This window comes from Streptomyces viridiviolaceus, assembly GCF_014650995.1.
Classification (GTDB): Bacteria; Actinomycetota; Actinomycetes; order Streptomycetales; family Streptomycetaceae; genus Streptomyces; species Streptomyces viridiviolaceus.
In genome coordinates this window covers 57672-105736 of the sequence record NZ_BMWA01000030.1, presented here as the reverse complement: position 1 = coordinate 105736, position 48065 = coordinate 57672, and the positions used below count along the sequence as shown (strand labels likewise).

Here is a 48065-nt window from a genome sequence, read left to right as displayed (position 1 = left end):
CGGGAGGGCCTGGACGACCGGTGAGAGTCCGGCGAGTAGTTCCAGGACCTGCCGGTAGGCGGCTTGCGGCAGCCGGTCCGGGCAGCGCACGTGCATCACCGTCGCCACCCCGCGGGCCGATCCGTCTGCGGTCATCACCGTCACCTCCCACCGGTACGTTATCGAACACGAAATCGAACATGCGAGAGCGCGGGCGGTGGATCATGGGTCTAGAATCAAAAATGTGTTCGATGACTTGCCGCCCGATCTGGAGCGTCTGCGCACGCTGCGGGTGTGGCATGTCATGTGGGTGCGGCGCATCGACGCCAAGATCGCCGCGATCGTCCAGCGGCAGGCGGAAGAGGAGCGCGGCCGGGACAACCGGCCGCGGCCGGCGGACTGGATCGTCGAACTCGGCATCGGCGCCCGGCGCCCGGCCCTGCAGGTCCACGCCGGCGACTGCTACATGGCGGGCCGGCGGCACCGTGCCGTCGGCCGTGATGAAGCCCGCCGGCTGCTCGCCTCGGGCCTGAAGGCCTGCGGCCACTGCCGGCCCGACGTCCGGCTGCACATCATCGACTTATCCCGCCCCGGTGCCGCGGGCTGCGTGCCGGGTCAGTTCTCCGACGGGATGCGGAAGGCGATCGCCTTCGCCAGCCGGTCCGCCTCCCTCGACATCGGTCCCTGCTCCTGCGCCACCGTCACCAGCAGCCGCAGCACGTCGTGCGCCTCCTCCAGCGTCAGCAGGGCCAGGCGCTCCGCGGTGTCCATCGGGGCGAAGTCGATCTCGTCGAGGTCGAGGCGGTCGAGGTCAATGTTGTGCTGGTCGTCGTCCATGACCGGGCAACGTACCCAGACCAAGCGCGGTAACGCGCCGCGAGACAACATCAGCTCCGCCCAGCGATGCCGGGCGGAGCCGATCCAAGTACGTGATCGTGAAGGGCGGTCGCCTACGCGGCGAGAGGCTCTGCAGGGCTTCAGCCGAACGATCGTCCCTGCAGGCTATAGGTGAGGCCCGGGGACACTGTCCCCTTCGCAATCACGCTCATCCCAACACAGCCGGCCACGGCAATGTTCCCGTCCCTACTCCTTGCCCCTGCGCTACCGGGTCGGCAGGACGGGCGCAGCACTGCTCCGGTGTCCGCGGTGCCGGCAGGACACAGGTCCCGGCTACGCCAGGTGGTCAGGCGCTGCGGCGTGGCTTGCGGGGCGTCGTCTTCTTCGCGGTGGTCTTCTTCGCCGCGGTCTTCTTGGCGGGTGCCTTCTTCGCCGTCTTCTTCGGGGCGGGCATCTCGTGGATGTCGGCCTCGGTGTCCTCGCCGCGGGCGGCCCTGGCCTTGGACACGGATTCCTGCAGGGCGGCCATCAGGTCGACGAGCTGGCCCGGCTGCTCCGCCGGCTCCGGCATCGCGGGCGGTTCGCGGTGCTCCCGCTTCGCTTCGATGATCTTTGCGATCGCCGCGGTGTAGGTGTCGCGGAACTCCTCCCCCTCCAGGTCCTCTCGGGCCATCGTCTCCATCAGGGCGAGCGCGCCGTCGATCTCCTCCTCCGAGACGTCCACCGGCGCCGGGGTGAGGGAGGAGGGGTCGCGGATCTCGTCCGGCCAGCGCATCGCGTGCAGCACGATCACGTCGTCCTTCACCCGCAGCAGGCCGAGGCGCTCCCGTCCGGACCAGGCGTACTTCGCCACGGCCACCCGCGAGGAGCGGGCCAGGGCCTGCCGCAGCAGCTTGTACGGCTTGGCCGCGACCTGCCCGTCCGGCTGCAGGTAGTAGCCCTCCCCGATCCGGATCGGATCCACCGAGTCCAGCGGCACGAACGCCTCGATCTCGATCGCTTTCGCCGTCGGCAGCGGCAGCTCCCGCAGCTCCTCGTCGGTGACCGGCACCACCAGGGTCTTGGTCAGCTCATAACCCTTGCCGATCTCCTCACCACCGACCTCACGGTCCTCCAGCTCACACACCTTCCGGGTCCGCACCCGCCCCATGTCCTGCAAGTGGTACTGGTGGAACCGAATCGAATGGTCCTCGGTCGCACTGACCACATGGATCGGCACCGTGACCAGACCGAACGAGATCGCACCGCTCCAAATGGTCCGGGGCATGGCACAGGCCCTTCTCCGCAGACAGCCCCGAGCAGCATCCAGCCTATGAGCGGCATGGCGGCTGCGCACACATGCGCCGGCGTCTGCCGCAGGCCCGGTGGCGGCCCCCTCCCAGGGTGCATAGGGGGCCCGCCCGGGCCTTGCCCGTCCTGTCGATAGTGCAAGGCACTACGACGGTAGGGCTGTCGGTCCCAGCCGTGCTCGCTCGGTGCACCGGACAGGTGAGCGAGGGCACCCGCTTAGGGCCTCCCCCCTTGAACGGGGAGCGGGAGCGGGGCGCCGCCGGATCCGGTGACGGGGCGGGCCGGTGTCTTTGGGGTGGTCGGTGGTTCAGCGTGTGGCGAGTTCTCTGGGGAGGTTGCTGGTGGTCATGAAGGCGCTCAGTTCGGATCCCCAGGGAACGGTGGCGGCGAAGCCTTCGGCGATGTGGGCGGTGGAGCGTACGGGCTGGGGCAGGTGCCGGTCACGGGTGAAGCCGAGCATGCGGGCCATGGCGCGCCAGAGGCGGGCGTCGGGGGTGATGCCGACGGCCGCGTGGTGAGCGGCGAGGAGGTGGGCGGCGAGGGGGTCGCCGGCGCCGGCGGCGAAGCGCCACCAGTACAGGGCGCTTTCGCGTCGGTCGAGGGTGTAGAGGAGGCAGGCGAAGGTGCGGGCTCCGGTCTGGTCGTAGTCGGCGGCGAAGGCGGCCAGGGAGTCGATGTCGTTGGAGCGCAGGACCATTTCGCACAGGCGGCGTACGTGGTCGACGACGGCGCTGGGGGTGGTGGTGGGGTCGGGGGTGAGGATCGGCGTGGGGCGGCGGCGCAGGCCGCGGCGGGTGCGGGGGCGTGTGGAGGCGGGCCGGAGGGGGACGGGGGCGCCGGCGGGCGGCTGAACCTGAGCGGGCGGCTGCATCTGGGCAGGGGGTGAGGCCATGTCGGTGACGCCGCGGGCGATGCGGGCCGGGCGGGCGGCGTCCTGGGCGATACGGACGGCCAGGCGGCGCAGGAAGTCGTCGGTGTCGTGGCTGTCGTACTGGTCGTGCAGCTCTTCTGCTTCGGTGCGCAGCAGATCTTCGAGCATCAGGTGTCTCCTTCCCCCGTGTCCGGGAGACCCATGAGGTCGTGGAGTTTCTTCAGTCCGAGATGGACGTTGGTGCGTGCGGCGCCGGGCGTGATGCCCAGCCGGGTGGCGATCTGGCCGAAGTCGAGTTCGGCGAGGTAGCGCAGGCGGACGCAGTTGGCCTGCAGCGGGGCGCGCTGTTCGAGGTCGGCCAGGACGCGGTCGAGGCGGTCGTGGCCGCGCAGGTGCAGCAGGTCGTCGGCGGTGGGCACGTCGGCGTACGCGAGCTGGCCGCAGGTGATTTCGCGGTCGGTGGTGCGGGCGCGGCGGCGGTAGAAGTCGATGATCGCGGCGTCGAGGATGCGGTGGGCGAGCGCGATGGGGTTGGCGTGGGCGAGGATCCGCGGCCATTTGCGGTACATGGTCATGGCGGCGTCCATGAGGGCTTCGTCGGCATCGTGCGGGTCGCGCAGCCGGGCGCCGGCGATGCGGAGGAACTCGCTCTTGTGGCGGGCGAAGAACACTTCGAAGTCGGTGGGCAGGGGTGCGGGCTCGATCAGGCCGTAGTCCTGCTCGTCGGGGTTGGTCACCGCTTCTCCAGGTGCTGAGGCGGAGCGGCGAGCCCCGGGTCGAAAGGGAGCCCCGCGGTGGAGGCAGAGGCCGGCGGGACAGGGTGTCCGGCGGCGGGTGGTGCGGATACGCGTGCGCGGGAGCGGTGCTCGTCGCGAGCCAGCGAGGCGATGCGGACGACGCGCCGGACGGCGGCGTCGAAGCCGACTGCGGTCATCCGGTAGACGCCGACCAACGCCAGCGCGTACCAGGCCCAGTGAAGCCCCACAGACCCTCCATTCTGCTCAACTCGACTCCCCTACAGCGTCGTTGCCGTGTGGGAGGAGGACCTTGGTCCTCACCTCCTTCACCGATGAGCAGACCTCCGGGAGTTAACTCTGCGACACGTGTTTTCGACGGAACGCAACCATCCGTACGTGACGCCGCGTGCGACCTGCACACACTCAGCGTGCTGTGATCGACATCACGTTTGATGATCGAACAATCGCCAGGCCCCGCCACCCCGAGCCACCCGAATCACCTCGCCTGGTCAAAGTCGGCTGCCGGTCCCTCGCCATGCCGAGCGTCCGATTGCGGCCCGGGAGGCGAGCAGGCGCAGGCCTCTACGGCAGGGTGGTGTGTGCGACTTCCGCACCGTAATGAGCGGCTGCCCGACCAGGGCGCCCGCCCATCACAACCCCCGTTCATCCGCCGAGTTCGATCTGGACAACCACCCCAACAGCTCCCACAAGACCCAGTAGGTTTGCGCAGGATGCAGGGTTGTACGAGGGAGGGGCATCGTGAGCCCGTCGGGTGTGTCGGGGAGCGGCGATGCTCCCGTGCGCAGCCATGCGGTCGTCGTGGGTGTTTCCCACTACGCCCACGCAGAGCTTCCCGATCTGCCGAGCGCGGCGCACAGCGCACGGCGACTCGCCGAGCTGCTCACCGCGATGGGGTACGAGGTACTAGTGTCCGCGGACCCGACGTCTGCCCAGTTGCGGGCTCAGCTGGGGCAGTGGAGCGAACGCGCCCAGCTCGGTCCGGACGACGTGGCCCTCGCCTACTTCGTCGGCCACGGCTTCGTAGACGACGACCAGCACTACCTTCTCTGCTCCGACAGCAGGCCCGGCTTCCTGCACACGGCCATCCCGAGCGAGGACTTCGTCACCGGGGTGACCGACAGTCTGGCCGGTCACACGCTCGTCGTCCTCGACACCTGTTGGGCAGGGATAGCCGGCCGAAACACGGCTCTCCAAGCTGCGCAGACGCGTCACGCGGTGACGCGGAGACCGGGCAGCTGGGTGCTGACCTCGGCTCAGGACGGCGCTCATGCCCGGGCCGGAGCCTTCGTGGATGTCCTGGAAGAGGTGCTGACCCACCCTGACGCCCCCGCGCACCAGCGGTACCTGGGAGTGCGGGAGGTGACCGAGCAGGTCAATGCCTCTTTCGAAATGCGCGGTTCGGGCCAGCGGGTGCGCGCCGTGGGCGTGGGACGTGAAGGTGCCGGACCGTTCTTCCCCAACCCCCTCTACACGCCCAGAGACGCGCCGACCACGCACGTGGACATCGGGAACGTCGTTCGGCTCCGCCAGGACCTGGACGACCACTTCATGCCGCGCAGCCGAGGCGTGACCCACGGCTCGGACCAGGGCGACCACTTTGTTGGCCGCACCGCGGCGTTGACCACGGTGGCCACCTGGTTGCGGGGCGAGAGCCGTGCCCCTTCCCCACTCGTCGTCACCGGCGACCCCGGTTCCGGAAAGTCCGCTCTCCTCGGCCGGGTCCTGGCACTCATGGATCCAGACAGCGCGGCCCGGTTGAACGTCCCGCCCGACGTCCTGCCGCCGACGGGCCTGGTCGGGATCCCGATGAGCTGCCGAGGGGCCACCGCCACGGATGTAGTCGCGGACCTGTCCGCGGCCCTGGGCCTGCGCGGCTCCGATCCCCAGATCCTGTTCAGCGCGCTCCGCGATCGCACCGAGCCGCTCGTGGTCGTGCTCGACGCGCTCGACGAGGCGATCGAGAGCCGCGGCATCATCACCGATGTCGTCCTCCAGCTCGGTGCCCTGCCGACGATCCGCCTCCTGGTCGGGACACGACGGGAGCTGCTCGCGGAGCTCGGAGACGACGTACAGATCATCGACCTGGACGCGGCGCCGTATCAGGACGAGAACGACCTCCAGCTCTACGTCAAGAGACTGATGGCCGACGACGAGAACACGCCGGCCGCCCTACTGGACCCCGTCCGAGCCCACCCGAACACGGCCGAGAACTTCGCGGAGGCTGTGGCGCGTCAAGCAGGGCACTCCTTTCTCGTCGCGCAGTTGGCGGTACGCGCCTTGCTCCAGGCCCCTCTCCCGCCCGGCGATCTTCAGTCGCTGCCTCGCACCCCGCACGAGCTGTTCGCCATGTACCTGGAGCGGTTCGGCCGGAACAAGGACCGAGCGCTTCGCCTTCTGCTTCCGCTCGCCTACGCGCAGGGACCCGGACTCCCACGCTGGCTGTGGGCCCCGCTCGCCGAGGCACTGGCGCAGGAGCCGTTCGGGGACGACGACGTCTGGTGGATCCTCGAACAGGGCAAAGCCCTCATCAGCCAGGCCCAGGGGCACGAGGGCACGGTGTACCGCCTCTACCACCAGAGCCTGACGGAGTACCTGCTCCACGACGACCACGACGACACCGGCAGGCACCGCGCCATGGCACGGTGCCTGGCGCAACTCGTGCCCTTCGCCGCCTCTGGTGACCGGGACTGGGCCGCGGCGGACCCCTACATCCGTGCCCACGTCGCCACCCATGCGGCGGCGGGTCACATACTCGACGAACTGCTGCGGGACGAAGGATTCCTCAGACACGCCACGCCTGGCCCCCTGCTGCGGGCTCTTGCGGAGACCGGCGCCATCGGCCCTGGGAGAGCGCCTGACACAAGGCCAGGGCCTGCCCCTGAGCAGTCCGAAGGGACACGGTCGACGGAGCAGATCGTCTCCCGTATCCTGTCTGACCGCGACACCGTTCTGGTCGTCGCGACCGAGTGGTCGTCGGCCCACGGAGGGCTGAGCACCTTCAATCGCCATCTGTGTGTGGCGCTCGCCGCCGCAGGCGCGAGAGTCTTCTGCATCGTCGTCGAGGCGGACGAATCCGAGATCGCCGACGCGGCGGCGAAGGACGTGACCCTGCTCTGTCACACGGGCGCCCCGGGAGCACCCGAGTACGGCAGGCTCACCCGCCGTCCGAGCCTGCCACCGCAAGTGGTCCCGGACCTCATCATCGGTCACGCACGCATCACCGGTCCGGCCGCGATGCACCTGCAGGAGGACTTCTTCCCGGGCGCGCGTCGGCTGCACATCGTCCACATGGCGCCGGACGAGATTGAATGGCACAAGCTCGACGACACGACCGACCATGCGGCCCGGGCGGAAGAACGTACAGAGATCGAAAGAGAGTTGGGGGCCACAGCCCACCGGCTTCTGGCGGTGGGCCCCCGCCTGTGGAACCGCTTCCTCACGGAAGTGGGCGACAGCGGCGGGCTTGAACCCTTGCAGATCGACCCCGGCTTTGACGTGCCTCACGGGGCTTCCGCGGCGCGCACGCCCCCTCGCGGCAGTCCGCTCAAGGTGCTGCTGGTCGGCCGCACGGAGGACGCCCGCCTCAAGGGAGTCGACCTGGCGGCACGCGCCTGTGGGCTGGTCCACGCCAAGGCGTCGACCGAACCGATCGAGTTGGTCGTCCGTGGGGCTCCGCCGGAGACGGCCGACAGCCAGCGCGAAGAGATCCTCAGATGGTCACAGACACCAGGTCTCGAGGTGGTCGTGCGTGCGTACGCGAAGGAGCGGCGTCTGCTGGAGGCGGACTTGACCCGGGCCAGCCTCGTCATCATGCCGTCGCGTTCGGAGGGGTTCGGGCTGACCGGGGTGGAGGCCATCATCCGGGGCGTGCCGCTCCTCGTGAGTGCGAACAGCGGACTGGCGAACCTGCTGCGCGATACATTGAAGGGCGAACTCTCCGAACTGGCCGAGGAATTGATTGTCCCGGTCACCAAACGGGACGCCGACGACGCCGCGGAGTGGGCCGCGCGAATCGAGAAGTGCCTGAACCACAGAGACTCGACCTTCGCGCGTATGGCGGCCGTCCGCAGCCACCTCGCCGCGCGCGTCACCTGGGACGCGGCGGCGAAGATCGTGCTCGGGGAAGTGCGGTGACGCCCCTCGCCGGCCGGCCCGACCCGGCGATCAGTGCGCCGCGAAAGCCTCCTCGGTCACGTCCCTCTCGAACGACGCTCGCTGAAATCCATACGTCGCAATGTCGGAAACCTTGATCACGACGCAGAAGCGATCGACCGTGCCGAGCGATGCGGCGACCTCACGATGGTTGCGTTTAAGGAAGTGGATCGCCGCCTGATTCGTCAAGGATGTGTGGCCGCATACCAGAAAGACGGGCCGCGTGGATTCCGGCGGCCTGAACTTGGCCACCACGGCGTACTCCACGTTGCCGCGGTCGAAACCGTAACGCCGCCCGCCGATGACGAATGCCACGGAATCCGGGCCCGTGCCGTACGGGAGAATGGTGACACCCGGCACGTGGGCCCTCAGATGCCCGCCGGTGCGCACATTGGCATCGCCCATGGGGCCGCCGATGCAGAACTCGGTCTTCGTTTCGTTGCTCCCGCGGAAGTCGTCACTGGACTCGGTAACGACATCGCAGCCGACATGGCTCGCCAGGGTCGCCACCTCGATCAGGGCACGGATCTCCTTGTGCGTCGCGACCCCTGGCACATGGTGCTTGTTACCGATGACGATCAGACAGCTCTCGCCCGGCACCATGCCGAAGAACCTTGCAGTGCGCCACAGTGTGCGCCTGCGCTTTCCCCGTTCCCACAGCCACACGAACGCACCGCCGATAAGGCTGGTCACCAGCCCGACGAGCACATTGACGACCAGCGCGTAGATAGCCGCCCCCTCTTGTCCTCCCCCTCCGGCGGGGGCCTGACCGACCACGCTGATCCTCCACCACGGCACGGAATCATGACAAGAAGCCCTGCGCCCGCAGTCGTGAAGCCGAAGCTGAGGAGCGAGACGGTGACCAGGGCGTTGCGGCTCGTCGCGAGGACCACCGAGCGGAAGGTGCGCCAGGTGCTGGCTCCGTCGATGCGGGTGACGGCGAGGCTGAGGACTGCTCGTTCGTGGCAGGATGTCACGCGTGCCGCGCGGTACGGGCCCAGCAGGTGCGCCACTGGGTCGCTCGGACCGCGGCGCGGGTCTCCCAAAGTCATGCCGGAGCTCGCTCTGCGCTCACGAGCTCACGTCGGGCCTCAGATCTTGCGCATTACGGCCGTGATGATGGCAAGGATGGTGGCATCGTTCCCTCGGATCGGGGCGTAGGCCGTGTTGTCGGGCATCAGCCAGGTGTCCGGGCCGTCATGCTTGAGGCGCTTCGCTGTGGCCTCGCCGTCCGGCGTGGCAGCTACCACGTCCCCCTGCTCTGCGGTCGGTTGAATACGGACGACGACCAGATCTCCATCGAGGATGTTCCCCTCCCCACAACAAGCTGACCGGCAGTCCGGAGGCAGCGCGCGATCGCTCTGCAGCGCGGTCTTGAAAGCGACCGCCCAAAGGCTTCCGAGCGCGCCCGCTCATGGACGCCTTCCAGCATTGACGTACTCCAGCTGGGCAGCCCCACCGTGTCTCGCGCACACCCATCTGGCCCTCCGGAAGGCCACCGACCGCCGACTCAGCCGTCAAAGCGCCCGCCTGCCCGTGACCGAGCGCCGTAGAACCTGCCTACACATAACTGGGACACCAGCCCACGCGCCTACAGAAAAGCGGGACTGCCTACACATCGCCGGGACAGGACAACACTCCACCGGTCGGTTGTTGTCCGCGGACAACAACGACACGCCACGCCCCGATGGTGGTCCCATCACCGACGAAGTGAGTAAGGTAGCGCTATGACTGCCCCATACGACCCGAGCAATAGGCAAAAGGTAGTAGCCAAGCTGCCTGCTGAGCTCCGGAAAGAGCTCAAGGTCCGTGCTGCCGAGCTTGATGTCGACATCCAGGACGCCGTGACCCAGGGCGTCGAAGCGTGGAGACAGACCAGGAGTCGGCCTGCCGTTGAGACATCTGGCGGCACGTCATTCGCGACCTATCTACCGACCGGGCTGTACGACGAGCTCAAGAAGGACTGCAAGTCCCGCGGGATCTCCTATAACCAGGGCCTCGCCCAGGCGATCCGACTGTGGCTCGATGAGCATCCTTCACCGCGGCCGAAGCCCCAGCGCGTTACCGGGGCACGCCGCATCATCTTCGGCAACCAGAAGGGCGGGGTTGGGAAAACCTCGGTGTCAGCCGGCGTTGCCCAGGCCCTGGCAGAGTCCGGCCACCGCACCCTCCTGATCGACTTCGACCCTCAGGGCCACCTGACCAAGCAGCTCGGTCACCCACTGATTGAAATCGACAGCCCCAGCCTCGCCAAGCACATGCTCGGTGAGGTCAAGGACGGTCAGCTCGCCGACCTGCTGGTGCCGATAAAGGGCGGCGACTTCGAGGACCACCTCTGGCTCCTGCCGGCCTGCAAGGACGCGTTCCTCCTGGACGCCAAGCTGGCCACGAGCCGCGTGGTGCGAATCAAGGAGACAGCGCTGGAGAAGGCGCTGGAGCCCCTGGAGCACGACTTCGACTTCATCGTGGTGGACTGCCCTCCGAGCCTCGGCTACAGCATGGACACAGCCATCTACTACTGCCGTACCCGGGACGGCGAAGAGTCCGACACGTCGGGCATCGTCGTCCCGGTCCTGTCGGAGGACTCGTCAGCTGACGCCTACGACATGCTCGAGGAGCAGATCCAGGACCTCGTTGAGGACATGGACATCGACATCGCCCAGCTCGGGTTCGTGGTCAACATGTACGACAGCCGCAAGGGCTACGTTGCGACGTCGTCGCTGGAGGAGTGGCAGAAGTTCGGGGAGCCTCCGGTGCTGGCCGTCGTCCCGGAACTGAAGGACCAGCGCGAGGCGGTACGGCTGAAGGCGCCGCTGCTGGCCCATGCCCCCTACTGCGAGCAGGCAGAAGCTATGCGGACCATCGCACGGAGGATCAGCGGATGAGCGTCGCCGACCGACTGGGAAAGGGCTCTTCTTTTGAGCGGCGTGGCCGCAGTGCACGCGGCCGCGCGAAGGCCGTGACCCAGGGAGATGTCCCTGTCTACGAACTGGTCCGGCTGCGACTGGACGAGGTCTCCCCCACCCCCCTCAACCCGCGCCGGAACTTCGGTACTGACGAGGAGAAGACCCGCTTCGGCGAGGAACTGCGCCAGGCACAACTGGCCGCATGTGTCGCCGTGACCCGGGCCGCCTACCTGGCACTGTGGCCGGACCACGAGGACCAGATCGGCGACGCCACTCACGTCGTGGTCAACGGTGAGCGACGCTTCCGCAGCGCCGTCCACGTCGGCCTGGAAGCCTTGGACTTCGTTGTCCGGGACGATCTGGCCTCCGATCGCGAAGCGTTCATAAACCACCTGCTCAAGGAGAACCTCGACCGGGAGGACTTCGACGTAATAGAACGTGCTCGCGGCGTGGAGCAGCTGGTCGCCGTGTGCGCGGAGACGGCGGAGCGCGGCGCCAAGGCTCGGGCAGCCGAGCAGCTCGGCAAGGACCGTTCGTGGGTTACCAACCAGCTCGCGCTGCTTGAGCTGCCTGAAGAGCTGCAGACCATGCTGAGCGCCGGCACTCTTGCTGAGCGCGATGGGCGGTCGCTGGCCCGGTACGCCAAGGACAACCCCGAGCTGGGAGCAACCGCGCTTCTGGACCATCTGAAAGCGGCGAAGGAGGCAGCAGCCCTGGCCAAGGCCAGGGAGCGGCTCGAGCTTCAGACGCTGCGCGCTGCGGGCGATTCAGGTTTGTTGTCCGCGGACAACAAACCTGAGGTTCAAGGTCCGGCAGCCGGGAATGCCCTGCCTGGCGGATCCGTGTCGGGTGGTTCAGGCAGCGGTTCGTTGTCCGCGGACAACAAGAGCGGCGGACAGCTGACTGGTTCGCAGCCCGAAGCTGGTTTGTTGTCCGCGGACAACAAACCAGCGGCCGCGGCGGCCGAGAAGAGTGCGGTCAAGCCTCCGACTCAGCGCAGGCCGACGCAGAAGGGCACCTCCACTGGCTCCGGAGAGGGCTCTGCTGGCGACAGCAGCCGCGAACAGCCGCGTCAGCTGCCTTACGACGACGCCGCCTACATCGTCCATCATCTGCACCTGAAGATGGCCACTGACGACTTTGCCCAGGGTGCACGTCTCTGGTTGGCAGTCCTGCGGGATAATCACCCCGAGGCGTACCGGGCGCTCCTGCTGGAGTTGAGCGAACTGGAGCAACAGCCAGCCTGACGGCAGCCCACAAAACACCAAAGGTCCCTCCTCTCCGAGTCCATGGAGAGGAGGGACCTTGTCATGTCAGGGAGCCCAGGCGGCTGGTGCACACCCTGGTCCGGGCTGGGAATGCCAGCGGCAGAAGCCGGGGCGGCAGGGTGTCGCATGGCGGTCATGGGGACGACGCCGGGCTCGGTGGTTGGTGCCCACACCATGCGCCAGGTGGTTCCCGCGTAACACGAACCTCTTGAGGCGACGAACAGTCAGGCGTTGGACTCAGTGTTCGAACGGCCGGGTCCATCAGGCGGCTCTGAATCCGCTTGTTCGCCTGGGGCGGCGGGCGCACCAGCGCGGGCTCGGATCATGTCGGCCCGCGCATAGAGGAGTTGTGCCCAGGCTTTGATGATCGCTGCGATTCCTGTCAGTCCAGCTGCGATCAGTGCTGCGATAGAAGCGATCAAACCGGGATCGCGAGCAGCTGCAGCAATATGAATCCTTTGGCCTGAAGGTTCGTCCAGGTCGTCCACGGGGCCAGCGTGTGGGTAGACAGGGGGCGGGTCTGGAGGGAGAGGAGGCGGGTGAGGCCCTTGCCGGGGGCCCGCTGTCTGCGTGATGTCCTCACAGTCGTCAGCGTCTGGGGGAACGGACGGGTCTGGAGGTGGCGGGTGGGAGCCTTGGTGGTACTGCCTCTCTCCGTCAGTCATGCCCGGTAGTTTGGCATCGCTGGAGTCCCGGCAGTTTGGGTCGCGACTGGGGTCACCACAAACCTCTGAGGGGCCACCCGTGGACTCACCCCCGAAACTCACCTCTTGGACATCTGGGCCTGTCGCGGTGAATGCGCACACCTCACTTCCGGACACGCGCCCGCTGGGTGTTTGCCGGTTTGCCGTGCAGGGCACGACAAAGGCCCCCGCCGGGGAATGGCGGGGGCCTTGGGAGTTGGAGCGCCGGCTGCCACGACTTGGACGTGGACCTCCCCGGAAGGGGGCCGTGCGGCTTACACCAGCGGCACCTACCGGTCGCGCCGCTGCTCGAAACGACCGACCGGAAGGTGACAGCACATCATTTGACACCCTTGCGGCGTTCTACCTCTGTCACGTCTGGCTTCGCCGGATGGAGGAGCGGGAGAGTGAAGAGCAAGTCACACAACATGATAAAAACGGCTATACCAGAAAATACTTCAGCAAATGGAAGACGGTCACCTCTCACCCACCCGACGCCTTCATAGATGGTGGCGGTCACTACCAGAGTGGCACTCAGAGCGGCACTGGCCAGGATCCAGGCATCCCTATGATCGCCGCCCTCTGCCTCCTTCCTCTTGGCCGCCGGAAGCCCTTCGGCTGTAGCGCGGGCGGTGGCGCGAGCGGCACCGAAGGCGAGGGGAGTCGCGAAGGCCAGCCCTTTGAAGAAGCGTAGAAGCCAGTGCTTCTCGCGGTTGTTCAGAATGGCCCAAAGCTCTCCCTTCCATGCCTTGAAGAGGTGGGGCCACTCCGTTGCGGGCGTCGGGATCCTGGCCAGGTACAGGACAAGGAACGGAATGCGGAGTGTGACCATGCGGGTGAGCGCCATGATCGCCTCGTAGATGAAGGCAGCGATGATGGCGACGATCAGCGCGACGGTCCATCCGTTAATGTCATGGTTCAGCCAGGTCCATCCGTGCCCGGTGACGGCACCCGCCGCCTGGGTGATCATCACGGTATTCATGCTGCTCAGACCTCCTTGACCTCGGGGCCGAGTGGCAGACCGCAGGCGTTGCCGAGCAGCTTGGCGCCGAGGCGGTTGAGCTTCGGGGCGAGCTTCCATCCGGGAGAGGACGCCGGCGGCCGGACACTCTCGCTCAGCTCGACGAGCGCAACGTGGGCCTCCAGCGCGCCGTTCTTGGTCATGCGGTAGTAGCGGCGGGCGGGGCGCCCCTTCTCCCGCGGATCGACATCCTCGTCCTCGCTCTCGATCCACCTGTCGCGCTCCATGCGCGCGAGGGCGGGGTACAGCGAGCCGCTGCCGACTCGGGCAGCCTCCATCAGTTCCGTGGCGTAGAAGACGCGTTCCGGATCTTCGAGGAAGGTCTGGAGCATCCTCACCACGGCTGGGGTGAGTTCCTTCTGTTCCATGACAGCGAGAGTAGCACCTAATGCCACGCTTGCATGAGCCTTGTCACGGCTAATGCAAGCTCGGCATGAGGGGCGTGGTGGATGGCTGGTGTAGGCAAATGAAGGCGCATGTGGCCGCCTTCCGGCGGCCACATGGGAGGCGGACAGAAGCGGGGGGCTGCGGGACGGCCGGAGTCGTGTCGACGGCCATCCCGCAGGTCCAGGAAGAGGGGGGTTGAGTGAGCCGCACAGCGACGTCGCGCTGCCCGGTCGGCCCGCTGGGAGGGCCGGGATGACCGGTCAGTCGCTGCCGGAGGTGGTGGCCACGGCGGCCGCGGCTGCCTCGGTCATCAGGTCGTGCACGGCGGTGCTGACGCTGTCGATCTGGTCCGCGAGCGTGATGAGCCCGAGGGCGGTGGCCTGGTCCTTCAGCGCTGTGAGGCGGACCGCCATGCTGTGGGCCTGCCGGTGAACGTCGACCAGGCGGGGCTGGAGGTCGTGCGAGCTGGTGATCCGCTGGGCGTCGCGGGTGTGCTTCCGGTGGAGCCTCGGGCCGTCTCCGGCGGTGTAGCCGTCGATGAGGAGCTGCACGTCGTCGGCGAGCGTGTGGGCGATGGTGGGGGTACGCATGGTCACTCTCCTGTTAGTCGTTGGCGGGTAGGGCCGGGCTGTCCGGTCCTCCGCACCGCCCCGGCCGGGCAGGGCCGGGGTGGCACGGGGGGCCGTCAGCTGCTGAGCCGGATCGGCATGATCAGGCCGCGGAAGGTGTCGGCGTCGTCGGGGGCGTGCAGGACGGCGGGCTTGGTCGGGGTGGTGAAGGACATCTGGATGACCGGGTCGTCGACCTGTTGGAGGGTGGCCAGCAGCAGGCCGGGGTTGAAGGCGATGGTGAGGGGGCTGCCTTCGGTGAGGGTGGCGTCGACCTGGTCGCGGCCGCGGCCGTTGTCGCTGGTGCCGGCGCTGATGTGGATCTGCCCGTCGGTGATGTCGAGGATCATCGGGTCGGACTTGCCCAGCAGGGGGGTGAGGTGCCGGATGGCGGTGGTGAGGTCCTCGGTGCTGGTCTGGGCGACGGTCGCGAGTTCGGTGGGGAACAGGGCGGCGTAGCGGGGGAAGTCGCCGTTGATGATGCCGCCGGTGGCCGACCGGCCGGGGACGCTGACCGCGAACTGGCTGTCGGTGATGGTGAGGGTGGCCTGGTCGGTGTCGGCCAGGATGCGGGCGGCGTCCCGTAGCACGTCGGCCGGGACGATCACCTGTCCTTCGGTGAGGGCCTTGTCTTTCCGTTTCTTGCTGGGGGTGGCCTCACGGCTGGGTGTCCAGGGCACGTGGGCGACGTGGAAGTGGTAGCGGTCGGTCGCGGAGAGCACCACCTGGTCCGGGTGGAGGGCGACTTCGACGCCGGTCAGCTGGGGCAGGGTCTGGTCGGTGCCGGCGGCCGCGGCGACCCGGGTGATGGCCTGGGCGAGGGCGCCGCCGGTGATGGTGCCGCTCGCGGCCGGCAGGTCCGGCAGGGACGGGTAGTCCTCCAGCGGCAGCGTGGGCAGGGTGATGTGGGCGGTGCCGCAGGACAGGGTGAGGTCGGTGCCGTCCAGGGACAGGTCGGTCGGCTTCGTTTTGGGGAAGGTGCGCACCAGGTCGGCCAGGACCCGGCCGGGCACCAGGACGGTGCCGGGTTCGGAGGCGTCGCAGGCCTCGTGGGCGCGGGCGGAGCGGTAGTAGTCGAACCCGGCGAGGGTCAGGGTGCCGTCGTGGGCTTCGATCCGCATGCCGGCCAGGACGGGCGTCGGCGGGTGGGTGGGGATGGCGCGCAGCGCCCACTGGGTGGCGTCGGCCAGGGCGGGCGTGTCGATGGTCAGTTTCATGCGGTGCTCCTACTGCTGGGTGGGGGGCTGCTGGGTGCGCTGGGCGTGGGCGGTGATGACGTCGGTGAGCGCGGTGGGGTCGTCGGTGGTGCCGGCCCACTCGCCGGAGGTGTGCCAGACGCTGCTGCGGCCGGTGTCGGGGTCGTGCCAGACCTGGTAGTCGCCGTGGCGCTCGAGGAGCCCGTGGTCGGGGAGTGCTTCGGGTGCCAGGTCCTGGTCGGTGTCGGCGTGGGCGAGGTCGGGTCCGGTCTCGAGCACGGTGATGTCGGTGACGTGCAGGCGTAGTCCGTCGCCGGGGGTGCGGGGGAGGTGGAGTTCTCCGGTGACCCGGAGGAGGTCGCCGGCGCCGAGGTCGTGCAGTACGGCGTGGGCGAGTTCGGGGTCGACAACGTGGCAGGGCATGACGAGTTCGTCGATGCGGTCGTCGGTGGGGGAGACGACGAGCTGGAAGCAGGCGCGGGTGCCGTGCAGGTCGTCGGGCAGGGTCTGGTCGTCGAGGTAGCCGTCGAGGACTATCGCGGTGTCGTCCATGGTCCAATCCCTCCTTTCTCAGGCGACGCCGGTCAGGAGGCGGGCGGGGTTGCGCTGCTGCTGGCCGGGGGTGAGCGGCCTGCGGGGTGTGGGCGTGGGGCCGTTGGCTTCGCGGTCCAGGTGCACGATGCGGGCCTCGGCCACGGGGAGCGGGCTGTGCCGGGCCGCTTCCCGGCGTTCGTGCAGGCGGCGGTCGTGGTCGGCGACGACACCGACCCAGTCCTTGCCGAGCCGCTCCACCAGCCGCCTGCGCAGCGTGGTCCGCTCGCGGGCGGTGGTCGCTGCCCAGATCCCTTCGCGGGTCAGGGTGGGGTTGGCGAGGGCCCATTTCAGGCAGTCGGCGGCGATGGGGCAGGCCCGGCATGCTGTCTTGGCCTGGTGCATGCGGTCGCTCGCCTCGGGGGTGGAGTCGCCGAGGTCGTGGGCGAACAGGGCGGGCGTGGCCTTGCAGACGGTCGGGGTCGGCGAGTGCGGGAAGGGGATGCGGGGGTCGGCCTCGATGGCCGGCCCGGTGCGGGTGTTCTTCGTTCGGCTCATGGCAGAGCTCTCCCGGTGACGTGAAGATCGAGGGGTCAGGCGTGGTCGTCGTCGCGGCGCTTGGGCTGGGCGTCGGACACGAATCGTCCGAGCAGGGCCTCCGCCGGGTGCTGGGCGATCCACGCTTCGGCGCACGTCTTGTGCACGGGCTCCCCGGCGTGGGAGCGCAGCATCGCGGGTGTGCCGCAGAGCGTGCAGGGGTCTTCCTGGTAGGAGAAGTGGCGGCTGTCGCGCCAGTCCAGGAGCCCGCCCGGCTCCGGTACGAGGCTCGCCTCCTGGCGCGTGGGGCGCCGGGAGGCGGGCTTCTTCGGGCGCGGGGTGCGCGGGCTCATGCGGCAGGGAGGTGGGTGCCGGGCCTGCCCGGCCGGCGGCCGTTGACGGTGCTGGTGTAGGCGTCGGCCCGGGTCGCCAGATAGGGGAAGGCCTGCTCGCCGGTCTTGACCTTGTACATGGCGGTGTCGGCGCCGCGCAGGAGACGGCTCGCGTCCTCGCCGGGCAGGTCGGCGGCGCAGGCGATGCCGAGGGAGACGGTCATCTGCAGGGTCAGCCCGTCGTGGGTGAGGGGCTGCTGCAGCTGCTCGCGCAGGGCCGCGATGTCCGCGAGGTCGGACGCAGGAGGCAGTACGGCGGTGACGGCGAACTCGTCGCCGCCCAGCCGCGCCGCCTGCGCCTGCCGCCCCGCGGTCCATGCGGTGAGGCGGCGGCCCATGGTGCGGATGACGGCGTCGCCGGCGGCGTGCCCGTAGGTGTCGTTGACCGCCTTGAAGCCGTTTCCGTCCAGCATCAGAAGGTGGACGCGGTCGCGGCGGCCGGTCCGCAGCAGCCGGTCGGTGTAGGCGATCAGGTCGTCGCGGCCGGGCAGGCCGGACAGCGGATCTTTACGGGCGGCGTCGAGCTGGCGGCGGACCCGGACGTCGTCGGCGAGCGCGGCCAGGGCGAGCGGCACGGCGGCGGCGATGACGAGTGTGCGGGAACGCTGCCGTAAGAGGCTCGGGGAGTGCATGATGGGATCTCCGTTCTCGCCCGTGCGGGCGGAATGAGGGAGGCGCACCCCCGAGCTGTCCGGCTCTGGTGGGGGGTGCGCCTCTTGCGTGTGATCACCTGAGACCGGCCGGTGCTGTGTTTCCGGGCTCAGGCATGCTGGAAGTGCTGTCGTCTCGTGACGGGGACGGGAGTGTCCCTGGGGCGGCTGTGCGCCTTGCCGATGCTGCGGTCGCCCCGGGGGCTGTTACCGCCGGCCGTCCTGCTGCGGGGCGGGGTGGATGCTGCCGCAGTCGAGCGGGGTGTCGGTGTGCGGGGAGCGGCCGTGGGTGGGCCGCAGGTCGGCGAGGATCTCCAGCAGGTCGTCCTCGGTGTCGAGACGGATGTCGGCGTAGCCGCGGCCGCAGGTGCACGGCACGATCAGCGTCAGGACGTCTTGGGCGCCGTCGGCCTCGGTGATGTGCAGGGTGTGGTGCAGCCACAGCCCGCCGTCCAGCCAAGCCACCGCCGACGGTTCGAAGTCCTTGTAGCCGTCGGGGCGCAGCGCGGGGTAGCCGCGCCAGTCCATGGCCTCGACGACCTGGGCCAGGCTGTGCGGGTACGCGCTGTAGACGTGGTGGGCCGCGGTGGTTTCGGCGTCGTCGCGCTGCTCCTCCTCGCTGGGCACGCCGGCTTCGGCAGCGAGGTCCAGCAGGTAGGCGAGCGGGGAGTCGGCCGCGTAGGGGCGTGTCGGCAGGGCCAGGATCTCGGTCATGCGAGTCTCCAGGTGATGTGATGGTGCTGGCCGGGCTGTCCGGTCCACCGCACTGCCCCGGCCAGCAGGCGCAGGCCGGCCGGGGCAGTACGGAGGGCCGCCAGGTCGCTGGCAGCGGGGGTGGTCAGGGGTCAGAACACGGCGCCGACGGCGGCCAGCGCGAGGAGCGCGAGGGCGGTGAGTGTGCAGTCGACGGCGCGGCGCAGCCTGGCGAACTTGGCGACCGCGATGCGGGACAGGACGCGGATGCGAGCGGCGCGGGTGTCGCCGTGCATACACGCGTGGATCTGGGTCTCTGCCAGGCGGGCCCAGTAGGGGAATGAGGCGCGGTCCTGGCCACCGAGGCGGGGGCGGACGACTAACAGCAGCAGGACCGTGGCGAGGACGATCGCCGCGACGGCCATGCCTCCCAGGACCCGGGTGGGCATCGGGAGGGGGGCACCGGTGAGGGATGCGAGGCCGGCGAGGACGGCGCCGTTGAACGCCAGGAGCAGGCTGGCCTTGCCGTCGGTGCGGCCGATCTCTGCATGCACGGTTGCCAGGGCGGCTTCCAGGTTCTTGTCCGTGAGGCTCGCGGCGGTCGTCGGTGTGGACATCACGTCGTCTCCAAGGGGTGCTAGGCGGCAAGGGTGTGGTCGGGCGAGGTGGTGTAGTCGCAGGGGTCGGCGGGGGTGCCGTCGTGGCACTCCAAGCAGGAGCCCAAGGTCTTGAGCGGCAGGCAGTACCGGTAGCGGCGACGGCAGACCGGGCAGCTCTGCCTCGCGGCCATGGCCCTATCCAGCGCCCTCTCCTGGGCGAGGGTCGGGACCCGCTTCGGCTTCGCAAGGTCGATGCGGTACAGCCAGGCCATGCGCTGGCCGCGCCGCCAGATGAGCTGCGCGGCGGGTTCCTGGCCGCCGGGGCTGAGGCCCATGGCCCGTAACTGGCGGCGGGTCGCCAGCCCTGCGGGCGCCTGGCCGAACCGGAACTGCGGGAAGCTGCCGTCGTCGTACAGGTCGACGTCGACCAGGTCCTCGGTCTCCTGGCTGCGGCTGCTCATCGCGGGCTCCAGGGGCCGGGCAGGCGGCGAGGCCGCTGCGGGTAGCGAGGGCCGGGGCGCTGCGGGCGGGGTCGGCCGATCCGGCGGCGGGGACGGGGGATGAGCACGGTCAGGTCCTCCAGGCGGTGGTCTGTCGGCTGCGGGAAGCGCTGCGCCCGTCAACACGACTGTTGGCGGGCGCAAGGGATGGTTCGGGCGGCCGGACGGCCTGTGCCGTGACCGACTCCCGTTGCTTCGAGGCGGGGTTCGGTCACGAGGCAGGAAGCCCGGTAGGACATGTGTGCTGGCCTTTTGTGCGGGCCGTGCGTGCGTCACGCTGAGAGCCGGACGGAAGAGCGGATGGGGGAGTGATGGGCTGGTTTCGCAGTGATCCGCCGGTGGTGGATTTCGAGGCGGTCATGGACACCGACGGCGTCACGTGGCAGGCGTTCACGGACGAGGACGGCGTCCTGGTCATCGACACCGACGCGGAGGTCGAGGTGTTCGTGAACCGCGCCATCGTCGGCGGGTATGTGTATCCGGCGTGGGTCGACGACTACGGGCGTCTGGTCATCGAGCTGGAGGGCTGATCCAGTTCTTGTTGCCGCCGAAGATCGTCCTGAAGACGTGGTCTTCTGTGCCGTCTGTGCCGCGCTGGACAATCCTGGTATGGATGCGGGTGATGTGGCGCTGGTCGGTGCCATCTCAGGATTGGCCGGGGCCGTAGCGGGCGCGCTGGGCGCTGTCGCTGCTGCGGGGATCTCCGCGCGGGGAATCTTCCGACAGAAGCAGTTCGAGCGCCGCTACGAGGCGTATGACCTGTTGACGACGGCGGTGAATGACATCATCGCGAATCCAGAGATCTTGCAGCCCGGTGCTGAAGAGCAACGCGCGTCTGCCTACCGGTCCATCGTCAATGCCGTATCGAAGGTCCGGCTCTCTGGCCCGGAGCTCGTGGCGTCGGCTGCTGACCAGGTTCACGATCGGGCGACGCGCCTGTTGTTCGCTGTACGGCCGCCAGATTCGAGCAACGAGGACCCGATGCGACCTCTGCGGTCGGCCCGGTCACACTTCGAACTGATGGCGCGGCACGAACTGTCCCTCAGAGAATGAAGTGGCTATCTCCTACAGTCCCTGTGCGTCCGCCATCGATGCGGCCTCGCCCAGCATGCGTACGGGGATGCGGCCGGACCTGTGCGCGTCGTTGAAGGACGGCACCGAGTCGACGTCGTCACCGAAACGGCGGCGGATGACGTTCAGCACGACGGACGCGGCGTCGGCCTCCAGGCCGCGGTCGCCGCCGGCCTCTTTGCGGATGGCTCCGAGCAGGCAGACGGCGCCGCTCTCGTCGGTCAGCGCACCCGCGCACCACCCGTCGGTCTCCATCCGGGCTCGGGCCCGCTCGAGGAGGGCGGCGATCGGAGTGGCGGGGAGCGGCTGCGGCTGAAGTCTGGGGGTGAGCGGCACGGTGACGACGTCGGCGAGGTCGACGGGGGTGGTGTCGATGTGCGCGGTGTTGACCTCGTAGGCGACGGCCGCCTCGTCGAGCCGCACCGTCATCGCCGCGCTGATCAGCGTGAGGCGGTCCTCGAGGGACAGTTCCGCCGGCTCAGCGACGGAGCCGGTGTTGGCGGGGACGCTGGTGGCTTCGTCCAGCATGTCGAGGGGCTGGCCGGGCATGAACGTCTCCTCTCGGGCAGGCCGGGGCGGTTGGGGGTCAGAGGGCGCTGATCCATCTGGTGACGGTCTGGATGGCGCTGGTGATGCCGGGGGCGATGTCGGTGGAGGCCAGCGAGAACCCGAACAGCGCGCAGGCAACGCCGGGCAGGATGCGCTGGTGGCCGCTGCGGACCAGGAGGAAGACGACGATGCCGGTTAGCAGCGTGAGAGAGATCGACAGAACCACGGTTGTCCTTCCAAGGGGTGAGGTGCCGGCGGCCGGACGGCGGGGCGTTCCGGGGCAGCCGACGGCGGCCCCGGCGATGCCGGGGCTCGCGTGGCGAGGGGGTTGTCAGTCGTCGACGAGGGTGAAGTCGGCGCGCAGTTCCCGCAGCACGTCGTCCTGGGCTTCCGGGGCGACCAGGACGTCGCGTGCTTTGCTGCCGTCGGCGGGGCCGACGATGCCGCGGTGTTCCAGGGCGTCCATGAGGCGGCCGGCGAGGGCGAAGCCGACGCGCAGCTTGCGCTGGAGCATCGACGTTGATCCGAACTGGCTGCTGATGATGAGGTCGGCGGCCTGGACAACGAGCCCGCCGTCGACGCCGTCGGGCAGCTGGCCCGGGCCGGGCTGCGGATCCTGGCTGTCGGCCGCAGCGCCGGCCTGGTGGCCGGCGGGGGCGTAGACGCCGTGGTCGACCTGGACGAGCCTGCCTTCCGTGACCAGGTCACTGAGCGTGTTGCGGACGGTGCCGGCGGCCGCGTCGACCCGCTCGCGGATCTCCTTGGCTGTCATCTCGCCCGTGACGACGGCGAGGACCTGCTGCTTGACGGTCCGCTTCTTCGGCTTGGCTGCCGGGACCGGGGGCGGGGAGAACGAGCCGATGTCCGCTGCTCCGTAGCCTGCGAAGTCGTCCCGGCTGTCGCTGTCGCTGTCCTTGCCGGTGGGCGGCGGCGTCGTCCAGTCGTGCCACAGCCCCAGCTCGGTCAGGGCCTCGATCTCCCGGTCGGTGAGCGTGTTGATGCCGCCGCCCTCCGGGAAGATTTCGTCCAGCCCGTCGGGGGAGCCGTCCTTGGGCAGGTGCACGTAGAGGGTGCGCATCATGGTCGCCGCAGACCCGGTGACGGTGTGGCCGACGCCCTGGGTGGTCTCGCCGGGCGCGTCGTCGATGACACCTTGCATCCGGTCCATGAGCGAGGTGCGTGCGTTGAACCGGTCGGGGATGTCGGCCAGGTCGGTGTCCCCGGCGAGTCCGCCGGTTGCTTGCCGGGCGGCGATGCCGCCGGACGAGGCGGCGATGCGCAGGACGATGCCGATGCCGCCCTGAACCTGGTCACGCAGGGAGGCTTCGCCGCCGAGCTTGGACAGGTTGAGGGACTGGCCGGCGAAGACGATGCCGATGCCGAACTTGCGGCCCTCGCGGGCGAGGACGTCGGTCATGTGGGCGATGTCGTCGCCGAGGATCTCGTCGCCGACGAGGGAGTTGAACTCGTCGAGGACCAGAGTCAGCCCGGGGTAGGGGGAGTGTGCGGAGAAGTCGTGGCCGACCTCGGCATTGATGGTGCCGCGGATGTCCATCAGGGCGATGGCGGCCTTGAGCATCCACCAGGTGAAGACAGGCCCCGCGTCCTGGCGGTCGATGTGCCGGCCGACGGCACTCATCTGCGCGTCGGGACGTGCGGAGGTCACCCAGGTTGCCAGACCGGCCAGCGCCCACGCCGCGCACATCAGGGCCAGGGCGACGGTCTTGCCGGAGCCGGTGATGCCGACGAGGAACCCGTGGAGAGTGCCCGCGGCACTCTGCATGTGAACCTTGGCGTCGCTGCCGTCGTGGGCGGTGCCGATCGTGTACCGGCCGTACGCGTCGAGGGTGAGCAGCTCCCGAGTGGCGCGGCGGCTCCCCTTCAGGGGCGCCGACTCGTACAGCGTCACCAGGGCCTCGCGGCCGCGAGCTTCCGCGATCAGGCGCAGTTCCTCGGGCTGGACGCCGAAGGCGGAGCAGAGTTGCGCGTGGTTGATGCGGGCGAGCTTGCCGGCTTCGACCTGGGCGAGGACCATGCCGCGGGCGGGCAGGTCACCAGTGGCGGGGAAGCTCTCCACGCGGACGATCTCGCTGCCGGGGATGGCGCCGTCCGGGCGGGCCACCTTGTCCGCCCACATGTCTTGGATGCTGCCGCCGCCGCGGCGGCTGGTCGGGGCGACGGTGAGCCGCATGCGGCCCGGGCCGACACCAGGGATCTCGTCTACGGTGACGCAGCCGACGGGGACGCCGAAGGCGGCGGCCGCGGCGACCAGTTCGATCCGCGGAACGGGCCTGCCGGCGGGGGCGACGATGTCGGCGGTGAAGTCGGGATGCGCGGGGGAGATCGTCTGCTCGATGTTGTCCAGCCGCGTCTCCGGGGCGACTTCGGCGTCGTCCCACAGGCGCATGACCAGGCCGCGGAAGCCGGGCGGGTAGAGGGCCGTGTCGTCGGCCGGTGCCGTCCAGGTGGAGCGGGTGATGGGCAGCGCGGCCGACATCATCGCGCCCCAGCCAAGCGCGGCGACCGGCTCCCACCAGGGGCGGCCGGGCACGATGGCGGCGGTCGCGTAGACGGCGCCGCCGGTGACCGGTCCGAGGACGCGCTGGGCGGTGCGGATCGTGCGGCGGAAGTCGCGGGTCTTGGCCTTCCGGTACAGCCACCACACACACGAGCCGCTGACGGCGGCGGCGGTGGCGTGCGCGGGCAGCGACTCCATGGAGGGCACGTAGGTGAGGGCGGCAGCGGATGCCCCGTAGGCGGCCATCTCTGCTTTCGCCCGCAGGGGCATCTTGCTCATCGGTGACGCTTCCTTCCGTGCTGCTGCTGGTGGGTGGGTGGGTGGTTCCGCTGGTCGTGCTGGACGCCGTACCGCCCGGGGCGATTCGGCGTCCGGCGTGGCCAGTGGCGGATGTCAGAAGGGCGGGCCATGCGGCGGGGCCGCATCCGGTGATCGGATGCGGCCCCGCGGATGGGTGCGTTTGCGGTGGTCAGGTCTGCCGGTAGAAGCCCGGCAGGGCCTGCCGCGCCTTGGACGCGGTGGCGGCGGCGTGCACGCCGCCGTATTCGGCCTGGTGCTCGGTCTTGAGGTGGCGGGCGGCGGTGTGCATCGCGTCGGCCGCGCCCATCAGGCGCTTGCAGCCTCCGACGACCCGGCCGAAGGCGGCGCTGACGTCGGCGATGGCAGCGACGTGACGGGAATCGACCTGGGCGGCCGCGCACAGGTCCGCGACGGTGACGGCGGCGTCGGCGTTGGCCCGCATACGCTGCGCCAGGTGCTCGGCTTCCTCGAGCAGTCCGGCTGCGGCATTCTGCAGCGCGGTGAACTTGGTGACGAGCGCGGTGTAGCCGTTGTTGGCGCCGTCCGCGCCGATGGCGGGTGCGATCTCCCCCACGGGTTCTCCTTGTGTCAGTTCTCGTTGTGGATGCGGGCGCTGGGTGTGGCGAGGCCGGCGTCGGCGGTGGCGGCCTGGGTGGGCCGGTAGTCCCGCGCCATCGCCGTCTCCTCGGCCTCGGCGGTTTCGGCGGCGTCGAGGGCGGCCCGGGCCATGCGCTCGGACTGGACGACCAGCTGCGCCACGGTCTCGATCAGCGTCGCGGCGGCGCGCAGGGTGCGGGGCCCGGTGACGTTGTGCGCGACGGCCAGGTCCTGCGCCATCGTTTCCAGCTCGCCAAGCAGGCGGCGTGCCTGCTTGGCCAGGTCGGCGCACTCGTCGTGGGTTTCCATGCCCGCGGTGGTCAGCAGGGTGAGTGCCTTCAGGGCGTCGTCGAGGGTGATCTCGGTGGCGTGCTGGGCGGACATGCCGCTCGGCGCCGGCACCGATGCGGCGACCGGCGCCGGGACGCTGGCGTTCCTCGCGGGGACAGGGGGCATAGGGATGGGTTCCTTTCTGCGAGTGGTGCCGGGCCGTGGCCCGGCCGGGCGCTGCGGGGCCCGGGGAAGTGGGGGCGGGCCCTGGCGGGGCAGTGCTGGCTGGGGCGGGCCGATCGCGTCCGGTTCCCAGCGCTTGGCGTGTGCGCCGGGCGGGTCCACCTGCTCCACGGTGATCGTCACGCTCGGGCCGGTGTCGGCGTCGAACGGAGAGGACCTGGCTTGCCCGAACCCCGGCCCGGCATCGGTGTCGGGACCGGTCGGGCCCGTGCCGGCGGACTGCCCGGGACGGCCGGACGGCCTGGAGCTCTCGGACGGTCCGGGACGGTCTTCCTTCTTACGCCTGGAGTCCGACGAGCCGGGGGTGCCCGGCCTGCGAGGGCGGGGCCCGCCGTTGGCCGACCAGCGCTCGCGGCGCTTCTTCCAGCGGTCGGCCATGGCGTCGAAGACCGCGTCACGGAAACCGACTCGGTCACCGGGTGCCGTCCAGCCGTCGTTGCCCGTCCTCGGGGCCTTGCTGGTGTCCCGGGCGCCGCCCGCGGCCGTGCCGCCGGTGTCGGTGCCGGGCCGGCGCTTCCAGCGGTCCTTGGCCCGGTCACCTGCCGTGTCCCAGAACGTCGGTCCGGACCGCGTCCTCTTGGCCGCTTCCCGGACCGCGGCTCTCTTGTCCGCGTCACCGCCGGAGTTCTTCGCTCCCGGTGTGGAGCCGGATCCGCCGGACGTCTTCTTGCCCTTGCCCCACCAGTCGGCGATGGTCTGGCGGGCCGTGCGGCGTCCCGATCCTGCGCTGGCCGTATCCCCACGCCCGCTGCCCGACCCCCCAGGACTCCCGGTGCCTCTGCTGCCAGAGCCGCCGGAGCCGCTGTTTCGGCTGCCCGCCCCGCCGTTTCGCCTCCACGAGGCGTCACTTCGGCCCGGCGAGCCGCCGTTTCGGCTTGAGCCGCCGCCGTTTCGGCCGGAGCCTGTTCCGCCGGCCGACGAACCGCTTCCGTTCCGGCCGGTCCCCGACCGGCCGGATCCGTTGTTCATCCGGCCGCCGGGCCCGGGGGAACGCTGCTGCGTGGAGCCGCTGAACGGCCCGGTGCGGCCCGTTACCGACCGGCCCGCACCGATGCCGCCTCCGCCCCTTCCTGAGCCGCCGGAGCCGCGCCCAAGGGCGCTGCGGCCGTATTCGTGGCTGGAGGGGACGCGGCGGGATCGTGCGTTCTCGCGGTCGGTTTCCGCGCGGTGCCGGGTGGCGTCCGCGTTCGCTTTCGCGGCCAGCAGTTCCAGCTCCCGCTGGTGCGCGGAGGCCTCCGCGCGGCGAGGGCCGGACTCCTGGATCCAGGTCTGCAGACCCTCGAACGCGGCCAGCGCGATCGCGAGGATCGCCGCCAGCGACAGCGCCCCGGTGCGGGGCGGGCCGGCGTCCGGGACCGGCCGCGTGCCGTCCAGGCCGTCGCTGCGCAGGGCCGCCGGAACACTGTCGGCGGACTGCGGGGCGTAGGGCACTTGGGGGGCGTCGAACGCGGAAATTCGAACAGTCCCGGGCCCCTCGTCGGGGCCGTCCCCGTCGCCGTCGAGGGCCGGTGACGGCGGGACGGGCGGGGGCGGCCCGGCCCCGATCCGGGGCAGATGGCGCACGTTGTCCGGGCTGTCGTCGTCGGACACGTGCCCTCCCTTCCTGATGACTGCCAGTAGCGGGAGGGGGCTGTCTCGCACGCGTACGCGTACGCGTGGTTGGGACCCCCGTCAACCCTCTTTCTGGCGGTGATGATGATGACGATGACGATTACTGGCAGTGATTCCGGTAGAGACGTTCCAGCTCCGCCGACAGCGCGTTGAAGGTGGCGTGATCACCGCTGCGGCGGACCTTCTGGATCGCGGAGACCTTCACCAGGTCGAGCCAGGCCCGGAAGAACTCCTCCGGGCCCCGCTCCCCGGCGGCGCGGGCCTGTTCGAATCTGGCCTGCCAGTGGGCCGCCTTCTTCGGGGACATCTGCGGCGCCATCAGGCGCCCCGCTGCTGCCGGTTGGTCGGGCCGAAGAAGTCACCCAGCAGCTTGGCCTCGCCCGCCGGCGCGTCGTCGCCGTCGGCCGGGGCAAGCCGCTTGAGCGTGGCCTGCGCGGAGTTGTGGGCGGCGGCCCCGAGCTGCTGCTTGCGCTGCGCCTTGCGCAGGGCCTTGTCCTCGCGGCGGCGCATGACCACCTCGGGCTGGGTCTCCTCGTAGGCGGCGACCGTGCCGTTGATGGCCTTGGCGGCCTGCCGCATGGCCTTCGCGGCGTCCCGCAGGGGCTTGACCCGCTTACGGGCCCGGGCCGCAGCCGAGATGCCCCAGGGCAGGTCACCGTCCAGGCGGCGGGCCTTGAGGTCGGCCTGGATGGCGTCGGCGAGGGCGTCGTAGGTCTGGGCGTCGTTCAGCAGGGAGCCGCGGTGCTGGGCCTGCCAGCCCTCGCGCTGCCCGGGCAGCGCCAGTGCCTGCACGCCCGTGGTGACGCGGGTGGCAATGTCCTTGCTCATCAGGGGTTTTCTCCTCTAGAGGGGGTGGTGGGGCGATCCGGATCGGTGGAAAGCTGCGGGTGGCGTCTACGGCGCCTTCGCCGCGTCCCCGAGTTGTCAGCAGCAGCTCGGGGGCCGGCGGAACCGTCGAGACAGCGGTTCACGGAGGTTTGTGCAGGTCACTGCCCGGGGCGGTAGCCGTCGGCGAGCAGGTCGGCGGCCTCCTGGCGGTACTCGGAGGCGGTGCCGGGGGAGGAGACATCCAGTGCGCGCTGGATGTCGGCGAGCGGCAGCCGGCTGGCGTCGCCGCCGGCCTCGAGGATCATCCGGGCGACCTTGCGGACCGCGCGCTCGCGCGGCTTGAGCTTCGCGGCGTCCTCGGCTTCGACTGCGCGCCGCTCGATTTCGGCAGCAGCCCGCCGTGTTTCGGCGGCGGCCTTCTCGGCTTCGGCGGCTTCCTTCCTGGCGCGTGCGGCGTCGGCGAGGGCGACCTCCCGAAGGCGCTCCTCCTCAGCCTTCTTGCGGTTGGCTTCGGCGGTGGCGCGCTGCGTTTCGGCGGTGGCGTTCTCCGTTTCGGCAGCACGCCGGTTGGCTTCGGCAGTGGCCTTGCGGGCTTCGGCGATGGTCTGGGTCTCGATCGCCTGGGCCTCCGCCGCGGCGACCCGGTCGGCCTCCTTCGCTTCCTTCCGCTTCTGGGCTGCCTGGCGCTCCAGTTCCGCTGCGCGGAGGTCGGCGGCGGCCTTGGCCTCGCGCTCGTCGGCCTCCTTGCGCTCCGCCTCCGCCTCACGGGCGCGGGCTTCGGCGATGACGGCCTGGTCCAGCGCTTCCTGCTCCAGTGCGGCGGCCCGCTCTGCGGCGCTGACCTGGGCTCGGGCGTGGGCGCGGGCCTGGCCGGTCTGGCCGTCGACCTCGGCGCGGACCGCCTCGACCTTGCCCTTGGCGCGCAGGCGCTCGGCTTCGGACTCCGCCTTGGCGACCTCGCTGCGCGTTTCTGCGTCCAGGCGTCGGCGCTCGGCTTCCTCCTCGCGCTCCTGGGCTGCCTGCTCCTGCTCATCGGGCATGGCCAGGGCCTGGTCGACGGTGTAGCCGTAGGGGGCCATCTTCATCGGCAGCAGCTCGTCCTCGCTGGCCTGGGAGATGTCGCCCTGGTACTTGCGCTTGAGCCACTGCTCGTAGGCGATGAGCTGCTGGTCACGGCGGATCATCTCCGGGTAGGAGGTGACGCCCCACAGCCGCATCCGGCGGAAGATCCGGGCCGTCGCGACCGGGGCAAGGATCCACCGCAGCCACGGGATCGAGTCCCGTTCCGCCTGGTCAGGCCGGACGACACGGTCGATGGAGGTGCGGCCCAGCTCCACCACCATGATGAAGAGGACCGGCACGACGCCGTGGGCGCCGGCGGCAACGTAGTCCAGCAGCTTCCAGGCCCCCTCCGGGGCGCCGGACGCGGCGTTGAGGACGACGGTCGCGGCCGTCAGCAGCCACACCGGGTAGCGGATCCAGCTGATGGGGCGCTTGAGCCAGGCCATCAGCAGGTCAACGGCGATCATCACCATGATGCCGACGTCGACGCCGACCGCGAACAGCTGGCCCTTGCCCAGCGAGCCGAAGCGCAGCTCCTTGAAGGCGAACTGGGCGACGTGCTCGAAGGACAGGTACAGGCCGATGCCCGCGAGGGCGAGCGCGGCGATGACGATCGCTCCAGCCGTCCACTTCTGGCTGCCGGTCAGCTTCGCCGGGGAGTCCTCCGTTCCGGTTCCGCTTTCCGTCTCCGAAACGAACTCCGGCGCATCCGAAACGGAGCCGGGCGTCCGCGAAACCGGCTTGGGCGTTCCCGAAACGGCGGCCGGTGACGCCGTCTCGGGGTCGGGTTCAGCCGCGGTCTGCGGCCAGTCGGTGATCGTCATGAGGGCCTCCGGAAGGGGGTGTTCAGGGCGTGCGCGAAACGGCGGGGGCTGCTCCCGAAACGCGGCGGTGCGTTCCCGAAGCGGCGGTCGGTTGATCGCGAAACCGGCACCGGCTCTACCCGCTCCGCGCGCACGGAAAGGCCGGCGGCCCGGGAGGCGGGCGGCCGGTCTCGCGAAACGGCGCGGGGCGGGCGCGAAACTGGGTGCGGCTCCCGCCGGGCGGGCGCGACGTCAGGTCACGGGGAACTGCGCGCCGTGCCGGCGGAGGTCAGCGGTGGTGATGCCGAAGTGGCGGCACCGGTCGATCAGCGGCTGGAGCCTGGTGCCTACGGCAAGCGCCTCGGGCGAGCCGACGCCGAACAGCTTCTGCGTGGCGACCAGCTCGTTGAGCACGGTCGCGGTACGGGCGGCGTGCCGCTCGAAGCGGCCCTCGCCCACCCACTCCTCCGCGATGACGTGGAGGGTGGTGCGCCAGCTGCCGGCGTAGTCGTCGGGGTCGATCGGCGGGATGTCGCTGCCGAAGATGAAGTCCGCGAGTGCGGCGGCGGTGGCTTCCGTACCGGGCTGGATCGGGGTCATCGTCGTGGCCATAGGGGCCTCCCTCGACTGTCGAGTCCGGGCTGTCCGGCTCCCCTTCACCGCCCGTACCGGCCGGAGCCGGTGCGGGCGGATCAGGCAGCCGCCAGAGCGGATCACGCAGTGGTGCGGGCACGGTTGCGGGCGATGCGCCTCTTCATCCGGCGGCGGTCGTCCTCGCTCAACCCGCCCCACACGCCGTGCTGCTGGCCGGTCTCCAGCGCCCACTGCAGGCAGGTCTCAATGACCGGGCAGCGGCGGCAGACGGATTTGGCCTCCTCGATCTGCAGGAAGGCCCCGCCGGTGTTACCGACGGGGAAGAACAGCTCCGGGTCCTCCTCGCGGCACGCGCCGCGGCCGCGCCAGTCGGTGTTGACCGGCAGATCGGCGGAGGGGGCGTAGTTGGTGCGTACGATGGACGAGCGATGCATCAGGGCCTCCCAGAAGGTCCTTGCAGGAGACAGCCCCAGGGGTGCGACCCTGGGGCTGTGCGCGTGATGGGGGTGGATGCGCGCTGTGCGGCTCCCCTGGCCCGCGCCCGTACCGGCCACCACCACGAAGGCGGGGCCGGGACGGGCGGGGCAGGCAACCGACAGAGGTGGCGATGTCGGCTGAGCGGGGTGGCTCAGCGGGTGTTGCGCTGGCGTTTGAGGTAGGCGTCTTGCAGCCGCTCGAACGCCGCCCACAGTCGCTGCCCTTCGGGGCAGCGGACGCGGTCCGTGCAGTGGGTGCAGTCGGTGCTGTGCGTCTGGTGAGCGCGATGCGCTGCCTGGTAGCGCTGGTACAGGTCGTCAGGCACGCGTTGCTCGTTTCTCGTTGTGCCGGCGGGGCTGGTGGAGGTCGGCGACGCGGTGTCCCGCGTCCCACGCCGCTGTCGCGGCCACCGCTGCGGCGGTGAGCAGCAGGCGGGTCAGGGGGTGGCCGGCGCCGATGCTGGCGGCGGCCCGGGCTGCGCGGTGCTGTGCTGCCCGGGCCGCCTGTATGAGGTGGGGCATCAGAGCCCGAGGGCTTGGCACGCGCCGCACGTCCAGGCCGTGGCCGGGCCGGACGATGCCGGGGCGACACCGAACCATCCGCCACACACCTCGCACTGCATCCCGGTGCCCGCCGTGGCGGGCGCGGGGGCTGCGGATGCGGGCGGGCAGTTGCTTGGGTCGCAGGTCCACTTGCCGCACAGGGGGCAGGAGTCGTCCGCCATCACCGGCCGGTGCAGGGTGAGCACCGGCTGCCGTTCGTAGCCGGGCATCATCTCCTGATGCGTGCGGCGTGCCCGCCGGCCGTCCGGTACCCGGGCGTCGGCCTCGCGCACCAGGCGCGCCAGGAGGTCACCGAGCTGGCGATGCGCGAGGACGGGGTTGGCTGCGGCCACTGTCGTATGGACAGCGGCTCGTGTCATGATCGCCGTGGTCATAGGGATCTCCGAATCCGTTTTGACCGGACAGCCCCGGAGCTCTGACCTTCCGGGGCTGTCGCCTTGTGACTGGCCGGACGGCCAGCCACGGCCCGTCTCCCACCCCCGACGCTCTGGTGGGGTGGGAGAGGGACCGTGGCGGATCGTCAGGCGGCCGACGCGAACGCGGACGAGGCGGCCGTCTTCGCGGGTCGGATCAGGTAGTCGGACGTCGTCCACACCGACCCGACCGCGAACGGCTGGCCATCGGGACGGAGGGTGTCGCGGACGATGACCGCCCACCGGGCACAGTCGCGGCGCAGCAGCGTCGCTGCCTCCCTCGGGTCCGTGACGACTGCCAGGACCTCGAAGCGCCCGTCCACGTTCTGGTAGATCGCGCCGGGACGGCGGGGGCCGATCTCGTCAGCGGCGCTGGGCAGGGCGATGACGCTGGGGATCACGCTGCGGCTCCGATCAGGCGGGCGAGGTGGGCGAGGGCGAGATCGTCGGTGTAGTCGGTGACCTCCTCGCGCCGGACACGGGCCAGGCGGTAGTGGTCGACCGCGTGACGGCGGGCCCTCAGCGCGCCAGCCGCGACCCGCGCGGCCATCGGCGCGTGCTCGCGGTACAGCGCATCGAGCAGCTGCCGGGCGGCAGTGTCGGGGCGGGTGGCGGACTGCCGCGGGTGCGGTCGGGGACCGGCCGGGGTAGGCCGGTCGGGGGTCCGCTCGTGCGGGACCGGTCGCCGCGGTAACGGCGGGCGGGTGACGGCCGCAGGGACGTCAGCCATGATGGTCATGAGGGGTGTCCCTTTCTGTGGAAGGGGCGCTTGCGACACAAGAACCCCCAGGGGCGCAATCCCTGGGGGTTCGTCGCATATTGGGCCCCGCGCTTCGGCGGCGGGGCGTGCGTCCTGCGCGCTCCGGCGCACACCATCCAGACCGCGAGGGCCGGGCGGTGTACGGCGGGCAGCGCAAGCTGCGTCAGGTCTAGGACAGGGCGGCCTGCTGCTCTTTCAAGTCGTGGATGCGGTCCGCGATCCTGGCCCGCTGTGAGCGGGACAGGCCCTCACGGGTCAGCTGCCGGTGGGCGGCCGCCAGCTGGTCGGTGATGCGCTGCTGCGGAGTACGGGGATCCTTCGGTGCGGGCATGACGTCCTCCTTCGGTCGTCGGGGCAATGGCGTACGAGCAGCCACGGACCCGGCCGCTCCGTTGAATGCGGGGCGGCCGGGTCCGTGGTCGATCGTCGCGGTGTGGAAGTCAGGCGTTAATGCGCAGCGGCGCGGTCGGAACCTGGGGGCCACGGAACTCGGAGACCGTGCCGTCCTGGCGGGGACGGCACTGATTGTTCGCCGTCTCCACCGTCGTGCCGCCGCGCTGGGTCCACTGCGCCTTGCGGGCATCTGGCGCCGTCTGCTTGCGCGCCTCGCGGCGAGCGGGCTCCTCATTGCGTACGAGGACGTAGCGGTGGGCGAGGGCGCCTCCGTGCGTGCAGTGCTGGCCGGTGCCGCATCGCACGCATTCCTCGAGGTGGGCGAGGTACGCCCGCCGGGCCGTCTCCAGCGTGACCCCCGCGTGGATACGGGCGACCGGGGCAGCCGGGGCCGGGAGCGGCTTGTAGAACTGGCGGGCCGCGCGCCGGTTCTCCTGCGGCATCGCGTCTCGCAGCAGCCGGTTCTGGCGGGCCTGCCAGCGGCGGACGTCGATGTCGATGACCACGAGCTGGTTACTGCCGGGGCAGGTGACGTGCTTCTCGCCGTCCGCGACCTTGTCGGAGATGCAGTGCTCGCGGATCTTGAGGACGGTGTCGCCCATGATCCGGCGCCAGGTGCGGCAGTCGGGGCAGGCGATCGTCTTCACTTCGCCGGGCCGGACGTTGAAGTCCTCCGGGGCCATGGTGCTGAGCAGTAACGGCGCACGACGGTTGGTGTTCTTGGTCCGGACGCGGCCGGGACGCTTGCGGGGCATCGAGTCCTCCTGACGTGGGATCGGGTGCGGGTGCTGCCTTCTCTGCCGCGCCAGGCCGGCCTTTCGGCAGGTGGGTCCTGGCGGGCAGACAGCGCAGCGAGCGCTGTTCGAGGTGAATCAGGTGGAGCTATTCGGTACAGGCGCCTAGGCCGGGGGAGCTCGGCTCACCCCACTGCCGCCGCCCCGAAGAGGCAGTGACTCCTGCTGTTTTCTGCGGTGGTGCCTACTCGGTGCTCCCGGAGGGTCACCGACGCCTTACGTACATCAGGTTGCATCAGGTAACCTCAGGTGTCAAGCGGTATAGTGATGCACCCAGAGGGAATTTGAAGGAGGCGAAGGCACATGGCAGGGCCGCCCAGAGCCGACAATCGGCCGCCGTACGCGCGGATCGCGGGCTACTACCGCGACCTGATCAGCTCTGGGGAGCTCTCGCCTGGCGACCTCCTGCCCAGCATCAAGACTCTGTCGACCGAGTGGAAGGTCAGCACAGCCACTGCGGACCGGGCCATGCGGCTGTTGCGCGAAGAGAAGCTCGTGCAGGGCATCCCGGGCGTCGGCACAGAGGTGATGGCGCGCCCCATCTCGCTGTCCTCCGGGGCGGAGCGCCACGACCGCAGCAGCAAAACCCAGTCGTCGTGGGGCGTCGGCGAGAAGTCGTCCGGCCACACCGCCGGCATAGTCGAGGCTCCCGAAGACGTCGCTGCCGTGCTGGGCATTTCGCCTGGTGACGACGTGATTCGCCGTATCCGTGTCTACCGGGACGGTCATGGCATCGTCTCCCACTCCACGTCATGGATCCCAGCGGAGTTCGCCCAGGCCGTCCCCGAGTTGGCGCGGAGCGAGCGACTCAAGGGCGGGTTGTCACTCGACTTGATCGCTCGGGCTACCGGGCGGCACGTCGTGAAACGCGTGGATGAGGAGACTGCTCGCATCGCAACGGAACGCGACCTTGAGCTCCTGGAGCTGGAGGCCGACACCGTCGCGGCGATCCTTGTGCTGACCGCGCGCTTCCTGGATGCCGACGGGGAGCTGTTGGAGTACGGCGTGGACCTGGGCGCCCCGGGCCGCACCCGTCGCACGACGTCAGAGGTGCTGCGGTGACCGCGCAGAACGTCGACGTTCTCGACGACACGCTCGTCTCCTGCCTCGAGGACCGCCTCAGCCAGCTCCTTCGAGCCGAGCACACTGACACCCTCACGTTGGAAGGACGATTCGAGATCACGCGTATCTCCGCCGCTTTCTCCGGCCGACCGGGCGCCGCGCCTCGCGCGATTCTCATGGCCGGTCTCCAGGGCTCCGGCAAGACGACCCTCGCCCGCGCCTTGGAGGAGGCCGGGTTCTGGCGCCTGTGCCCTGACGAGGAGATGTTCCGCCGTTACGGCCACTACGGCAGGGATTTCCCCCGTGGGGAGTTCAGAGTTCGGGAGGCGCCCGTACTCAAAGACATCGCCCTTGAGCTTCAAGAACTCCTGGCGGCTGGACGCGACACTGTGGTCGACCACGGTTTTTGGACTCCAGAGGAGAGGGCCCACTGGGCAGCGACCGTGATGGAGGCCGGCGGCGATCCCGTTCTCATCTACTTGCCCGTGCCGCACGAGGTGCGCTGGGACCGAATCCGGAAGCGCAATGAGCAGTCGCTGATCGACCCGAACAGCATCGAGTTCAGCGAGGAGGATCTGCTCAGGCACGCCGGCCGCTTCTACCCGCCGACCGATGATGAGCCGCACATCGTGTACGACGGTCACCCGGAGAACGTGCTGGCCGCGCTCCGCCGTGCACGTCCTTCCATGGATGGCGGCCCGCATTGACCCCTACCTCCCACGCGCAGCACCAGGCACTCGTTGACCATGACCGTGCTCGGATCTTGCGGCTGCGGAAAGTGACATCGGCCGGTGACATCCGGAATGTCACCGCCACTTGTCACCTCCGCGCGATCAAGGGACCGTGCCATCCTCGGCCACAGAAGGGCCAACTTCCGCTCCGCGGGCATCGCCCTGTCGGGGCGCGCTGCGCCGCTGGACCGTACGGGAATAAGGGATCGCGATGACTGATGAGCGTCCTGCCTGGGCTCGCCGGATGGTGGAGGAACGCGCGGCGCGTGACTGGTCGCAAGCCGACGCGGTGCGCGCCTTGATGGCTCGTCTTCCCGAGGACCAGGTCGTGAGCGAGCAGGACCTACTGCGCCAGTGGAAGAGATGGGAGGCCGGTGAGGCTCAGCCGACGAAGTATCGGTCGGTAATCGCCCAGACCTTCGGCACAACCACGGGCGCCTTCTTCCCCGAGCGGAGCCGCCGCGACGGCCGCGCGGAGGTTTTGCAGGTCAGCGGCATGGACACCGTGGACATCATCGCCCGGCTGCGGGCGTCCGACGTGGACGTCGCGACCCTGGACGCGCTGCGGATCACGGCCGACCGGCTGTGTTGCGAGTATGCGTACATGCCGGCCGACCAGTTGCTCATGGAAGGCAAGGCGTGGCTCGCACGCGTCGTAGGCCTCCAGCACCAACGCGTCAACCTCGCCCAGCACCGTGAACTCATCGCGCTCGCCGGGAAACTTTCGCTCCTAGTCGGCTGCGTGGAGTACGACTCTGGCCGCCCTCGGGACGCCGAAGCGACCCGGCAGGCCGCGCTCATGCTCGGCCAGGAGGCCGGTGACCTGAGCGTCCAGGGCTGGGCGCATGAGATGCGCGCCTGGTTCGCCCTCACCCGGGGCGACTATCGCGGCGTCATCGCGGCTGCGGAGGCCGGCATCGTCGTGGCGCCGAACGAGAGCGTCGCTGCACAGTTGTATGCGCAGAAGGCGAAGGCGTGGGCGCGGCTGGGGGACAGGTCGCAGACGGAGGTTGCGCTCGATCTAGGGCGTCAGATCTTGGAACGCCTCCCGTATCCGGAGAACATTGAAAACCACTTCGTGGTGGACCCCGGGAAGTACGACTTCTATCGTATGGACGCGCTGCGGAAGGCGGGCGAGAACCGGCTCGCGGAGCAGCTGGCGCACGAAGTCATCCGGGCTGGCACCGACTTTGACGGGACGGAGCGCTCGCCCATGCGGATCGCCGAAGCCCGCGTCACGCTCGGCGTGGTTGCGGCGCGTGAAGGCGACCTCGACACGGCCTTGGCCTACGGCGAGCGGGCCCTCGACGGGGATCGGAAGTCACTGCCGTCCCTCGCGATGGTCGCCTCCGACCTCGGCCAGGCCCTCCAGTCCCACTACGCTCACGCTCCGGAGGCACGGGAATTCGTCGTCCATCTTCGCGAACTGCGAGGTGGCCAATGACGCCCTCCCGCGAGATAGGCACATCGCTGCGCACTTACCGTCATACAAACTCGACATTTCGGGCACTTCGGACGTTGCACTGATTCGCGGGAGATTGAAAACAGCGAAAGCCGCCAGCGCCTGGCGGAGGAACGGGGGCTCAGCACCCACCCGAGAGGCTGACACAACCTCAAACGCACCAAGCAGCGTAGCAATCCATGTACAGTTTCGATCACACGTGGAGAGGGGGAGTGATGACCGAGCTATTCCAAGCCGTAGACGACCTACTCAGCCGACGCGCTGAGGTTCTCCCTTCCCCTGAGGTGCGGGCCAGGCTCCGCAAGGCGTCTGGTCTCACTCAGGAGGAAGTCGCCCAAGCGTTCGGCGTGCATCGCATGGCGTTCCTGCGGTGGGAGAACGGGCAGTCGATGCCTCGTCCACGCCATCGCGCTGCCTACCTTCGGCTGCTCAAGGGCTGGGCTGAACGCTTTCCCGAGGCCGCTGAAGGATCTGAACTAACGGAGGCGTCCTGAGTGCGTCTCGCCAGCCGCCCCCCGTAGAAACGCCGAAGCGGCCCCCGTCGCCACAACAGGGACCGCTTCCTAGCGATCGACTCGCGCCCTTCCAAAAGCACCGAGTCGTGAGCAGCGAGGTGACCTCGTCTGCCGGGTGATGCCCGTGGGCCCAGGGCCCGCGTGGTCACCTATACCCAAGAGTATGCGCAATAGATAGCGCAACGCCACTACTCCGGGGCCCCACTAGGTCACATTCGCTGGTCACGGCTCCCCTACTTGGGGAGATGTTTCCCTTTGCGCAGCCAGCACCAGCCGCCCTCGGTCAGCATCACGCCGGTTACTCCGGCCGCCGACAGAGGCACTCCGCATGTAGATCCTTCAGGACAAATCCGGCAGGCCAAGGCTCCTGCGAGTGGGGTCTCTGTGCCCCGGCACATGGGGGTCGGGTCGGATCTTGTGCATGCCCTCGACTACGTCGTGCTGCTCCAGGTGATGTTCAACCTGGCGTCGGGTGTGCACTCGACGCCGACCACCGTGTGGGAGCAGCTGAAGGACCGGGGGATCCGGTCGGCGAAGAACGCGCGTGAGCTGGTCGGGAAGAACGCTGTCTATGACTCTTTCGGCCGGCTCATGGAGGCCGGTTACGTGCGTCGCCAACAGCTTCCTCACCCGACTCTGCCCGGTCGCAAGGGGCCGGTCGTGTACGAGGTATACGACAACCCGACATGGAATCCCGACTGGTCCCCGGCTGCCGACACCGAGGATCAAGCGGAGGTAAAACCGCAGGTCGCGACGCTTCCCGGAACGCCGGATCCGTTGTTCGGGGAAGCCGACAAAACCTCAGGTCAGAACGCTTCCCGGAACGCCGGAAGCGTTAACAACGGATCCGGCGTTCCGGGAAGCGTCAAACGTCGAGTTCCCGCAGGTCAGGACGCTTCCCGGGTTCCGGGAAGCGGAATGGCTTCCCCCCCACACCCCCCGGAGGGGGAGGAGGACTCCTCCTCCCCCAACCCCCTCACGAGGGCATCGAGGCCGCTTCCGTCACAGAGGGAGGGGGAGGAGTTCTCTCTCCAGGACGTTCAGGCGGCTGAGGTCTTCCTGCAGACGATGAAGGCGCCATGGCAGGCCGGCCGTTCGACCGCGGCCAAGAACGCGCCGCAGCTGCTGAAAGTCATGCGTGAGCAAGGCTGGCCGAGCATCCACGAGGTGGACCGCCAGCTGCTGGAGCAGGACCTGCTGCGCAATACCGTGGGTGCGAAGTCGTTCGCGCACGTGCTGCCCCGGTGGATCGCGGATCTGCGGCTGTTCAGCGTGGTCACGGCCCAGGCTCGTCCCCGCGCCACCACCGCCGGGGGCAAGGAAGTGTGCCGCAAGCCGGGACACGGCAATGCGTTCCCCGTCGGGGACTGCCCGGAGTGTGCCCGCGAGGCCCGGCCCCGACGTGACGGTGCCTCACGCATCGACACCGCATCGCTGATCGCCGCGCTACACAGCCGTTCCAAGGGCTGCTGACCACCGACGACGAGACGGCGCCCAGGGGCGTGGTTTGACCTGCCTGCCCAGGGCGTCGACGGACCCTCGAGGAGATCCGTTGGAAACCACCGTAAGTGCTGCTGCCGAGCTGCCTCGGCAGCACACGGCGCGCGAGGACCTGGACCGTCGGCCGCCGCAGGACCTGGAAGCCGAGCAGTCCGTACTGGGCGGCATGCTGCTGTCGAAGGACGCCATCGGCGAGGTGTCCGAGATCGTCAAAGGCCGGGACTTCTACAAGCCCGCCCACGAGACGATCTACGCCGCGATCGTGGAGCTGTACGGGGCCGGAGAACCCGCCGACCCCATCACGGTCGCGGCCGAGCTGACCCGGCGCGGCGACCTCAACCGCGTGGGCGGCGCCTCCTACCTCCACACCCTGGTGCAGGCGGTGCCGACGGCGGCCAACGCCGCGTACTACGCCGAGATCGTCCACGAGCAGGCGGTACTGCGCCGCCTCGTCGAAGCCGGCACCCGCATCGCCCAGCTCGGCTACGCAGGCGAAGGCGATCTCGACGAGATCGTCAACACCGCCCAGGGCGAGATGTACGCGGTCACCGAGGAACGCGCCGCCAGCGACCCCGGCAGCGGCATCGCCTCCATCGTCGAACGCGTCGTGGACCAGATGGGCGCCCGCGACGAGGACGAAATCACCGGCGTGCCCACCGGGTTCACCGACCTGGACTCCCTGACGAAGGGCTGGCAGCCGGGGCAGCTCATCGTCCTCGCCGGCCGACCCGCCATGGGCAAGTCCACGGTCGCCCTCGACTTCGCCCGCGCCGCCGCGATCCAGCACGGCCGCAGCGTCGCCCTGTTCTCCCTGGAGATGAGCGAGGACGAGATCGGCATGCGGGTCGTCTCCGCCGAGGCCCGGGTCGGCCTGCACCACGTGCGCGGCGGCACCGTCACCGACGACGACTGGGCACGCATCGGCCGCCGCCTGCCCGACATCGGCGCCGCCCGCCTGCACGTCGACGACTCCCCGGGCCTGACGCTCACCGACATCCGCACCCGCACCCGCCGCATCGCCGCCCGCGACGGCCTGGACCTGGTCCTCATCGACTACCTCCAGCTCATCACCCCCACCGGCAGCCGCCGCAGCGCCTCCCGGCAGGAGGACGTCGCCGCCATCTCCCGAGGCCTGAAGCTCCTGGCCAAGGAGATGCACGTGCCGGTGATCGCCCTCTCCCAACTCAACCGCGGCCCCGAACAGCGCCAGGACAAACGCCCGATGGTCTCCGACCTGCGCGAGTCCGGCGCCATCGAGAACGACGCCGACGTCGTCGTCCTGCTGCACCGCGAGGACGCCTACGAGAAAGAGTCCCCCCGCGCCGGCGAAGGAGAACTCATCATCGGCAAGCACCGCAACGGACCCACTGCCACCATCACCGTCGCCTTCCAAGGCCACTACTCCCGTTTCGTCGACATGGCCCAGACCTGAGGAGGACGACCATGAAGTGACGCCCACGCCACCGCGCTCAGCCCGCCTCCACCCCGTCGGACCGCAGACCGTTGCCGCCAGCCAAACGCTGGCACCATCTGAGTGACACACTCGGCTTGTCCTTCCACCAGATGGCCTGCCTCTGGGCGGAAGCCCCCATGAACCGGATCCTCGACGAGGCGACCGACCGCCGCCCCGGCGGTCGATTCCTGTCTCCGGCCGGACGAGACCATGGTCGTGAGCCTGAACAGGATCTGGCCGCGCCGCATGAGCCATGCGACGGGGATCGTGGGCTAGCCTTCCGGTGCACTATCCACAAGCCTCCCCCTCGGGGGCTCGGCCCGGCTACCGTGGGTGGCATGGCGAGGGAGATCCGCATCGAGATCGATGACGAGCAGTACGAGCAGCTGGAACGCGAGGCACACGAGCGGCACGAGGACCCGACGGTGTACGCCGGACGTGTTCTGGCACAGGAGCTGAGCAAAGCAAGGTTCCTTGAGGGCTGCGCCCAGTTCCTGGCGGTCCCCGGGATGCGCGAGGAGTTCGCCCGCAGGTTCGGCCCTGAGCCCGGGCCCAGCGCAACCGCTGCGTAGGCGGGCCGCCCACAGTGGACCTGACCATAGATCTTCCATGGCTGCTGGAGCTCGCCCGCACGCAGCTGGGCGACCCTGACGTGACGGACTGGGGAGCGCTGGAGGCTGCCCGCGCCCGGCACTGCTACCGGGTGATGGACGGCCTCGTCTACGACCAGCCTCACCACCGGGCCGCCGCCCTGTTCCACTCGCTGTGCCGGGTCCCGGCGCTGGAACACAGCAACGCCCTTTACGGCGTCACGGTCGCAGCTGGCTATCTGCACGCCAGCGGCCGTCCAGTGCAGTTCACCGCCAAGGACGCCGCCGACCTGACAGAGCAGGTGACAGCGGGGAGCGTCGACGTACGGGCTTTGGCCGACATACTGAAGGAGTGGACTGAGCGCCGCTGAGGCCGAGCTCCTCCCAGCGCCGTCGCGACGGTTCCGGGGTGTTAGGGCAGGGGGCAGGATGTGCTCGGTGAGCTGTCCTCGCACTCTTCCTCCCGTGGTGGGGCGGCTTCGGCGAGCCAGTCGGCAGTGATCAGCAGTTCGGCGTGCGCGGCGACTTGGTCCAGGTGAAGTCCGCCGTCCTCGGAAATCCGAGGCGACCGTCAGGCGGGTCTGGGCGGCGGTATACAGAACCAGGAGCCGGATGGCGGTGCCTGCGTTCGACCGAGGCCTTGCGTCCTTCGGCGATGCCGCCGGGACCTGTGGTGTTTGGTCGGAGGCATCCCACGAAGTAGAGGCAGTCCGCTGGCCCGGAGTCATCTGCCAGACCCGAATGCGGGTGAGTGTTCGGCTGTGAGCGAGGCAAGTTGGGCTTCTTGTCCCTGCCCCAGGACTGACTCATCACTGGCTGGGCTCGCTTCGCGTGCGGCGCCATCGTGTTCTGCAGCGAGTGGACAGCAACAGCGGTCCCGCGTCTCGGGTGGTGGCCGCAGTGACGAGCAAAACATGGGAAGCGTGGCTGAGGAAAGTAGGTGGTTCAGGTACCTCCGCTCGCAGGTGTGTACCGCACTCACCGTAGGGGCTGACGTTCTGTGGTGCAGGCCGTGATGGGTTGGTAGTCGGTTCGGGCAGTTGTCAACACTCCGCGCCGGTTCTCAGAGTTCCATCGGGTGGGCTTGTGCATGCACGTGCAGAGTTGATCCGGCTACGCCTCTTTAGTAAGAGCAGCGCACGGGTTTGGGGCTCTGACCTGCGGTTTTATGGTATCGGAGGTGTCCTGGGGAGCACGTTTGCGGGTGGAGAATGTCAACGTGGCCGACACGTTCGGTACTGGAAATCAAGCTGCGGTTGACTTTTCTCGATAGGTGTCGGGGTCGGTAACGCTGCAGGTCAGGAGCCTGGACCGAGCGTCCGGGCGGGGTAGGGAGGAGAGCTGGAGAGGTAGAGGATGTGTCGCTATTGCGGCACGGAAAGTCAATCAGTGCTTGATTCTCGCTGCCGAACGACGAGGAAAGTCAAGTTGTGGTTGATTTTTTGACCCCCTGTGCATGGCAGAGGCTCTCTGCAGCGCCACTCGGCGTGCCGCTGCTCCAAAAGACAAAGAGAGCTTGAGTTTTCGGATAGTCTCTGGACCGCCTGAGTACAAAGGAGGTCCTGTGACTGCCGATCCACCAGCACGCCGACGGCCCCGAGCCATCCCTGACACCACATCGGACGACACGGGCTTCGACGACCTCCTGCAGGTCCTCGGAGAGCAACTCGGCGAAGCCGCCCAGACAGCCGACCCCCGCAGCCGCCGCAAACTGAAGAACGTCTCCTTCGAGTACGAGCCCGACCACACGGCCGTCCACGACATGGCCGGCGGTGCAGGCTACAGCCTGGCCTCCAACTGGTTCACGCAGCTGCTCGCACAGCTCGCCGTCGCCAACTCCATCACCAAGTCCCAGTTGTGCGTCTTCCTCTGGGTAGCCGGAGGACAAGAGCGCGGCACCGGTATCGCCCGATACACCCAGCAAGAGATCACAGACGGCCTCAACGAGCTCGCCAAGAAGAAGGGCGGGAAGCGCATCACTCGCTCCACGGTCAACCGTGCCATCAGGGCACTGGTCGGCTACAAGTGGGTCGAGCAACTCGGTAACGGCCTGATCCAGCTGAACGTCCGCCTGTGGTTCCACGGCAACAGCAACGCCCAGCACGCCGTTCTCGAGCAGATCGCTGTCCAGCACGGACACGACGCCGAAGCCTTCCCCCACGGCATCGGCCCCGACGTCCACCAACAGGAGCTGGAGCTCGACTTCACCCAGAATCCGCACCATGGACGGGGAAGGCGTACAGGGTGATACCCATTCACAAACCGGTCCGCAGGCCTACACGAGGAAGGGATAACCATGGCTGAGGTCATGTCACCGGTCGTGTCCGAACGCATCTGGGCCCTGCCCGTCTCCGGGGCCACGGTCAAGTTCCTCCAGTACTTGCTCTACCGTAGCGACTTCGGAGGCCACCTCCCCGTACGACAGAAGGACATGGCCACCGAGTACCGCGTCACTCCCCAGGCCATCAGCAACCTCATCGCACCCCTGTGCGAGCTGAACATCGTCCTGCGCCCGAAGAACGAGGACGGCAACCGCGGCAAGGGCAACTCCTACCGCCTCCACCCCTTGGCCGCGAAGTACGCCAGCCATCAGGACATGGAGGCCGCATTCCGAGGCGCAATCGCGAGTATCAAGGCCGGTGACCTCTGCAACCTCAAACTGCCCGCCTACCGCGCGGTCCCGCCCACCGCTGCCGGACAGCCCAAACTCCAGGTCGCCTGAGTCGAACAAAAAACAGGGGCCCCGCCGATGCTTCGGCGGGGCCCCTGTGCCTGAGTAAGAGGTTGTGCTGGCACTATACCCAGCAAACGCCACCCTCAGCGCGCCGAAGCAACGCCTCTGATCCGGACAGTATGTCCGGTTCCTAGCCAAGCCACGAGGAGATCACCAGGCGCATTGCCGTGCTGGACGTCATCGCAGTGCATCCCGGAACACAGCCGCAGAGGTGTCGGCACGCTGCTGCACGACGGCAACTGGAGCGGTTCTGGGAGGTGGGACACCGACTGGCGATCGCGGTCGTACTGGTCGAAGAACCGAGCACATGCGTGGCATGGACAGCGCTGAACCCGCAGGTGCGGATGCATCCGACAACGTGGGTTGTCGCCGGTAATCGACCCATGGTTACGGGGAAGCGGTGAGAACGGTACCTATCCGTACATTCCAGCGCCCGTCCCGGCCGGTCAGCTGCAACGAGGACAGCGGTGGCACGTCGATATGCCAAAACGATCCGTGCGGTGCTCCCAACACGTGTACCACCGCGGCGCGCGCTACGGCCTGTTCGACAACGGCTAGTACCCGCCCTGCAGCGGCCGGCAGGTTGTCCAGCCAGGCGGCGGTGCGGTTGCACACGTCCGCCACGGACTCGCCACCGTGCGGGGTCGCTTCTGGATGCGACATCCAGGCAGCCAGCCCGGCCCCGTCACTGGCCGCGATCTCGCCGAGTGTCCGGCCCTGCCAACTGCCCATGTCCATGTCCCGCAGCTCCGGTTCCACGGCGACAGCGTCCCAGCCCAGGGCGCGCACCGTCTGTTTGCACCGTTGCGAAGGCGCCGTGTACCAGGCGGCGGCCGTGGGCAGGGCTCCGGCGACTGCTCGCGCCTCCCGCAGTGCCCGCGCGTCGAGGGGTGTGTCGCCGAAGCGCACGTCATGCTCTACGGGTGCGGCGGCGCACACCAGCGTGAGCCGGACCGTCATGAAAGCCTCTTTCCCTGGGGTCCATAGGAGTGGCGTACGCCATGTTGGCCGGAGAGCCTATTGCCCCTACGCTCTGGGGCGACAAGGACGACGGCGCCACGGAAGTCCGGTGCAAGCCCGGCACGGTCGCGCCACTGTGTGCCACCCCTCCAGCCAGGCGAGGGTGGTGAGTCAGACCCAACGCCGTCGTCGAGTGCTCCACACGATGCGGGACGCGTTGTTCCCGAGGAGGTCTCACTATGGCGCAGTCCACTGCCGCCCCTACCACCCAGACCGTCACGCCGCTGTCGCTGCGGGCGCTCGCCCCCTGGGCCGTCTTCTTCGGCGTCCTGATGCTGGTCCTGCTGTATTTCGTTGGCGCTGAGCAGGGCGCCACCGCAGTGATCGCCGGTGGGGGCGTTCACAAGTGGGTACACGACGCACGCCACCTTCTCGGCTTCCCCTGCCACTGACGGAGTCCTTACCCATGAACTCCGTCACCGTACGCACCCTCCTGGTGCTTGGCATGCTCGCCGGCCTCGCTGCCAGCGTGCTCGCCCTCGTCTTCGCCTACCTGGTCGGCGAAGGCCCAGTGAACGCCGCCATCGCCTTCGAAGAGGCCAACTCCCATGAACACGGCGGCGAGGAACTCGTCAGCCGGTCCCTGCAGTCGACGGCCGGGCTCGCCACCGGCATCCTCGTCTTTGGCATCGCCATCGGCGGGATCGCAACGCTCGCGTTCTGCTTCGCGCTGGGCCGCATTGGTCAGTTCGGCGCGCGGGCGACCGCGGCGCTGACCGCGCTCGCCGGGTTCCTCCTCGTCTACCTGGTGCCGATCCTGAAGTACCCCGCGAACCCGCCCGCCGCCGGCAACCCGGACACCATCGGCGAACGCACCATCCTCTTCCTGCTGATGATCGTCCTGAGCGTCCTGCTGGGGATCGCCGCCCTTCTGCTGGGACGGAGGCTCGCCCCCGCGTGGGGCAACTGGAACGCCTCCATCGGCGCCGGGGTGGCTTTCGTGGCAGTGGTCGCGATGGCGATGACCGTACTGCCGTCTGGGGACGCCCCCCCCAAGGGCTTCCCGGCCGCCGACCTGTGGGAGTTCCGCTTGGCTTCCATCGGGGTCCAAGCCGTGCTGTGGTCGGCGTTCGGGCTCCTGTTCGGCTTCATGGCCGAGCGCCTCCTCGAACCGCGGCCGGCACGCGGTCGGGTTCCGACACTGGCCGCCTGAGCCGTCACACACTACGGCGAGATCTGCCGGGGGCGCGCCCGGAGGATCCCGCCGCTTCGTATGTATGGGGTGGCGTGACAGTGGATCCGTACGCGCACCACGCCTTCACGGGAGCGGGGTGGCCGCGGCCTGCCGCGGGCCGATGACCGCCACGGTCACGGCGTCGGCTTGGGCGCGGAGGGCGCCTCCTTCGCTTCCCGGTCGGCGCGGTCGCGGGAGAGGCTGGTGAGCCGCAGGTCAGCAAGGCCGGGCAAGTCGATCACCGCCCGGCACCTGCGCAAGTACTTCGGCTTGGAGGGTATCTCCACCCACACCCACGTCTCCGACCAGCACTCGACGTTCGGCACCAAGGTGACCGTGGCCACGCACCGCGAAGCGCACAAACGTGCTGGAGGAGTCCCGGGCCATCCTGTTGCCCCCTTGCGGAGGGTGTGGGCCGCACCCCTGAGCCGTGGCACGGCGGCACCGACAGCCTGAGCTCCGAGTGGTCATCCGTCCCGCTTGGCCGTCACGGTGAACTCGCCACGAATCCCGTCGCCGATCATGCCCGGCTTGCAGGCGGTGGCGTACTTGCCTGCCTTGGTGACCTTCACGGTCATTTTGCGGGAGATGCCGGGGGTGATGCCCTCCACCTCGCTGACGATGTGGCCCTCCGGGTTGAAGAGGTAGAACTCGGTGATCTTGTTGCCGCCGTTGGTGATCTCGAAGGCTATGGATCCGGAAGGGGCGGACGTCCGGGACAGCTTGCAGGCGTCGTCGGTCGCCTCGACCGTGATGACCCCCGCCTTGGCGCCACCACCACTATTGGTCTTCTCGGCGCAGGCGGTGATCAGGGTCAGCGGGCTGAGTGCCAGCAGGGCTAGGGCAACGGTCCGGGGCAGGCGAGAGGTCACGACGTACTCCTGGGGACGACGACACGGAGGGGCGGTGGCGGCGCGCGGTTTAGGCGAGAGGTCGGCCGGACTGTCCAGATACTGATCCTTTCCCGGCTGATCCCGCGCGCTCAGAGACCTGCTGATGCATCGTCAACCCCCAGGTTCCTTATGGCGACTTTATTTTTGTGCCTGAAATATCCCGTATATCCACATCACGAGATGGGTTGACTTGCACACAGCGACATCTTAGGTTCGCCTAACCTTACCTCTAACGGAAAGATTCCAGCCATGCCCAGAACCTCACTGCGCGCACTCGCTCTGCTAGCCCCACTCGCCTTCGCCCTCACGGCCTGCGGCGGCGCCGACGCAGGCAAGGCCCAGCCCGCCAAGGGCCAGGTGAAGGAGACGGCACCGGCCGGCGTGGCACACCAGCACACCGTGCTGGAGGCGGAGATCGCGGCCAGGGGCGGCGAGACCGAGGCCGGCGAATACCGCATCGGCTACATCGTCGAGGCGGCTGAGCCGTGGTTTGAGTCCAAGGACAGCAAGGGCGGCAAGCACGCCGGGCACGATATGGGTGGGGAGCTCGTCAACCGTGAGCCCGCCAAGGGCGAGACCCACCACATCGAAATCATCCCGATGGAGGCCAAGACCGGCCGTATCATCCCGGACGTGCCAATCCGGTTGGAGGTTCTCGACAGCAAGGGCAAGGTTGTCCAGGCCCAGGACCTGAACTTCTACTACGCCGAGTTCTTCCACTACGCCAACAACTTCTCCATCCCAAGGGAGGGTAAGTACACCCTGCGCGCCACGCTCCAGCCCCCGACGTTCCTGCGGCACGGCGCCAGCGGCGAGAAGCCTGCGCTGAGCAAGAAGGTCACCGCCACCTTGCGCAACGTGGAACTGAAGTCGGAGAGCTGACAGGTGGCCTCGACCTCCGATAGATCGACGGCCGCTCTGGTTCGCCGGCACGCCAGGGAATCAGAGCGGTCCGCTCCCGCCAACGGCGGCGGGGCCCCTGACCGGCCTCCCACCGCGGTCTGGGCACTCGTCACCCTGGGGATTCTGAACTCCGCCGCCCTGGGTGCCGTCTGCTGGGTGGCCGACCACATGCATGCCGACCCAGCTTTGCAGCTCGCGGCCCGCTTCCTGCATGTCACAGCGCTCGTCGTCGGGTTCGGCTCCGTGCTCGCCGTCGACTGGTTCGCCGTCCTGTGGCTGCTCGGACGACGCCGCTTGTCCGATGTCCTGCAAACCGCTTGCGGG

Annotated in this window: 57 protein-coding genes and 2 pseudogenes (1 of these 59 only partly in view); 21 read left to right on the top strand and 38 right to left on the bottom strand. The window is 69.2% G+C overall.

All coding sequences use genetic code 11. From position 1 onward, the window contains the following. Positions 1 to 283 precede the first annotated feature (283 nt). A pseudogene (locus IE260_RS42120) lies at positions 284 to 538 on the top strand (DUF6233 domain-containing protein); the annotation flags it as partial. 56 nt (positions 539 to 594) lie between these two features. Here IE260_RS42120 and IE260_RS34090 read toward each other — a convergent pair. The 5 genes from IE260_RS34090 to IE260_RS34070 all read right to left on the bottom strand — a co-directional run bounded on the left by IE260_RS34090 (position 595) and on the right by IE260_RS34070 (position 3962). Then, complete coding sequence (locus IE260_RS34090; RefSeq protein ID WP_189878987.1) at positions 595 to 816, bottom strand: DUF6417 family protein; 222 nt, start codon at positions 814 to 816, stop codon at positions 595 to 597. 346 nt (positions 817 to 1162) lie between these two features. Then, a complete protein-coding gene (gene ku / locus IE260_RS34085; protein WP_189878985.1) occupies positions 1163 to 2083 on the bottom strand; it encodes a non-homologous end joining protein Ku in 921 nt (306 codons plus the stop codon). Positions 2084 to 2413: 330 nt separating this feature from the next. Further along, entirely contained in the window at positions 2414 to 3145 is a 732-nt protein-coding gene (locus tag IE260_RS34080; RefSeq protein WP_229881580.1) for a hypothetical protein, read from the bottom strand. Next, a complete protein-coding gene (locus IE260_RS34075; RefSeq protein ID WP_189878983.1) occupies positions 3145 to 3714 on the bottom strand; it encodes an RNA polymerase sigma factor in 570 nt (189 codons plus the stop codon). The genes IE260_RS34080 and IE260_RS34075 overlap by 1 nt, the downstream gene beginning before the upstream one ends. After that, entirely contained in the window at positions 3711 to 3962 is a 252-nt protein-coding gene (locus IE260_RS34070) for a hypothetical protein (protein ID WP_189878981.1), read from the bottom strand. Before IE260_RS34070 ends, IE260_RS34075 begins: the two co-directional genes overlap by 4 nt. A 511-nt stretch (positions 3963 to 4473) precedes the next feature. Between IE260_RS34070 and IE260_RS34065 the strand changes: the two genes are divergently transcribed. Continuing rightward, entirely contained in the window at positions 4474 to 7869 is a 3396-nt protein-coding gene (locus IE260_RS34065; RefSeq protein WP_189878979.1) for a caspase family protein, read from the top strand. Between the two features lie 30 nt (positions 7870 to 7899). Here the strand turns inward: IE260_RS34065 and IE260_RS34060 are convergent, their stop codons facing one another. Then, on the bottom strand, positions 7900 to 8664 hold the full coding sequence (locus IE260_RS34060; RefSeq protein WP_229881578.1) for a hypothetical protein: 765 nt from the start codon (positions 8662 to 8664) through the stop codon (positions 7900 to 7902). Between the two features lie 314 nt (positions 8665 to 8978). Further along, on the bottom strand, positions 8979 to 9194 hold the full coding sequence (locus IE260_RS42115; protein ID WP_268254957.1) for a LexA family protein: 216 nt from the start codon (positions 9192 to 9194) through the stop codon (positions 8979 to 8981). Positions 9195 to 9614: 420 nt separating this feature from the next. On the opposite strand from IE260_RS42115, the gene IE260_RS34050 reads away from it, so the two are divergent. Continuing rightward, the gene (locus IE260_RS34050; protein ID WP_189878977.1) at positions 9615 to 10772 is read left to right on the top strand and encodes a ParA family protein; all 1158 of its coding nucleotides are present in this window, start codon (positions 9615 to 9617) and stop codon (positions 10770 to 10772) included. Continuing rightward, positions 10769 to 12040 (top strand): ParB/RepB/Spo0J family partition protein, encoded by a 1272-nt coding sequence (locus IE260_RS34045; RefSeq protein WP_189878975.1) that lies wholly within the window; start codon positions 10769 to 10771, stop codon positions 12038 to 12040. Before IE260_RS34050 ends, IE260_RS34045 begins: the two co-directional genes overlap by 4 nt. Positions 12041 to 12285: 245 nt before the next feature. On the opposite strand, the gene IE260_RS34040 is transcribed toward IE260_RS34045, so the two are convergent. The 12 genes from IE260_RS34040 to IE260_RS33985 form a co-directional block, all read right to left on the bottom strand. Continuing rightward, positions 12286 to 12549 carry a hypothetical protein gene (locus tag IE260_RS34040; RefSeq protein WP_189878973.1) on the bottom strand — a complete coding sequence of 88 codons (264 nt, stop codon included), beginning with the start codon at positions 12547 to 12549 and terminating at the stop codon, positions 12286 to 12288. Positions 12550 to 13084: 535 nt separating this feature from the next. After that, positions 13085 to 13726 (bottom strand): hypothetical protein, encoded by a 642-nt coding sequence (locus IE260_RS34035; RefSeq protein WP_189878971.1) that lies wholly within the window; start codon positions 13724 to 13726, stop codon positions 13085 to 13087. 5 nt (positions 13727 to 13731) lie between these two features. Further along, positions 13732 to 14133, bottom strand: coding sequence for a PadR family transcriptional regulator (locus IE260_RS34030; RefSeq protein ID WP_189878969.1), 402 nt, complete (start codon positions 14131 to 14133; stop codon positions 13732 to 13734). A gap of 279 nt (positions 14134 to 14412) precedes the next feature. After that, on the bottom strand, positions 14413 to 14742 hold the full coding sequence (locus IE260_RS34025; protein ID WP_189878967.1) for a hypothetical protein: 330 nt from the start codon (positions 14740 to 14742) through the stop codon (positions 14413 to 14415). Between the two features lie 95 nt (positions 14743 to 14837). Further along, positions 14838 to 15977 (bottom strand): DNA polymerase III subunit beta, encoded by a 1140-nt coding sequence (gene dnaN / locus IE260_RS34020; protein WP_189878965.1) that lies wholly within the window; start codon positions 15975 to 15977, stop codon positions 14838 to 14840. Positions 15978 to 15986: 9 nt separating this feature from the next. Then, positions 15987 to 16508: an OB-fold nucleic acid binding domain-containing protein gene (locus IE260_RS34015; RefSeq protein ID WP_189878963.1), complete on the bottom strand. Its 522-nt coding sequence runs from the start codon at positions 16506 to 16508 to the stop codon at positions 15987 to 15989. A gap of 18 nt (positions 16509 to 16526) precedes the next feature. After that, on the bottom strand, positions 16527 to 17045 hold the full coding sequence (locus IE260_RS34010; RefSeq protein WP_189878961.1) for a WhiB family transcriptional regulator: 519 nt from the start codon (positions 17043 to 17045) through the stop codon (positions 16527 to 16529). A 35-nt stretch (positions 17046 to 17080) separates the two neighbouring features. Further along, positions 17081 to 17377, bottom strand: a complete 297-nt coding sequence (locus IE260_RS34005; RefSeq protein WP_189878960.1) for a hypothetical protein — start codon at positions 17375 to 17377, stop codon at positions 17081 to 17083. Beyond that, positions 17374 to 18048 carry a GGDEF domain-containing protein gene (locus IE260_RS34000; protein ID WP_189878958.1) on the bottom strand — a complete coding sequence of 225 codons (675 nt, stop codon included), beginning with the start codon at positions 18046 to 18048 and terminating at the stop codon, positions 17374 to 17376. The genes IE260_RS34005 and IE260_RS34000 overlap by 4 nt, the downstream gene beginning before the upstream one ends. Before the next feature lie 225 nt (positions 18049 to 18273). Continuing rightward, positions 18274 to 18780 carry a hypothetical protein gene (locus tag IE260_RS33995; RefSeq protein ID WP_189878956.1) on the bottom strand — a complete coding sequence of 169 codons (507 nt, stop codon included), beginning with the start codon at positions 18778 to 18780 and terminating at the stop codon, positions 18274 to 18276. Between the two features lie 131 nt (positions 18781 to 18911). Further along, a complete protein-coding gene (locus IE260_RS33990; protein ID WP_189878954.1) occupies positions 18912 to 19376 on the bottom strand; it encodes a Pycsar system effector family protein in 465 nt (154 codons plus the stop codon). A 20-nt stretch (positions 19377 to 19396) separates the two neighbouring features. Next, positions 19397 to 19819 (bottom strand): RRQRL motif-containing zinc-binding protein, encoded by a 423-nt coding sequence (locus IE260_RS33985; protein WP_189878952.1) that lies wholly within the window; start codon positions 19817 to 19819, stop codon positions 19397 to 19399. A gap of 377 nt (positions 19820 to 20196) precedes the next feature. On the opposite strand from IE260_RS33985, the gene IE260_RS33980 reads away from it, so the two are divergent. Both IE260_RS33980 and IE260_RS33975 read left to right on the top strand, forming a co-directional pair. Then, positions 20197 to 20388 carry a hypothetical protein gene (locus IE260_RS33980; protein WP_189878950.1) on the top strand — a complete coding sequence of 64 codons (192 nt, stop codon included), beginning with the start codon at positions 20197 to 20199 and terminating at the stop codon, positions 20386 to 20388. 79 nt (positions 20389 to 20467) lie between these two features. Then, positions 20468 to 20911 (top strand): hypothetical protein, encoded by a 444-nt coding sequence (locus IE260_RS33975; protein WP_189878948.1) that lies wholly within the window; start codon positions 20468 to 20470, stop codon positions 20909 to 20911. Positions 20912 to 20923: 12 nt separating this feature from the next. Here the strand turns inward: IE260_RS33975 and IE260_RS33970 are convergent, their stop codons facing one another. From IE260_RS33970 to IE260_RS33890, 17 genes are all read right to left on the bottom strand, one after another. Continuing rightward, positions 20924 to 21478, bottom strand: coding sequence for a DUF6197 family protein (locus tag IE260_RS33970; RefSeq protein WP_308434719.1), 555 nt, complete (start codon positions 21476 to 21478; stop codon positions 20924 to 20926). Between the two features lie 37 nt (positions 21479 to 21515). Next, positions 21516 to 21704, bottom strand: coding sequence for a hypothetical protein (locus tag IE260_RS33965; RefSeq protein WP_189878946.1), 189 nt, complete (start codon positions 21702 to 21704; stop codon positions 21516 to 21518). Positions 21705 to 21809: 105 nt separating this feature from the next. Next, entirely contained in the window at positions 21810 to 24275 is a 2466-nt protein-coding gene (locus tag IE260_RS42110) for a DNA translocase FtsK (RefSeq protein ID WP_229881573.1), read from the bottom strand. Between the two features lie 190 nt (positions 24276 to 24465). Beyond that, positions 24466 to 24870, bottom strand: a complete 405-nt coding sequence (locus tag IE260_RS33955; RefSeq protein ID WP_189878944.1) for a hypothetical protein — start codon at positions 24868 to 24870, stop codon at positions 24466 to 24468. A gap of 14 nt (positions 24871 to 24884) precedes the next feature. Beyond that, on the bottom strand, positions 24885 to 26996 hold the full coding sequence (locus IE260_RS33950; protein ID WP_189878942.1) for a hypothetical protein: 2112 nt from the start codon (positions 26994 to 26996) through the stop codon (positions 24885 to 24887). Between the two features lie 121 nt (positions 26997 to 27117). Then, on the bottom strand, positions 27118 to 27324 hold the full coding sequence (locus IE260_RS33945) for a hypothetical protein (RefSeq protein ID WP_189878940.1): 207 nt from the start codon (positions 27322 to 27324) through the stop codon (positions 27118 to 27120). A gap of 11 nt (positions 27325 to 27335) precedes the next feature. Then, entirely contained in the window at positions 27336 to 27845 is a 510-nt protein-coding gene (locus IE260_RS33940; RefSeq protein ID WP_189878938.1) for a hypothetical protein, read from the bottom strand. A 158-nt stretch (positions 27846 to 28003) separates the two neighbouring features. After that, positions 28004 to 29731 carry a DUF2637 domain-containing protein gene (locus IE260_RS33935; RefSeq protein WP_189878936.1) on the bottom strand — a complete coding sequence of 576 codons (1728 nt, stop codon included), beginning with the start codon at positions 29729 to 29731 and terminating at the stop codon, positions 28004 to 28006. A 231-nt stretch (positions 29732 to 29962) separates the two neighbouring features. Continuing rightward, positions 29963 to 30322 carry a hypothetical protein gene (locus IE260_RS42105; RefSeq protein ID WP_229881569.1) on the bottom strand — a complete coding sequence of 120 codons (360 nt, stop codon included), beginning with the start codon at positions 30320 to 30322 and terminating at the stop codon, positions 29963 to 29965. Positions 30323 to 30423: 101 nt separating this feature from the next. Next, positions 30424 to 30738 (bottom strand): WhiB family transcriptional regulator, encoded by a 315-nt coding sequence (locus IE260_RS33925; protein ID WP_189878935.1) that lies wholly within the window; start codon positions 30736 to 30738, stop codon positions 30424 to 30426. Between the two features lie 194 nt (positions 30739 to 30932). Next, the gene (locus tag IE260_RS33920) at positions 30933 to 31106 is read right to left on the bottom strand and encodes a hypothetical protein (protein ID WP_189878934.1); all 174 of its coding nucleotides are present in this window, start codon (positions 31104 to 31106) and stop codon (positions 30933 to 30935) included. Continuing rightward, positions 31099 to 31302, bottom strand: a complete 204-nt coding sequence (locus IE260_RS33915) for a hypothetical protein (RefSeq protein ID WP_189878933.1) — start codon at positions 31300 to 31302, stop codon at positions 31099 to 31101. Before IE260_RS33915 ends, IE260_RS33920 begins: the two co-directional genes overlap by 8 nt. Then, a complete protein-coding gene (locus tag IE260_RS33910) occupies positions 31302 to 31703 on the bottom strand; it encodes a hypothetical protein (protein WP_189878932.1) in 402 nt (133 codons plus the stop codon). The genes IE260_RS33915 and IE260_RS33910 overlap by 1 nt, the downstream gene beginning before the upstream one ends. A 161-nt stretch (positions 31704 to 31864) precedes the next feature. Beyond that, positions 31865 to 32158, bottom strand: a complete 294-nt coding sequence (locus IE260_RS33905) for a hypothetical protein (protein WP_229881566.1) — start codon at positions 32156 to 32158, stop codon at positions 31865 to 31867. Next, the gene (locus IE260_RS33900) at positions 32155 to 32496 is read right to left on the bottom strand and encodes a hypothetical protein (RefSeq protein ID WP_189878931.1); all 342 of its coding nucleotides are present in this window, start codon (positions 32494 to 32496) and stop codon (positions 32155 to 32157) included. The genes IE260_RS33905 and IE260_RS33900 overlap by 4 nt, the downstream gene beginning before the upstream one ends. Before the next feature lie 190 nt (positions 32497 to 32686). Continuing rightward, a complete protein-coding gene (locus tag IE260_RS33895; RefSeq protein WP_189878930.1) occupies positions 32687 to 32848 on the bottom strand; it encodes a hypothetical protein in 162 nt (53 codons plus the stop codon). A gap of 109 nt (positions 32849 to 32957) precedes the next feature. Beyond that, a complete protein-coding gene (locus IE260_RS33890) occupies positions 32958 to 33665 on the bottom strand; it encodes a hypothetical protein (RefSeq protein ID WP_189878929.1) in 708 nt (235 codons plus the stop codon). 342 nt (positions 33666 to 34007) lie between these two features. On the opposite strand from IE260_RS33890, the gene IE260_RS33885 reads away from it, so the two are divergent. From IE260_RS33885 to IE260_RS33840, 10 genes and pseudogenes are all read left to right on the top strand, one after another. Further along, entirely contained in the window at positions 34008 to 34766 is a 759-nt protein-coding gene (locus IE260_RS33885) for a GntR family transcriptional regulator (protein WP_189878928.1), read from the top strand. Next, the gene (locus IE260_RS33880) at positions 34763 to 35473 is read left to right on the top strand and encodes a P-loop nucleotide/nucleoside kinase family protein (RefSeq protein ID WP_189878927.1); all 711 of its coding nucleotides are present in this window, start codon (positions 34763 to 34765) and stop codon (positions 35471 to 35473) included. The genes IE260_RS33885 and IE260_RS33880 overlap by 4 nt, the downstream gene beginning before the upstream one ends. A gap of 235 nt (positions 35474 to 35708) precedes the next feature. Further along, entirely contained in the window at positions 35709 to 36941 is a 1233-nt protein-coding gene (locus tag IE260_RS33875; protein WP_189878926.1) for an NsdA family TPR-like regulatory protein, read from the top strand. Between the two features lie 197 nt (positions 36942 to 37138). Beyond that, positions 37139 to 37453 carry a helix-turn-helix domain-containing protein gene (locus IE260_RS33870; protein WP_308434718.1) on the top strand — a complete coding sequence of 105 codons (315 nt, stop codon included), beginning with the start codon at positions 37139 to 37141 and terminating at the stop codon, positions 37451 to 37453. A 438-nt stretch (positions 37454 to 37891) separates the two neighbouring features. Next, complete coding sequence (locus IE260_RS42100) at positions 37892 to 38947, top strand: hypothetical protein (protein WP_229881560.1); 1056 nt, start codon at positions 37892 to 37894, stop codon at positions 38945 to 38947. Positions 38948 to 39089: 142 nt separating this feature from the next. Then, positions 39090 to 40406, top strand: a pseudogene (gene dnaB / locus IE260_RS33860) (replicative DNA helicase); the annotation flags it as partial. A 359-nt stretch (positions 40407 to 40765) separates the two neighbouring features. Beyond that, positions 40766 to 40999 (top strand): hypothetical protein, encoded by a 234-nt coding sequence (locus tag IE260_RS33855; RefSeq protein ID WP_189878922.1) that lies wholly within the window; start codon positions 40766 to 40768, stop codon positions 40997 to 40999. Between the two features lie 14 nt (positions 41000 to 41013). Beyond that, positions 41014 to 41388, top strand: coding sequence for a fic family toxin-antitoxin system, toxin component (locus tag IE260_RS33850; RefSeq protein WP_189878920.1), 375 nt, complete (start codon positions 41014 to 41016; stop codon positions 41386 to 41388). 1193 nt (positions 41389 to 42581) lie between these two features. After that, positions 42582 to 43265, top strand: coding sequence for a hypothetical protein (locus IE260_RS33845; protein ID WP_189878917.1), 684 nt, complete (start codon positions 42582 to 42584; stop codon positions 43263 to 43265). Positions 43266 to 43313: 48 nt separating this feature from the next. Continuing rightward, entirely contained in the window at positions 43314 to 43739 is a 426-nt protein-coding gene (locus IE260_RS33840) for a hypothetical protein (protein ID WP_189878915.1), read from the top strand. Positions 43740 to 44138: 399 nt separating this feature from the next. Here IE260_RS33840 and IE260_RS33835 read toward each other — a convergent pair whose 3' ends face one another. Further along, positions 44139 to 44711, bottom strand: coding sequence for a histidine phosphatase family protein (locus IE260_RS33835; RefSeq protein WP_189878912.1), 573 nt, complete (start codon positions 44709 to 44711; stop codon positions 44139 to 44141). 239 nt (positions 44712 to 44950) lie between these two features. On the opposite strand from IE260_RS33835, the gene IE260_RS33830 reads away from it, so the two are divergent. From IE260_RS33830 to IE260_RS43225, 3 genes are all read left to right on the top strand, one after another. Continuing rightward, complete coding sequence (locus IE260_RS33830; RefSeq protein WP_189878910.1) at positions 44951 to 45163, top strand: CbtB domain-containing protein; 213 nt, start codon at positions 44951 to 44953, stop codon at positions 45161 to 45163. 14 nt (positions 45164 to 45177) lie between these two features. Next, positions 45178 to 45924, top strand: coding sequence for a CbtA family protein (locus tag IE260_RS33825; RefSeq protein ID WP_189878908.1), 747 nt, complete (start codon positions 45178 to 45180; stop codon positions 45922 to 45924). Between the two features lie 225 nt (positions 45925 to 46149). Beyond that, complete coding sequence (locus IE260_RS43225; RefSeq protein WP_373303441.1) at positions 46150 to 46401, top strand: Tn3 family transposase; 252 nt, start codon at positions 46150 to 46152, stop codon at positions 46399 to 46401. An 11-nt stretch (positions 46402 to 46412) separates the two neighbouring features. On the opposite strand, the gene IE260_RS33815 is transcribed toward IE260_RS43225, so the two are convergent. Continuing rightward, the gene (locus IE260_RS33815; protein ID WP_229881555.1) at positions 46413 to 46817 is read right to left on the bottom strand and encodes a cupredoxin domain-containing protein; all 405 of its coding nucleotides are present in this window, start codon (positions 46815 to 46817) and stop codon (positions 46413 to 46415) included. A gap of 270 nt (positions 46818 to 47087) precedes the next feature. On the opposite strand from IE260_RS33815, the gene IE260_RS33810 reads away from it, so the two are divergent. Both IE260_RS33810 and IE260_RS33805 read left to right on the top strand, forming a co-directional pair. After that, positions 47088 to 47720 (top strand): iron transporter, encoded by a 633-nt coding sequence (locus tag IE260_RS33810; RefSeq protein WP_189878906.1) that lies wholly within the window; start codon positions 47088 to 47090, stop codon positions 47718 to 47720. Between the two features lie 177 nt (positions 47721 to 47897). Then, a protein-coding gene (locus IE260_RS33805; protein WP_189878904.1) for a hypothetical protein crosses the window boundary here: on the top strand, positions 47898 to 48065 show its beginning. The gene runs 282 nt beyond the window's last position; the window shows 168 of its 450 coding nt (coding positions 1-168); the start codon lies at positions 47898 to 47900; its stop codon lies off the right edge, out of view.

Coding starts and splice junctions, on each gene's coding strand:
- IE260_RS33895 (WP_189878930.1), bottom strand. CDS start 32,848: ATGCCCGCACCGAAGGATCCCCGTACTCCGCAGCAGCGCATCACCGAC.
- IE260_RS34050 (WP_189878977.1), top strand. CDS start 9,615: ATGACTGCCCCATACGACCCGAGCAATAGGCAAAAGGTAGTAGCCAAG.
- IE260_RS33875 (WP_189878926.1), top strand. CDS start 35,709: ATGACTGATGAGCGTCCTGCCTGGGCTCGCCGGATGGTGGAGGAACGC.
- dnaN (WP_189878965.1), bottom strand. CDS start 15,977: ATGAAACTGACCATCGACACGCCCGCCCTGGCCGACGCCACCCAGTGG.
- IE260_RS33870 (WP_308434718.1), top strand. CDS start 37,139: ATGTACAGTTTCGATCACACGTGGAGAGGGGGAGTGATGACCGAGCTA.
- IE260_RS33885 (WP_189878928.1), top strand. CDS start 34,008: ATGGCAGGGCCGCCCAGAGCCGACAATCGGCCGCCGTACGCGCGGATC.
- IE260_RS33970 (WP_308434719.1), bottom strand. CDS start 21,478: ATGCCCGGCCAGCCCCTCGACATGCTGGACGAAGCCACCAGCGTCCCC.
- IE260_RS33840 (WP_189878915.1), top strand. CDS start 43,314: ATGGCTGAGGTCATGTCACCGGTCGTGTCCGAACGCATCTGGGCCCTG.
- IE260_RS33915 (WP_189878933.1), bottom strand. CDS start 31,302: ATGCCCCACCTCATACAGGCGGCCCGGGCAGCACAGCACCGCGCAGCC.
- IE260_RS33825 (WP_189878908.1), top strand. CDS start 45,178: ATGAACTCCGTCACCGTACGCACCCTCCTGGTGCTTGGCATGCTCGCC.
- IE260_RS33855 (WP_189878922.1), top strand. CDS start 40,766: ATGGCGAGGGAGATCCGCATCGAGATCGATGACGAGCAGTACGAGCAG.
- IE260_RS34030 (WP_189878969.1), bottom strand. CDS start 14,133: ATGGAACAGAAGGAACTCACCCCAGCCGTGGTGAGGATGCTCCAGACC.
- IE260_RS34015 (WP_189878963.1), bottom strand. CDS start 16,508: ATGGACGACACCGCGATAGTCCTCGACGGCTACCTCGACGACCAGACC.
- IE260_RS34005 (WP_189878960.1), bottom strand. CDS start 17,377: ATGAGCCCGCGCACCCCGCGCCCGAAGAAGCCCGCCTCCCGGCGCCCC.
- IE260_RS33985 (WP_189878952.1), bottom strand. CDS start 19,819: ATGAGCAGCCGCAGCCAGGAGACCGAGGACCTGGTCGACGTCGACCTG.
- IE260_RS34000 (WP_189878958.1), bottom strand. CDS start 18,048: ATGCACTCCCCGAGCCTCTTACGGCAGCGTTCCCGCACACTCGTCATC.
- IE260_RS34010 (WP_189878961.1), bottom strand. CDS start 17,045: ATGAGCCGAACGAAGAACACCCGCACCGGGCCGGCCATCGAGGCCGAC.
- IE260_RS33890 (WP_189878929.1), bottom strand. CDS start 33,665: ATGCCCCGCAAGCGTCCCGGCCGCGTCCGGACCAAGAACACCAACCGT.
- IE260_RS33995 (WP_189878956.1), bottom strand. CDS start 18,780: ATGACCGAGATCCTGGCCCTGCCGACACGCCCCTACGCGGCCGACTCC.
- IE260_RS33925 (WP_189878935.1), bottom strand. CDS start 30,738: ATGCATCGCTCGTCCATCGTACGCACCAACTACGCCCCCTCCGCCGAT.
- IE260_RS33835 (WP_189878912.1), bottom strand. CDS start 44,711: ATGACGGTCCGGCTCACGCTGGTGTGCGCCGCCGCACCCGTAGAGCAT.
- IE260_RS33975 (WP_189878948.1), top strand. CDS start 20,468: ATGGATGCGGGTGATGTGGCGCTGGTCGGTGCCATCTCAGGATTGGCC.
- IE260_RS33900 (WP_189878931.1), bottom strand. CDS start 32,496: ATGACCATCATGGCTGACGTCCCTGCGGCCGTCACCCGCCCGCCGTTA.
- IE260_RS33940 (WP_189878938.1), bottom strand. CDS start 27,845: ATGAGCAAGGACATTGCCACCCGCGTCACCACGGGCGTGCAGGCACTG.
- ku (WP_189878985.1), bottom strand. CDS start 2,083: ATGCCCCGGACCATTTGGAGCGGTGCGATCTCGTTCGGTCTGGTCACG.
- IE260_RS34080 (WP_229881580.1), bottom strand. CDS start 3,145: ATGCTCGAAGATCTGCTGCGCACCGAAGCAGAAGAGCTGCACGACCAG.
- IE260_RS33945 (WP_189878940.1), bottom strand. CDS start 27,324: ATGTCCCCGAAGAAGGCGGCCCACTGGCAGGCCAGATTCGAACAGGCC.
- IE260_RS34025 (WP_189878967.1), bottom strand. CDS start 14,742: ATGCGTACCCCCACCATCGCCCACACGCTCGCCGACGACGTGCAGCTC.
- IE260_RS42105 (WP_229881569.1), bottom strand. CDS start 30,322: ATGGCCACGACGATGACCCCGATCCAGCCCGGTACGGAAGCCACCGCC.
- IE260_RS33935 (WP_189878936.1), bottom strand. CDS start 29,731: ATGACGATCACCGACTGGCCGCAGACCGCGGCTGAACCCGACCCCGAG.
- IE260_RS34035 (WP_189878971.1), bottom strand. CDS start 13,726: ATGAATACCGTGATGATCACCCAGGCGGCGGGTGCCGTCACCGGGCAC.
- IE260_RS33810 (WP_189878906.1), top strand. CDS start 47,088: ATGCCCAGAACCTCACTGCGCGCACTCGCTCTGCTAGCCCCACTCGCC.
- IE260_RS42110 (WP_229881573.1), bottom strand. CDS start 24,275: ATGAGCAAGATGCCCCTGCGGGCGAAAGCAGAGATGGCCGCCTACGGG.
- IE260_RS33830 (WP_189878910.1), top strand. CDS start 44,951: ATGGCGCAGTCCACTGCCGCCCCTACCACCCAGACCGTCACGCCGCTG.
- IE260_RS34090 (WP_189878987.1), bottom strand. CDS start 816: ATGGACGACGACCAGCACAACATTGACCTCGACCGCCTCGACCTCGAC.
- IE260_RS33990 (WP_189878954.1), bottom strand. CDS start 19,376: ATGTCCACACCGACGACCGCCGCGAGCCTCACGGACAAGAACCTGGAA.
- IE260_RS33910 (WP_189878932.1), bottom strand. CDS start 31,703: ATGACACGAGCCGCTGTCCATACGACAGTGGCCGCAGCCAACCCCGTC.
- IE260_RS34045 (WP_189878975.1), top strand. CDS start 10,769: ATGAGCGTCGCCGACCGACTGGGAAAGGGCTCTTCTTTTGAGCGGCGT.